Annotated in this window: 48 protein-coding genes, 1 tRNA gene and 1 riboswitch (1 of these 50 running past the window's edge); of the genes, 22 read left to right on the top strand and 27 right to left on the bottom strand. The window is 73.2% G+C overall.

Annotated elements, in window-relative coordinates; translation table 11 throughout:
- Positions 1-349 precede the first annotated feature (349 nt).
- The gene (locus ABH931_RS10245) at positions 350-1,642 is read right to left on the bottom strand and encodes an adenosylmethionine--8-amino-7-oxononanoate transaminase (protein WP_370112024.1); all 1,293 of its coding nucleotides are present in this window, start codon (positions 1,640-1,642) and stop codon (positions 350-352) included.
- 38 nt (positions 1,643-1,680) lie between these two features.
- A complete protein-coding gene (gene bioB / locus ABH931_RS10240) occupies positions 1,681-2,745 on the bottom strand; it encodes a biotin synthase BioB (protein WP_370112015.1) in 1,065 nt (354 codons plus the stop codon).
- Between the two features lie 196 nt (positions 2,746-2,941).
- On the opposite strand from bioB, the gene ABH931_RS10235 reads away from it, so the two are divergent.
- Entirely contained in the window at positions 2,942-3,670 is a 729-nt protein-coding gene (locus ABH931_RS10235; RefSeq protein WP_370112014.1) for a hypothetical protein, read from the top strand.
- A 311-nt stretch (positions 3,671-3,981) separates the two neighbouring features.
- Positions 3,982-5,133: an 8-amino-7-oxononanoate synthase gene (locus ABH931_RS10230; RefSeq protein ID WP_370112013.1), complete on the top strand. Its 1,152-nt coding sequence runs from the start codon at positions 3,982-3,984 to the stop codon at positions 5,131-5,133.
- A 253-nt stretch (positions 5,134-5,386) separates the two neighbouring features.
- On the opposite strand, the gene ABH931_RS10225 is transcribed toward ABH931_RS10230, so the two are convergent.
- On the bottom strand, positions 5,387-6,298 hold the full coding sequence (locus ABH931_RS10225; RefSeq protein WP_370112012.1) for an LLM class flavin-dependent oxidoreductase: 912 nt from the start codon (positions 6,296-6,298) through the stop codon (positions 5,387-5,389).
- 86 nt (positions 6,299-6,384) lie between these two features.
- On the opposite strand from ABH931_RS10225, the gene ABH931_RS10220 reads away from it, so the two are divergent.
- A complete protein-coding gene (locus ABH931_RS10220; protein ID WP_370112011.1) occupies positions 6,385-6,831 on the top strand; it encodes a MarR family winged helix-turn-helix transcriptional regulator in 447 nt (148 codons plus the stop codon).
- On the opposite strand, the gene ABH931_RS10215 is transcribed toward ABH931_RS10220, so the two are convergent.
- Positions 6,824-7,291, bottom strand: coding sequence for a C40 family peptidase (locus ABH931_RS10215; protein WP_370112010.1), 468 nt, complete (start codon positions 7,289-7,291; stop codon positions 6,824-6,826). The two genes, ABH931_RS10220 and ABH931_RS10215, sit on opposite strands and share 8 nt — an antisense overlap.
- A gap of 148 nt (positions 7,292-7,439) precedes the next feature.
- Positions 7,440-7,611: riboswitch (cyclic di-AMP (ydaO/yuaA leader) on the bottom strand.
- A 356-nt stretch (positions 7,612-7,967) separates the two neighbouring features.
- On the opposite strand from ABH931_RS10215, the gene ABH931_RS10210 reads away from it, so the two are divergent.
- From ABH931_RS10210 to ABH931_RS10200, 3 genes are read left to right on the top strand one after another with little or no spacing between them, the layout of a single operon-like run.
- Complete coding sequence (locus tag ABH931_RS10210; RefSeq protein ID WP_370112009.1) at positions 7,968-9,341, top strand: SAM-dependent methyltransferase; 1,374 nt, start codon at positions 7,968-7,970, stop codon at positions 9,339-9,341.
- Positions 9,331-9,972 carry a hypothetical protein gene (locus ABH931_RS10205; protein WP_370112008.1) on the top strand — a complete coding sequence of 214 codons (642 nt, stop codon included), beginning with the start codon at positions 9,331-9,333 and terminating at the stop codon, positions 9,970-9,972. The genes ABH931_RS10210 and ABH931_RS10205 overlap by 11 nt, the downstream gene beginning before the upstream one ends.
- A 51-nt stretch (positions 9,973-10,023) precedes the next feature.
- A complete protein-coding gene (locus ABH931_RS10200; protein WP_370112007.1) occupies positions 10,024-11,286 on the top strand; it encodes an MFS transporter in 1,263 nt (420 codons plus the stop codon).
- A gap of 321 nt (positions 11,287-11,607) precedes the next feature.
- Here the strand turns inward: ABH931_RS10200 and ABH931_RS10195 are convergent, their stop codons facing one another.
- On the bottom strand, positions 11,608-13,059 hold the full coding sequence (locus ABH931_RS10195; protein WP_370112006.1) for an MFS transporter: 1,452 nt from the start codon (positions 13,057-13,059) through the stop codon (positions 11,608-11,610).
- Between the two features lie 89 nt (positions 13,060-13,148).
- Here ABH931_RS10195 and ABH931_RS10190 point away from each other — a divergent pair, with 89 nt between their 5' ends.
- Both ABH931_RS10190 and ABH931_RS10185 read left to right on the top strand, forming a co-directional pair.
- A complete protein-coding gene (locus ABH931_RS10190; RefSeq protein WP_370112005.1) occupies positions 13,149-13,868 on the top strand; it encodes a TetR/AcrR family transcriptional regulator in 720 nt (239 codons plus the stop codon).
- Positions 13,869-13,898: 30 nt separating this feature from the next.
- Positions 13,899-14,123, top strand: a complete 225-nt coding sequence (locus ABH931_RS10185; RefSeq protein ID WP_370112004.1) for a hypothetical protein — start codon at positions 13,899-13,901, stop codon at positions 14,121-14,123.
- 53 nt (positions 14,124-14,176) lie between these two features.
- Here the strand turns inward: ABH931_RS10185 and ABH931_RS10180 are convergent, their stop codons facing one another.
- The 7 genes from ABH931_RS10180 to ABH931_RS10150 all read right to left on the bottom strand — a co-directional run bounded on the left by ABH931_RS10180 (position 14,177) and on the right by ABH931_RS10150 (position 21,520).
- A complete protein-coding gene (locus tag ABH931_RS10180; RefSeq protein WP_370112003.1) occupies positions 14,177-14,404 on the bottom strand; it encodes a hypothetical protein in 228 nt (75 codons plus the stop codon).
- A 125-nt stretch (positions 14,405-14,529) separates the two neighbouring features.
- Positions 14,530-15,480 carry a cytochrome c oxidase assembly protein gene (locus tag ABH931_RS10175; RefSeq protein ID WP_370112023.1) on the bottom strand — a complete coding sequence of 317 codons (951 nt, stop codon included), beginning with the start codon at positions 15,478-15,480 and terminating at the stop codon, positions 14,530-14,532.
- Positions 15,481-15,581: 101 nt separating this feature from the next.
- Positions 15,582-17,117, bottom strand: coding sequence for an FAD-dependent monooxygenase (locus ABH931_RS10170; RefSeq protein WP_370112002.1), 1,536 nt, complete (start codon positions 17,115-17,117; stop codon positions 15,582-15,584).
- 22 nt (positions 17,118-17,139) lie between these two features.
- Entirely contained in the window at positions 17,140-18,135 is a 996-nt protein-coding gene (locus ABH931_RS10165) for a 2-hydroxyacid dehydrogenase (protein WP_370112001.1), read from the bottom strand.
- Between the two features lie 53 nt (positions 18,136-18,188).
- Positions 18,189-19,214 carry a 6-phosphofructokinase gene (locus ABH931_RS10160; RefSeq protein ID WP_370112000.1) on the bottom strand — a complete coding sequence of 342 codons (1,026 nt, stop codon included), beginning with the start codon at positions 19,212-19,214 and terminating at the stop codon, positions 18,189-18,191.
- A 274-nt stretch (positions 19,215-19,488) separates the two neighbouring features.
- Positions 19,489-20,220, bottom strand: a complete 732-nt coding sequence (locus tag ABH931_RS10155) for a type 1 glutamine amidotransferase (RefSeq protein ID WP_370111999.1) — start codon at positions 20,218-20,220, stop codon at positions 19,489-19,491.
- 37 nt (positions 20,221-20,257) lie between these two features.
- Positions 20,258-21,520: a MurT ligase domain-containing protein gene (locus tag ABH931_RS10150; RefSeq protein ID WP_370111998.1), complete on the bottom strand. Its 1,263-nt coding sequence runs from the start codon at positions 21,518-21,520 to the stop codon at positions 20,258-20,260.
- Between the two features lie 172 nt (positions 21,521-21,692).
- On the opposite strand from ABH931_RS10150, the gene def reads away from it, so the two are divergent.
- Both def and ABH931_RS10140 read left to right on the top strand, forming a co-directional pair.
- On the top strand, positions 21,693-22,256 hold the full coding sequence (def, locus tag ABH931_RS10145; protein WP_370111997.1) for a peptide deformylase: 564 nt from the start codon (positions 21,693-21,695) through the stop codon (positions 22,254-22,256).
- Positions 22,253-23,101, top strand: a complete 849-nt coding sequence (locus ABH931_RS10140) for a GNAT family N-acetyltransferase (RefSeq protein WP_370111996.1) — start codon at positions 22,253-22,255, stop codon at positions 23,099-23,101. The genes def and ABH931_RS10140 overlap by 4 nt, the downstream gene beginning before the upstream one ends.
- 210 nt (positions 23,102-23,311) lie before the next feature.
- Here the strand turns inward: ABH931_RS10140 and ABH931_RS10135 are convergent, their stop codons facing one another.
- On the bottom strand, positions 23,312-23,944 hold the full coding sequence (locus ABH931_RS10135) for a TetR family transcriptional regulator (protein ID WP_370111995.1): 633 nt from the start codon (positions 23,942-23,944) through the stop codon (positions 23,312-23,314).
- 106 nt (positions 23,945-24,050) lie between these two features.
- Here ABH931_RS10135 and ABH931_RS10130 point away from each other — a divergent pair, with 106 nt between their 5' ends.
- A complete protein-coding gene (locus tag ABH931_RS10130; protein WP_370111994.1) occupies positions 24,051-25,292 on the top strand; it encodes an acyl-CoA dehydrogenase family protein in 1,242 nt (413 codons plus the stop codon).
- Positions 25,293-25,444: 152 nt separating this feature from the next.
- Positions 25,445-25,924 (top strand): hypothetical protein, encoded by a 480-nt coding sequence (locus ABH931_RS10125; RefSeq protein ID WP_370111993.1) that lies wholly within the window; start codon positions 25,445-25,447, stop codon positions 25,922-25,924.
- 21 nt (positions 25,925-25,945) lie between these two features.
- Here the strand turns inward: ABH931_RS10125 and ABH931_RS10120 are convergent, their stop codons facing one another.
- Together ABH931_RS10120 and ABH931_RS10115 are read right to left on the bottom strand one after the other, a co-directional pair.
- Positions 25,946-26,698, bottom strand: a complete 753-nt coding sequence (locus tag ABH931_RS10120) for a hypothetical protein (protein ID WP_370111992.1) — start codon at positions 26,696-26,698, stop codon at positions 25,946-25,948.
- Positions 26,699-26,740: 42 nt separating this feature from the next.
- Positions 26,741-28,063, bottom strand: a complete 1,323-nt coding sequence (locus tag ABH931_RS10115; protein ID WP_370111991.1) for an MFS transporter — start codon at positions 28,061-28,063, stop codon at positions 26,741-26,743.
- 302 nt (positions 28,064-28,365) lie between these two features.
- Here ABH931_RS10115 and ABH931_RS10110 point away from each other — a divergent pair, with 302 nt between their 5' ends.
- Positions 28,366-30,009, top strand: a complete 1,644-nt coding sequence (locus tag ABH931_RS10110; protein ID WP_370111990.1) for a multicopper oxidase family protein — start codon at positions 28,366-28,368, stop codon at positions 30,007-30,009.
- 19 nt (positions 30,010-30,028) lie between these two features.
- Here the strand turns inward: ABH931_RS10110 and ABH931_RS10105 are convergent, their stop codons facing one another.
- Complete coding sequence (locus tag ABH931_RS10105) at positions 30,029-30,988, bottom strand: asparaginase (RefSeq protein ID WP_370111989.1); 960 nt, start codon at positions 30,986-30,988, stop codon at positions 30,029-30,031.
- Between the two features lie 135 nt (positions 30,989-31,123).
- On the opposite strand from ABH931_RS10105, the gene ABH931_RS10100 reads away from it, so the two are divergent.
- Together ABH931_RS10100 and ABH931_RS10095 are read left to right on the top strand one after the other, a co-directional pair.
- Positions 31,124-31,357: a hypothetical protein gene (locus tag ABH931_RS10100; protein WP_370111988.1), complete on the top strand. Its 234-nt coding sequence runs from the start codon at positions 31,124-31,126 to the stop codon at positions 31,355-31,357.
- A 217-nt stretch (positions 31,358-31,574) separates the two neighbouring features.
- Positions 31,575-33,083, top strand: coding sequence for a methionine--tRNA ligase (locus tag ABH931_RS10095; RefSeq protein ID WP_370111987.1), 1,509 nt, complete (start codon positions 31,575-31,577; stop codon positions 33,081-33,083).
- A gap of 195 nt (positions 33,084-33,278) precedes the next feature.
- Here ABH931_RS10095 and ABH931_RS10090 read toward each other — a convergent pair whose 3' ends face one another.
- The 5 genes from ABH931_RS10090 to ABH931_RS10070 form a co-directional block, all read right to left on the bottom strand.
- Positions 33,279-35,339, bottom strand: a complete 2,061-nt coding sequence (locus ABH931_RS10090) for an FUSC family protein (protein ID WP_370111986.1) — start codon at positions 35,337-35,339, stop codon at positions 33,279-33,281.
- Positions 35,340-35,590: 251 nt separating this feature from the next.
- The gene (locus ABH931_RS10085) at positions 35,591-36,895 is read right to left on the bottom strand and encodes a glycoside hydrolase family 3 N-terminal domain-containing protein (protein WP_370111985.1); all 1,305 of its coding nucleotides are present in this window, start codon (positions 36,893-36,895) and stop codon (positions 35,591-35,593) included.
- Between the two features lie 91 nt (positions 36,896-36,986).
- Complete coding sequence (locus tag ABH931_RS10080) at positions 36,987-39,083, bottom strand: CocE/NonD family hydrolase (protein WP_370111984.1); 2,097 nt, start codon at positions 39,081-39,083, stop codon at positions 36,987-36,989.
- Positions 39,084-39,105: 22 nt separating this feature from the next.
- Positions 39,106-40,497: a peptide MFS transporter gene (locus ABH931_RS10075; protein WP_370112022.1), complete on the bottom strand. Its 1,392-nt coding sequence runs from the start codon at positions 40,495-40,497 to the stop codon at positions 39,106-39,108.
- A gap of 217 nt (positions 40,498-40,714) precedes the next feature.
- Positions 40,715-41,314, bottom strand: coding sequence for a histidine phosphatase family protein (locus tag ABH931_RS10070; protein ID WP_370111983.1), 600 nt, complete (start codon positions 41,312-41,314; stop codon positions 40,715-40,717).
- 80 nt (positions 41,315-41,394) lie between these two features.
- Here ABH931_RS10070 and ABH931_RS10065 point away from each other — a divergent pair, with 80 nt between their 5' ends.
- Positions 41,395-42,219 (top strand): TIGR02452 family protein, encoded by an 825-nt coding sequence (locus ABH931_RS10065; protein ID WP_370111982.1) that lies wholly within the window; start codon positions 41,395-41,397, stop codon positions 42,217-42,219.
- A gap of 22 nt (positions 42,220-42,241) precedes the next feature.
- On the opposite strand, the gene ABH931_RS10060 is transcribed toward ABH931_RS10065, so the two are convergent.
- The gene (locus ABH931_RS10060; protein WP_370111981.1) at positions 42,242-42,916 is read right to left on the bottom strand and encodes a PhzF family phenazine biosynthesis protein; all 675 of its coding nucleotides are present in this window, start codon (positions 42,914-42,916) and stop codon (positions 42,242-42,244) included.
- A 125-nt stretch (positions 42,917-43,041) separates the two neighbouring features.
- Here ABH931_RS10060 and ABH931_RS10055 point away from each other — a divergent pair, with 125 nt between their 5' ends.
- Positions 43,042-44,385 carry a serine hydrolase domain-containing protein gene (locus tag ABH931_RS10055; protein WP_370111979.1) on the top strand — a complete coding sequence of 448 codons (1,344 nt, stop codon included), beginning with the start codon at positions 43,042-43,044 and terminating at the stop codon, positions 44,383-44,385.
- A gap of 25 nt (positions 44,386-44,410) precedes the next feature.
- Here ABH931_RS10055 and ABH931_RS10050 read toward each other — a convergent pair whose 3' ends face one another.
- The 3 genes from ABH931_RS10050 to ABH931_RS10040 form a co-directional block, all read right to left on the bottom strand.
- On the bottom strand, positions 44,411-45,229 hold the full coding sequence (locus tag ABH931_RS10050) for a M15 family metallopeptidase (protein ID WP_370111977.1): 819 nt from the start codon (positions 45,227-45,229) through the stop codon (positions 44,411-44,413).
- A gap of 32 nt (positions 45,230-45,261) precedes the next feature.
- Positions 45,262-46,878, bottom strand: coding sequence for a SpoIIE family protein phosphatase (locus ABH931_RS10045; protein WP_370111975.1), 1,617 nt, complete (start codon positions 46,876-46,878; stop codon positions 45,262-45,264).
- Positions 46,879-47,083: 205 nt separating this feature from the next.
- Positions 47,084-47,166, bottom strand: a tRNA-Leu gene (locus ABH931_RS10040).
- Between the two features lie 230 nt (positions 47,167-47,396).
- Between ABH931_RS10040 and ABH931_RS10035 the strand changes: the two genes are divergently transcribed.
- The 3 genes from ABH931_RS10035 to ABH931_RS10025 all read left to right on the top strand — a co-directional run bounded on the left by ABH931_RS10035 (position 47,397) and on the right by ABH931_RS10025 (position 50,305).
- Positions 47,397-48,731 (top strand): M20/M25/M40 family metallo-hydrolase, encoded by a 1,335-nt coding sequence (locus ABH931_RS10035; RefSeq protein WP_370111974.1) that lies wholly within the window; start codon positions 47,397-47,399, stop codon positions 48,729-48,731.
- Between the two features lie 183 nt (positions 48,732-48,914).
- Entirely contained in the window at positions 48,915-49,157 is a 243-nt protein-coding gene (locus ABH931_RS10030) for a chaplin (protein WP_370111972.1), read from the top strand.
- A gap of 263 nt (positions 49,158-49,420) precedes the next feature.
- Positions 49,421-50,305: a chaplin gene (locus ABH931_RS10025; protein WP_370111970.1), complete on the top strand. Its 885-nt coding sequence runs from the start codon at positions 49,421-49,423 to the stop codon at positions 50,303-50,305.
- Positions 50,306-50,348: 43 nt separating this feature from the next.
- Here the strand turns inward: ABH931_RS10025 and ABH931_RS10020 are convergent, their stop codons facing one another.
- On the bottom strand, positions 50,349-50,561 hold the full coding sequence (locus ABH931_RS10020; protein ID WP_042365471.1) for a DUF5703 family protein: 213 nt from the start codon (positions 50,559-50,561) through the stop codon (positions 50,349-50,351).
- Between the two features lie 212 nt (positions 50,562-50,773).
- Between ABH931_RS10020 and ABH931_RS10015 the strand changes: the two genes are divergently transcribed.
- Positions 50,774-51,358 carry a hypothetical protein gene (locus tag ABH931_RS10015; RefSeq protein WP_370111968.1) on the top strand — a complete coding sequence of 195 codons (585 nt, stop codon included), beginning with the start codon at positions 50,774-50,776 and terminating at the stop codon, positions 51,356-51,358.
- 55 nt (positions 51,359-51,413) lie between these two features.
- On the top strand, positions 51,414-52,337 hold the full coding sequence (locus ABH931_RS10010) for a MerR family transcriptional regulator (protein WP_370111967.1): 924 nt from the start codon (positions 51,414-51,416) through the stop codon (positions 52,335-52,337).
- A 32-nt stretch (positions 52,338-52,369) separates the two neighbouring features.
- On the opposite strand, the gene ABH931_RS10005 is transcribed toward ABH931_RS10010, so the two are convergent.
- Positions 52,370-54,230, bottom strand: the 3' portion of a protein-coding gene (locus ABH931_RS10005; protein WP_370111965.1) for an ATP-binding domain-containing protein. The gene runs 365 nt beyond the window's last position; only the last 1,861 of its 2,226 coding nucleotides appear in the window; the start codon falls outside the window, past its right edge — the gene reads right to left on this strand; its stop codon occupies positions 52,370-52,372.

Here is a 54,230-nt window from a genome sequence, read left to right as displayed (position 1 = left end):
CGGGAGGGTCGGGCTTGGGCTGTTCGGCCTGGCGGGCCTTGGGCCGGGAGGGTCGGGCTTGGGCTGTTCGGCCTGGCGGGCCTTGGGCCGGGAGGTTCGGGCTTGGGCTGTTCGGCCTGGCGGGCCTTCGGCCGGGAGGTTCGGGCTTGAGCTGTTCGGCCCTGGCGTCGGCTGGCCCGGCTGGTGGGCCGGTTGACCGTCGCCGGGCTTCCGGCCCGGGTTGGTCCCGCCGTCGGGCCGTGCGGCCTTTGGCGGGCCTCCGGCCGGGGTGGCTTCGGCGGCGGGCGGTCGGGGGCGCTGGCGTTGGCTGGTCCTGGTGCGCGGAGCGGTGCGCTCCGCGCACCAGGGCTCAGCCCGCGGCCGCTGCTGCGCGGACGCCCGCGCAGAGGGTGGTGAGGTCGGCGTCGGAGGTGACGTAGGGCGGCATGGTGTAGACGAGGTCGCGGAACGGCCGGAGCCAGACGCCCTCGTGGGCGGCAGCGGACGTCGCCGCGCGCATGTCCACGTCGTGGTCGAGTTGGACGACGCCGATCGCGCCGAGTACCCGTACGTCCCGGACGCCCGGCAGGGCGCGCGCGGGGGCGAGGCCCGCGTCGAGGCCCGCGCCGATCCGCTTGACCTCCTGCTGCCAGTCCTGCGACAGCAGCAGGTCCAGCGAGGCGTTGGCCACGGCCGTCGCCAGCGGGTTGCCCATGAACGTCGGCCCGTGCGCCAGCACGGGGACGTCGCCGCGGCTGATGCCCTCCGCGACCCGCGTCGTGCACAGCGCCGCCGCGAGCGTCAGGTAACCGCCCGTCAGCGCCTTGCCGACGCACATCACGTCCGGTGCGACGCCCGCGTGGTCCGCCGCGAACAGCGCGCCCGTGCGCCCGAAGCCGGTGGCGATCTCGTCGAAGACCAGCAGCACGTCGTGCGCGTCGCACAGCTCCCGGAGCGCCCGCAGGTACGCGGGGGAGTGGAAGCGCATGCCGCCCGCGCCCTGCACGACCGGCTCGACGATCACGGCCGCCGCCTCCGCCGCGTGGCGGGCCAGCAGCTCGTCCAGGTGCGCCACGTACGCAGGGTCCAGCGGAGCGTCGAAGCCGTCCGGCGGTGCGTCCGCGAAGATCTGACGCGGCAGCACGCCCGCCCACAGCTGGTGCATCCCGCCCTCGGGGTCGCACACCGACATGGGGTGGAAGGTGTCGCCGTGGTAGCCGCCGCGCCAGGTCAGCAGCCGGTGCTTCTCCGGGCGGCCCTGCGAACGCCAGTACTGCAGGCACATCTTGGCCGCGACCTCGACCGAGACCGAGCCCGAGTCCGCGAGGAACACGTGCTGCAGCGGCTCCGGCGTCAGCTCCACCAGCCGGGCGGCCAGGCGCACGGCGGGCTCGTGGGTGAGCCCGCCGAACATGACGTGGCTCATCCGGCCGAGCTGGTCGCGCACCGCCTCGTCCAGTACCGGGTGCCCGTAGCCGTGGATCGCGGACCACCACGAGGACATGCCGTCGATCAGCTCGTCCCGGCCCTCGACGGGCCGGGCCAGCCGCAGCCGGACCCCGCTCGCCGAGGCGACGGGGTAGGGCTCGGCCGCGCCCGGCATGGCCCCGTAGGGGTGCCAGACGTGGGCGCGGTCGAGCTCCAGCAACCGGTCGACGTCCATCGGCTCGGCAGAGGCAGCGCCGGAGGCAGGGAACGAGGTCACGCGTTCGGCGGCAGGTCGGTGCCCGCGCCGCGACGCCGCACGGCGACGTCGGCGTGCTCGCGGTCGCGCGGCAGGGTCGCCTCGTCGGAGCCCTCCACCACGAAGCCCGCGTCGGCGATCATCTCCAGGTCGGCCTGACCGGCCTGGCCCTCACTGGTGAGGTAGTCGCCGAGGAAGATCGAGTTGGCGATGTGGAGCGCCAGCGGCTGGAGCGAGCGCAGGTGCACCTCGCGCCCGCCCGCGATGCGGACCTCCATGTCCGGGAAGCAGAACCGGACCATCGCCAGGATGCGCAGGCACCGCTGCGGGGTGAGGTTCCACTCCTTCGCCAGCGGCGTGCCCTCGAACGGGATCAGGAAGTTGACCGGCACCGAGTCCGAGCCCAGCTCGCGCAGCGCGAAGACGACATCGACCAGGTCGTTGTCGCTCTCGCCCATGCCCGCGATCAGACCGGAGCAGGCGGACAGGCCGGCGCCCTGCGCCTTCTGCACGGTGTCGACGCGGTCGGAGAAGTCGTGGGTGGAGCAGATGTCGTCGTACGTCGCCTCGGACGTGTTCAGGTTGTGGTTGTAGGCGTGCACGCCCGCGTCACGCAGGCGCTCGGCCTGGCCGTCGGAGAGCAGGCCCAGGCACGCGCAGATCTCGACCTGCTCGTTCTCCTCCTTGATCGCCGCGATGGTGTCGGTGACCCGGTCCACGTCCTTGTCCGTCGGGCCGCGCCCGCTCGCCACCAGGCAGACCCGCTTGGCGCCACCGGCGACCCCGGCCTTGGCCGCGGCGGCGGCCTGGTCCGGCTTCAGCCAGGTGTACTTCAGGATCTCGGCCTTGGAGCCGAGTCGCTGCGAGCAGTAGGAGCAGTCCTCCGGGCAGAGGCCGCTCTTGAGGTTGACGAGGTAGTTCAGCTTGACGCGGCGACCGAAGAAGGCACGGCGCACCCGGCCGGCGGCGGCGACGACGTCGAGAAGCTCGTCGTCCGTGGTGGCAAGGACGGCGAGGGCCTCTTCACGCGTGGGAAGTTCGCGGTCGAGCGCCTTGGAGACGAGTGTGTCGAGCAGATCCATGAAGGCGATCCTGCCTTGCGGGGATCGAGCGCCGCCATAGCGGAAGTGCATAGAACATCTCACACACAGCTGGGTGTGTTGTCCTGGATCAACCAGTTCCGATGCCAATCGTCCCTGGTCGTGACGGGTGGCCGGGGCTTGTCGGGGTCTCACCCCCACTCGTTCGGACGGGTGTTTGCCCCCTACACTCTGCTGCATGACCCACAGGGGTGAGCCGGCCCCGGACCAACGGCCCCGCCGCACGCGCGCCCTCGCGCTGCTCGGCGTGCTCGCCGTGTCCGCGGCGGTCGCCACGTGGATGGAGGTCCACTACACCGGTGGCGACGGCGGCGCCGCGAACGCCGGCGGCAGCAGCATCTCCCAGGACAGCTTCGCCGCCCCCGCGGGCGGCGACAACGCGTCGGCGGCGCCGTCGACCCTGCCCGAGTCCGCCTCGCTGCTCCCGGCCACGGTCGAGATCCCCGCGGGCCCCGGCAACCCGAACGCCTTCCAGGCCACCCGCTACGCCCTCGGCTCGTCCACGAACTGCGCGGACGTCCTCGCTCCGAACTCGCCGTCGGGAGTCACCACCTCCTGCCAGGGCTATGTGACGGCGTCCTACGTGAGCGCGGACCACAGCGTCGTGGCCTCGGTCACGGTCTTCGGCTACCCCGACGCGGCGACCGCGCGCCAGGCCAAGCCGATGTTCAGCGGCGCGGGCCAGAACACGCTCTACGCGGACTTCCGCCAGCCCGGCAACGAACTGCCGTCCGTCACGCCGCTGTCGAGCACGGAGCAGCAGCGGGTCGAGCAGGTCGGCCGTTTCGTCACCGTCGTCCAGGCGGCCGCCGCGACCGGCGCCGCGCAGACGCAGCCCGGCCCGCTGAACGCGGCGCAGTTCACGCTGTCGGCGCAGGTCGGCGACACGGTGCTGTGGGATGAGTGAGCCGGTCGGCTCCGACGCCGATGGCTACTGCCCGGCTGCTGCTCCGGCTGCGGCCCCGGCTCTGGGGACGGAGGCCGACTGCCGTCCGGCGCGGCCGGGCGAGCCGGTCGCTGCCTGTGTGCGGTGCGGCGGGCCGACCGAGTACGCGGCGGACACCGCTGGACTTCCGCAGTGCCCGCGCTGCGCGTGGCAGCAGGCCCAGCGTGGCGCCTGCAGCGGCTGAGTCCGTTTCCACCCCTCCTGCCCGGGGTGATCGATGTCGCATGCGCGGCGAGTTGTCCACGCCGGGGCCGAGCTGAAAGGGTCGGCACATGAGCATCGCCGTCGCAGACCCCTTCGCCTGGATCGACGCCGCCGCCGAGCAGCGCCGTAGCGCCGGGTTGGTGCGGACCCTGCGTCCGCGTCCCGCGGTCGGCGACGTGCTGGACCTGGCGAGCAACGACTACCTGGGCCTCACCCACGACCCCCGCGTCACCCGGGCCGCGGGGGACGCGGCGCTGACGTGGGGCGGTGGGTCGACCGGCTCGCGCCTGGTCACCGGCACCACCGAGCTGCACGCCGAACTGGAGCGCGAGCTCGCCGAGTTCTGCGGCGTGGAGGCCGCGCTGGTCTTCTCCTCCGGCTACACCGCGAACCTCGCCGCCCTCACGGCGCTGACCGGCCCCGGCGCGCTGATCGTCTCCGACGCGCTCAACCACGCCTCGCTGATCGACGGCTGCCGCCTCTCCCGCGCCCGGGTGGCGCGCGCCGCGCACCGTGATCCCGGCGCGTTCCGCGCCGAGCTGGCGACGCGTGGCGAGGAGCGGGCGATCGCCGTCAGTGACACCGTCTTCTCCGTCGACGGCGACGCGGCGCCGCTGGCCGAGCTCGCGGCGGTCTGCCGTGACCACGGTGCGGCGCTGGTCGTCGACGACGCGCACGGCCTCGGCGTCCTCGGCCCCGGCGGCGCGGGCGCGACGGCGGCGGCAGGCCTGGCCGGGGCGCCGGACGTGGTCACCACGGTGACCCTGTCCAAGTCCCTCGCCTCGCAGGGCGGCGCGGTGCTGGGCCCGCGGCGGGTGATCGAGCACCTGGTGCAGGCGGCCCGCACCTTCATCTTCGACACCGGCCTCGCGCCGGCCGCGGCGGGCGCGGCGCTGGGCGCTCTCCGCGTGCTCCGCGCCGAGCCCGCGCGCGCGGAGCGTGCGCGGGAGGTCGCGCACGCGCTCTCCGCGGGTCTCCTGGCGGAGGGCCTTCCGGCGAGCGTGCCGGACGCGGCGGTGGTGGGCGTCCGCGCTCCCTCGCCGGAGGCGGCGCTGGCCTGGGCGACGGAGCTGCGCGCCCGGGGCCTCGGCGTCGGCTGCTTCCGCCCGCCGTCTGTCCCCGACCGCTTCAGCCGCCTCCGCCTCACCGCTCGCGCGGACCTGACGGACACCCAGATCGCCTGGGCGGTCCAGCTGATCGCCGAGACGGCACCCCGTTAGGGGCGCAAGGCTCTGCTCGATCGGCTGCGTGCGCGGCAGGCCACCTGCACGCGGGTGGTCCTCAATGCGCGGGCAGATCGCCTGGGCGGTCCAGCTGATCGCCGAGACGGCACCCCGTTGGGGGCGCGAGGTTCTGCTCGATCGGCTGCGTGCGCGGCAGGCCACCTGCACGCGGGTGGTTCTCAATGCGCGGGGCCGTCCGCCCCGGGTGGTTTCTCGCGCGCGCGGCCGATCGAGCAGAGCCCCGCGCCCGTCACGGTGCGACCTCCTGCCGAAGTGGCCTGATGATCTCGTTGACCAGCCACCGCACCACCCCGGGCGGGTAGGGAGCGCGCAGGCTCAGCACCAGATGCGTGAAGCCGAGCTCCACCAGCCGCGCCAGCGTCGCCCGGTCGCCCGCCGGGTCGGCGTAGTCGACGATGTACTGCACCGACCGGGTGAGCGTGCGCGGGTCGCGGCCGATCGCCGCGCAGCGCGCGTCGAGGACGCGGGCGCGCTCCGCCAGGTACTCGACACGGTTGTGCGGTGGGCCCGGGATGTTCCAGATGTCGGCGTGCTCGGCCACCAGGCGCAGGGTCCGGTCGCCCCAGCCGCCGATCAGCAGCGGCGGGCCGCCCGGCTGGACCGGCTTGGGCTCGTTGCGATGGTCGGTGAGGGTGGTGAACGGGCCGGCGAAGTCGAAGACCTTCTCGCTCCACATCGCGCGCAGGATCGCGATCGTCTCCTCCAGGCGGGCCAGGCCCTCGCCGGGGGAGACCAGCGAGAGGCCGTAGGCGGCGTACTCGGCCTCCGCGGGGTTGGGCCCGGCGACGCCGCCCGCGCCAGGCGGCTGGTGGGTGCCGCCGACGCCGAGGCCCAGGACGAGCCGTCCGCCGGAGATGACGTCCACCGTCGCGGCCATCTTGCCCAGGACGGCGGGTGGCCGGATGCGGTTGCTGGTGACCAGCAGCCCGAGCCGCAGGCGTCGCGTCCGCGCGGCCAGCGCGCTGAGCAACGTCCAGCCCTCGAGGATGGTGCCGTCCGGGGGCCCGGCGACGGGCATCAGGTGGTCCCAGAGCCAGGCGTCCTGGATCTCGGGGGTCTCGTCGGCCTCCTGCCAGACACGCAGGATCTCGTCGTAGCCGACGCGCATGGGTGTGGTCTTGACGCCGAAGCTCAGTGCCATGGCGGTGTCCTTCCCTCGGGCAACACCGTCAGGCTAGCCGATCATCAGCTCTCCTGACTATCAGGATCGTCGACTACCATGCGGGCATGACCGACGACGTGACGCCGGGCGCCCTCCAGGCCCGGCTCGGCTACCTGCTCAAGCACACCCAGCTCCGCTTCGCCGAGGCCAGTGCCCGCGCGCTCGCGCCGCTCGGGATCGACGGGCGCGAGCTGGCCGTTCTCGCGGTGTTGGCCGCGGGGGCGGCGGGGGAGCCGTTGTCGCAGGCGGAGGCGGCCGCCGCCCTCGGCGTCGACCGGACCACGATGGTGGCCCTGGCCGACGCGCTGGAGGCCAAGGGGCTGGTCGAGCGACGTCGCAGCCCCCACGACCGCCGTCGCAACGCGCTCCACGTGACCGGGCCCGGCGCGGACCTGCTGGCTCGCGCCGAGGCCGTCCGCCACGAGGTCGAGCGCGGGTTCCTCGCCCCGGTGGCGGAGGCGGGCGAGGATCCGGACGCGCTCGCGCGCCTGCTGGCGCTGCTGCTCAGTTGACCCGGCCGAACCAGACCGAGTCGGTCCAGATGTGCTCCAGCTTCACGTAGCTGCCGGAGTGCGGCGCGTGCCAGATCTCCCAGTGACCGGCGTAGATGCCGACGTGGTAGACGTACGAGCCGTAGTGGAAGAAGACCAGGTCGCCCGGCCGCAGTTGACGGAACGAGATGTGCTGGACGTGGTTGTACTGGTCCTGCGCCGTGCGCGGCAGGCGGTGGCCGGCGCGCTTGAACGCGTAGTAGGTCAGACCGGAGCAGTCGAACGAGTTGGGGCCGGTCGCGCCCCAGCGGTAGGGGTCGCCGTGCTTGGACTGGGCGATCCTGAGGGCCTTCTGCCCTATGGTGAGCGCGCTCGCGTCGGCCGAGGGGGCCGCGACGGCCGTGCCGCCGAGGAGGGCGCCGGTGGCGGCGAGGGTGGTGAGCCCCGCCTTCAGGCGCCGGCCGGTGGAGCCGTCGTTCACGCCGAGGAGCCGATTGACGCCGCTCTGCGGGCGTCGAGCGTGCCGGCCGCGGCCGGGCCCGTTCTGGTGCCCGGGCTGCCCTTGGGGGTGGTTCTGGATCTGGTTCAGGGCATGGTGACGCGCGGAATCATGGGACGCGGACATGCGGAAGCCCTTCCGGAACCGCCTACGAAAGTCGTCCCTGTCGGGTTCGGGCTCCAGAAGCTGCCCGGCCGCGCACGACACGTGCTTTGCGGCTTCACCCCAAGGCTCGGCGTTTCCCTGACGCCGTGCCGTCCTGCCTGGGTCTCCCGTTCTCGCCTGTCAGGTGTGTGTGAGCACCTGGCGTCCGACCGGTGGCGAGACTAGGCGTCCGGCCGGACCGCCCCGCCACGGTGGCGAGGACTTTGTTCGTTCGGCGGACAGTATTGGCACGTTTTTATGCCGTCTTCACGTTCCGCCAGGCCATTGTGATTCTTGTCACGCGACGTTTGGGTCGCAATTCCTGCTGCGTCCGGAGTAACGGCAAACGGATTCCAGAAATCGATTTCTCCTCGCGGGAATAGGTAATGACCTGCGTAAATGCAGAAATCGGAGGAGATCCTTCACCCGGTCGGCCCACGCCGTTTAGTGGCCCCCAAGTGGCTGGTTCCGAATCCCCTTCCGGCGGGTGCGGCCAGGCGCCTAGATTGGGCGCGTGACTGATGATCGAGACACCGGGAGCGCCGCCACGCCGCAGGGGGTCGACCGCACCGCCCTCGGCGTCGCGCTGGCCCGCGCGGCGGAGAGTGCCCGCCCGGACCGACTCTTCGACGACCCCTACGCCGCCGCGTTCCTGCGCGCCGCCGCCGTGGACGAGGGCGGGCCGCGCGAGCTCCGCACGTCCGGCCGCGAGCGGACCGAGGCGTGGCAGGCCATGTCCGCCCATCTGGTGCTGCGCACCGCCTGGTTCGACGACTACCTGCGCGAGGCGGTCGCCCCGGACGCCGGCTGCACCCAGGTGGTCCTGCTCGCCGCCGGGCTCGACTCCCGGGCCTTCCGCCTCGACTGGCCCGATGGCGTCACGCTCTTCGAGCTCGACCTGCCGGAGATGGTCGCGTTCAAGGAGGGGGTCCTCGCCGACGTCGGGGCCCACCCCCGGGTCGAGCGCCAGGTCGTGACGGTCGATCTGCGCGAGGACTGGGCGACGCCGCTGCGCGCCGCCGGGTTCGACCCCGGGCAGCCGACCGCCTGGCTGGTCGAGGGCCTGCTCGTCTACCTGGAGGCGGCGGACGCGGCCGCCCTGCTGGAACGGATCGGCAACCTCTCCGCCCCCGGCAGCCGGCTCTCCCTGGTCCGCGACGGCTCGCTGCGCCGCACCCGCGAACTGGCCGTGCGGGACCCGGCCATGGCCGGGGCCACCCGACTGTGGCGCGGAGGGCTGCGCCGCAACCACGCGCAGTGGCTGCGCCACCACGGCTGGCTCGTCCACGAGACCGGCGAGGCCGAACTGCGCGACCGCTACGGCGCCGACCGCGTCAGCGACGACTACGGCTTCCTGCTCGCGGAGCGTCCCGCGCTCGGCGAGCGCCCCCGCCGCCCCGCCGCGCGGCTGCTGGTGCTGGACCCCGAAGGCGCGGTCTTCCTGCAACGCCACCACGACGCGGAGGTCGGCCCGCACTGGGTCCTGCCGGGCGGCGGCCTCGACGAGGGCGAGGACCCCCTCGCGGGAGCGCTGCGCGAGACCGTCGAGGAGACCGGCTGGACCGACGTCGTCACCGGTCCGGAGCTGTGGCGCTGGGAGCACGACTACCACCGCGGCGACGTGGGCCTGGTCCGTCAGCACGAGGTGATCTTCCTGGCGTCCGCGCCGCGCCGCGACCCGGTCGGCGACCTGACCGCCTCCTTCGCGGCGGACGGCATCCTCGACTGCCGTTGGTTCACACCCGCCGAACTCGCCGAGGTCGAGGAGGTGCTGTGGCCGCCGCAGCTGGTCTCCCTCCTCGCCGACCTGCGGCGCGACGGCCCGCCCGCGAAGGCGGTCGACCTCGGCTACGTGCCGAACCGGCAGGAGCCGAACCATGCGGACTGACCCTGCGAGCGGCCCTGCGAGCGGCCCCGCGAGCGGTCGTGCGATCGGGGCGGCAGGACGCTGGGAGCACTGGGAGGGCCGGCTGCCGCGCTTCCTGCAGCCGCCGCCCTTCCTCACCCCTGCCCTGGACCACAGCGAGCGCGTGGTGCGGCCCCGGCTGGCGCTGCTCTACTTCTGCTCGGCCGTGATCCTGGTGCCGTGGACGATCCTGCTCTTCCTCACCCTCCCCGGCCGTGAGCGCGCCGCGCACTGGGACGTCGCCTGGGGCGGCTTCGACGCGTTGCTGATCATCGTCTTCACCGCCTGCGCGGTCCGGATACTGCGGCTGTCGCCGCGCAGCGCCATCGTGACGGCGGTCGCGGGCGCGCTGCTGGTCACCGACGCGTGGTTCGACGTGATGCTCGCCTCGACGACCCGGGACTTCGTCGAGGCGCTGGTGATGGCCCTGCTGGTGGAGCTGCCGCTGGCGGCGCTGTGCTTCCGCACCTGTTTCCGGGTGCTCTCACTGCTCGAACAGGCCCGGCCCTACCTGCGGGAACTCGGCTTCACCGTCCACCACGGCCAACTGGTGCCGCCACCGGACTGGCCCCACCCGAGCGGGCGCGGAGGTGACGCCGCGACCGGGGCGTAGGGCACGGCCGGGCGCGTCCGCTGTCGGACCCGCCTGGCATAGTGCTGCGTTATGGCGAGCGGCACGGGCGGATCACTGGGGCGGGCATTCGGATGGCTGTGGACCGCGTACGCGGTCAGCACGCTCGGGACGTGGCTCGCCTTCGAGGCGTTCCCGATCGTGGCGATCCGGGCACTGCACGTCGGCCCGATCGAGGTCTCGCTGCTCGCCGCCGCCGGCCCCGCCGTCGGCGCGGCCCTCGCGCTGCCGCTGGGCCCGTGGGTGGAGTTCCGGCGCAAGCGGCCGGTGATGGTCGGGATGGACCTGCTGCGCTTCGTGGTGCTGGTGAGCCTGCCGCTCGCCTACGTGCTCGGCGTGCTGAGCTTCGCCCAGCTGCTGTTCGCGCAGGTGGTCGTCGGCGCGGCCGACATCACCTTCAACGCGGCCAGCGGCGCCTGCCTGAAGTCGCTGCTGCCCCGCGAGGACCTGCTGCGCGCCAGCGCCCGCTTCGAGTCGACGATGTGGACCTCGTCCGTGATCGGGCCGCCGCTCGGCGGCGCGATGATCGGGATGTTCGGCCCGGTGGTCACCCTCCTGGCGGACGCCCTCAGCTACCTGCTCTCCGCCCTCGGGATCAGCGCGATGCGCACGGCCTCGCCCGAGCCCGAGCACCGCTCGGAGCGAGCCACCCGGGGCATGTCCCGCGGCGACCTGCTCGCCGGCTGGCGGTTCATCCTCGGCCACCGCACGCTGCGGCCGCTGTTCTTCAACAACCTGCTCGTCAACGGCCTGATCATGGCCAGCTTGCCGCTGCTCGCGGTCCTGATGCTGGGCCGGCTCGGGTTCGCGCCGTGGCAGTACGCGCTCGCCTTCGCCCTGCCTTGCCTCGGCGGCCTGCTGGGCTCCCGGCTGGCCCGCCCGCTCGTCGCCCGCTACGGGCGCACGCCCGTGCTGTGGACCTCGGGCGTGCTGCGGGTCTGCTGGAGCCTCGGCCTGGCCTTCGTCGGGCCCGGGGTGGCGGGGCTGGCGCTGGTCATGGTGGTCGAGTTCGGCCTGATCACCTGCTCCGCCGTCTACAACCCGGTCTTCGCCACCACCCGGCTGGAGCAGACCCCGACGGACCGCGTCGCCCGCACCCTCTCCGCCTGGTCGGTCGGCACCAAGGGCTCGGTCGCGCTGCTGACGGGCCTCGGGGGCCTGCTGGCCGCCGCCATCGGCCCGCGCGCGGTCATCGCGCTCGCGGGCGTGCTGATGCTGGCCACCCCGCTGCTGCTGCCGCGCCGCGCGGCCCTGCGCCAGGCGGAAGCGGTAGAGCCGGTGCCGACCGCCGCCTGAGCCCGCCGCTCGGGCTTGCCCGCCGTTCGGATCCACCGCCGGGCACCGCGCGGCCTAGCCGTTGCCGCCGTTCGGATCTATCGCCGGGCACCACCCGGCCCCGCCCCGCCGTTGCCGGCGTTCGGATCCACCGCCCGGCCCCGCGCGGCCTAGCCGTCGCCGCCGTCCGGATCTATCGCCGGGCACCACCCGGCACCGCCCCGCCGTTGCCGGCGTTCGGATCCACCGCCCGGCCCCGCGCGGCCTAGCCGTCGCCGCCGTCCGGATCCACCGCCGGGCACCACCCGGCCCCGCCCCGCCGTTGCCGGCGGCCGGGGCCGGTCAGTGCTGCTGCCGCTCCGCGCGCGGCATGCGCGGCAGCGCGAAGGCGGCCAGACCGACCAGCGCGAGGACGGCCGCCGTCGCGGCGAGGGTCCAGCCCGCCGCCGTGACCGGGCCGTGGGTCGGCGCCCAGGAGAGGAACGCGGTGCCGAGCGCCGCGACACCGATCGAGCCGCCGAGCTGCTGCAGGGCGTTCAGCACGCCCGAGGCGGAGCCGGACTCCTCCTCGGAGACGCCCGCGAGGGCGATGTCGAACAGCGGGCCCATCAGCAGGCCCATGCCGGCGCCGCTGACCAGCAGGGCGGGGAGCAGCTCCCAGGTGGTGACGGCGAGACCCCAGTGCGCGAGGGTCGCCCACAGGGCCAGCACGCCGAGGGCCATGACGACCGCGCCCGCGTGGATGATCCGGCGGCCGAACCGCGCGCCGAGGACCGCGCCGCTGGCGACCGCTCCGGCGACGATGCCCAGCGACATCGGGATGAAGGTCAGACCCGCGTGCAGCGGCGTCCACTGCGCGCCGAGCTGGAGCGTCAGAGTGAAGGTCAGCATCAGCCCGGACATCCCGGCCGAGAACAGCGCGACGACGACGATGGCGGAGCGGAAGGCCCGGCCGCGGAAGAGGCTTGGTTCGACCAGCGGTGCGCGGTCGGTCGCGGCGCGGCGGCGCTGGAGGGCGGCGAAGCCGGCGAAGAGCGGGAGCGAGAGCGCCATGGAGGCGAAGGTCCAGGCCGGCCAGCCGAGTTCGCGGCCCTGGATGAGCGGGTAGACCAGCAGCACCATGGCGGCGCTGAGCACCGCGACGCCGGGCAGGTCGAGGCGCCGGGCGCCCGCGGTGCCGGGATCGGCGGGGATGACGCGGGCGCCGAGGAGGGCGGCGGCGAGGCCGACCGGCAGGTTGATCAGGAAGATCATGCGCCAGCCGGTGCCCCACAGGTCGGAGCCGACCAGCAGTCCGCCCAGGGTCGGGCCGAGCACGGAGGAGAGCCCGAGGACGGGGCCGAAGGCCCCGAAGGCCTGGCCCATCTCCTCGGCCGGGAAGACGGCCCGGATGATGCCGAGGCCCTGCGGGATGACCAGTGCGGCGAAGGCGCCCTGGCAGGCGCGGGCGCCGATCAGCATCCCCGCACTGCCGGAGGCCGCGCAGAGCGCGGAGCAGAGGGTGAAGCCGAGCGTGCCGAGCAGGAACATCCGCTTGCGGCCGACGAGGTCGCCGAGCCGGGCGCCGGTGATCAGCAGCATGGCGAAGGCGAGCGTGTAGGCGGCGCTGACCCACTGGATCTGGCTGTCGCCGCCCCCGAGGGCCCTCCTGATGGTCGGCGCGGCGACGTTGACGACGGTGGTGTCGAGCAGATCCATGATCTCCGCGAGCAGGATCGCGGCCAGCGCGAGCCGCCGCAGGGGATGACCGCCGACGGCGGGTTCGGGATCCGCGCGGACCGTGGTGGCGGACATGGGGGGCTCCTTCATGGGGCGAACGTTGTTCGCAATGACGAACACTGTTCTACGTACGAACAGCGTTCGTGTCAAGTAGGGTGGTGGCCATGACCTCCGCGCCCACCTGGCCCGGCTCCTTCGGCACGGAGCCCAAGCGCAAGAAGCGCACGCTCAGCCGTGAGCTGATCGTCGAGACCGCCCTCAAGGTGGTCGACACGGAGGGGCTGGACGCGCTGAACATGCGCCGCGTCGCACAGGAGCTCGGGACCGGCGCCGCCTCGCTGTACGCGCACGTCGCCAACAAGGACGAACTGCTCTCGCTGCTGCTCGACCGCGTCTATGCGGACCTCGACCGCCCGGTGCCGGACCCGGCACGCTGGCGCGAGCAGGCCAAGGACTTCCTGCGGCAGGCGCGGGACAACCTCGTCGCCCACGGCGATCTCGCGCGGGCCGCGATGGAGCAGAACATCCCCACCTCGCCCGCCGCGCTCGACTCCGCGGAGATCATGCTGGCGCTGCTGCGGGCCGGAGGGCTGCCGGAGCAGGTCTGTGCCTACGGCGTGGACGTGATCAGCCTCTACATGGTGGCGACCGCGGTGGAGGAGAGCTCGCGCACCAGGCCGGGCGAGCCGCGCGGGGCGGGGTCGGCGCAGCCGTACCTGGACGGCATCCGTGGCTTCTTCGGATCACTCCCGGCTGAGCGCTACCCGCTGATCGTGGCGATGGCGGGGCCGCTCACCCGCAACGTCGGCGACGAGCGCTTCGAGTTCGGCCTCGACCTGCTGCTCGACGGGCTGGTCGCCCAGGCTGGCCGCACCTTCGACTGAGGCGCATGCTGGTGCGAAGGAGGTTCGTCCATGAACGTCTATGGAATGCGTGCGGAGCTCGGCCGCGACGGGTCGGTCAAGACCTGGCACATGATGAAGGACGGCGCCCTGACCGCGCTGTGCGGCCACGACCTCGACGCCGCCGCCCCGATGGAACACGACTCGGCCTGGTCGCACACCAAGGAACCGGTCTGCCACACCTGCGGTGCGCTCTACCTGCGCCAGGTCCCCTACGAGAGCATGATCAGCGGCTGACCGCCGCACGCTGCGGTGGGGCGGCCGGCTCGGGCCGCCCCACCGGTGACGCCTTACAGGGCGTCGGCGAAGTCCGCCGGAACGACGCCGGTGTCGGTGCCGGCGACGTCGTAGGCCGGGCCCCACTGGGTGGTGTCGGTGGCGGACTGGGACGGCTGCGGGTAGACGACGTTGCCGCTGTCCGCGGCGTGGGCTACGCCGGCCGGCACGGCCAGTGCGCCCGCGGCGATGGCTGCGGCGGCGACGAACGTGACGGCTCCGCCGGTCACTCCACCGGGCATGGTGGTTCCCCCTTGTTCGCGGCCCGCCCCCGTGACGGACCGTCCGCCATCACGCCATCACGCCATCGCGGGTATGCGGTCACAAGGGGTCGTGAGGGGCCGTGAGGGCCCAGGGCTCCGCCGGGTCAGCCCGCGGAGCCCTGGCGGCCGAGGCGGGCCAGGTAGGCGTTGTACGCCTCCAGCTCCTGGTCGCCGTTGCGGTCGGCGACGCGGTCCTTGCGTCGCGAGATGCGCTCCTCGGACTTGGCCCACTGGAAGGTCAGAGCGATCAGCACCACGGCCGTCGGGATCTCGCTGAACCCCCAGGCGAGCCCGCCGGCCAGGTGCTGGTCGGTGAGCGGGTTGACGCCGAGCGAGGCCGGCGGATGCGCGAAGGTGTTCACCAGCAGACCCGAGGCCATCATGACCGCCACGCCGAAGAAGGCGTGGAACGGCATCCCCATGAACAGCTCCAGCATCCGCATCACGTAGCCGGGGCGGTGCGGTCCCGGGTCCACGCCCATGATCGGCCAGAAGAAGGCCAGGCCGACGGCGAGGAAGTGCACCATCATCGCGAAGTGCCCCCACTCGGACTTCATCAGGAAGTCGAACAGGGGAGTGAAGTAGAGCCCGTAGAGGCTCCCGATGAAGAGCGGGATGGTGAACGCCGGGTGCGAGATCACCTTCACGTAGCGCGAGTGCAGCAGCGCGACCAGCAGCTCGCGCGGCCCCCGCTTGCCCTTGCCGGCCGGGCGCAGCGCCCGCAGTGACAGCGTGATCGGTGCGCCGAGCAGCAGCAGGATCGGCGTCAGCATCGAAAGGATCATGTGCTGCATCATGTGGGCGCTGAGCAGCACCATCCCGTACTGCGCCAGCCCGGTGCAGGTCACCATCACCATGGTGGCCAGGCCCAGCAGCCAGGCGATCAGGCGGCCGACGGGCCACTTGTCGCCGCGCCGCCAGAGCCTGACGCACCCGGTGAGGTATCCCGCCAGCAGGACGACGGCGAGCGCGAGGAACGCCCAGTCGGCGGAGGGGTGGAACGCGAGCGCACGGCCGAAGGTGAAGGGCGCGAGCTCGTGGCCCATCCCCGGCATGTCGCCCATGGCGGTCCTGCTTCCTCTGGTCGCGCGTACAGCTACCGCACCAGAGTAGAACCGTCCGGTTTGTCCCCCCGCACCGGGGCCTCCGGACGGCCTCAGCCGTGCAGGAGCTCCTCGTACGCGCGCAGGGGGGCCTCGTCGTCCAGGGAGGTGACGAGGGCGACGTAGCCGTCCGGACGGACCATCACCCGGCCGCCCCGGGGGAGGCCGAAGCGGGCGGCGGCGTGGCCGTCCGGGTCGGGCACCGACGCGTCGAAGCCGGGCGCCGTCGCCTCGGGCGCGAGGGAGAGCAGGATCTGACGCGCGCCGCTCTTGGCCGCCGTCGGGAGCGGGCCGCCAGGGGCGGCGACGGTGAGCAGCACGTGGCCGTCCTCCCGCGCGAGCGCCGCTCGCAGCGCGGGGCCGGCGTCCGGCAGGTGGTCGCCGCCGGTGAGCTGTGCCCGGCCCGGCGCGGGGATCACGACGGGGCTGCCCCGGTAGGCCAGCGCGGTCTCCTCGACCTTGTCGGCCATGGCCTGCTGGACCGGCGCCAGCGCTGTCGCGGCGTGCGCCACGGTGTTGCGGAGCTTCTGCACGATCGGATTGGCCACGGTGCCGACCCGGGTCAGCTGCGTGGTGAACTCGATGACCTTGGCGCCGACCGGGTGCCGCTCCGCGTGGTAGCTGTCGAGCAGCGCGGGACCCGCCTCGCCGGTGGCCGCCAGGGCGAGCTTCCAGCCGAGGTTGAAGGCGTCCTGGATACCGGTGTTCATGCCCTGGCCGCCGGCCGGGCTGTGGATGTGCGCCGCGTCGCCCGCCAGGAAGACCCGTCCGGCCCGGTACTGCGGCACCTGCGCGTGGTGGATGTCGAAGGTGGTCAGCCAGCGGGTGTCCCGGATCGCGATGGGCTGGTCGGACCGCTCGTCGACGACGCGCTGCAGCCACTCCACGGTGGCCGGGCCGTCGGCCGTCGTCGCGACCTGCGCGATCAGCCGCACCCGGTCGCCCCGCATCGGGAAGACCAGCAGCGGACCGTCGTGCGGGGAGAAGAAGGTGTACATGGTGTGCGGGTCGAGGTCGTGGGTCGCGTTCACGTCGCCCATGAGGAACCGCTCGCCCTTGAACGACCCGGCCAGCGCGGCGCCGATCTGGTGCCGCACCTCGCTGTGCCCGCCGTCCGCGCCGACCAGCCAGGAGCCGGTCAGCTCCTCCTCGTGCCCGTCGGCGTGACGCACGGTGGCCCGAACGCCCGAGTCGTCCTGGGTCAGCGCGGTCAGCGTGACACCGCGATCGACGGTGACCCCGTGCGTGGCGAGCGCGGCGGTGAGGATGCGCTCGGTCTCCGTCTGCGCGGTCGTCACCGAGTAGGGGTAGGGGCTGTCCACCACGCCGAGCTCGATCCGGGCCAGCTTCCCGCCGTTCGCGTGCAGCTCCATGGCGTCGGTGCGCACACCGGAGGCGATCACCTCGTCCACCAGGCCGATCCGGTCCAGCATCTCCAGGCTGCGGCTGTGCACCAGGATCGCCCGCGACTCGGTGGTCGGGGCCTCCAGCCGGTCGACGATACGGACCGGGACGTCCCGGCGGGCGAGCTCCAGGGCGACGGTGAGCCCCACAGGGCCGGCCCCTACCACGATGATCGCGTCAGTCACGCGTGCAGTGTAGGGAGTTGGTCTACCGGGGCACCAGGGTGTTCTCGGACCGCCGCCCCGCCAGGTAGTCGTCGACGTTGTTCACCGTGGTCTCGATGATCTGTCCCACCGCCGTCGAGGTGAAGTACGCCTGGTGCGAGGTCACCAGCACCTGGGGGAACGTCATCAACCGGGCGAGGGTGTCGTCCGCGACGCCGACCAGCGACTTGTCGAGGAAGAACAGCCCCGTCTCCTCCTCGTAGACGTCCAGGCCCACCCCGCGCAGCCGGCCCGCCCGCAGCGACTCGACCAGGGCGTGGGTGTCGACCAGGCCGCCGCGGCTGGAGTTGATCAGGATCGCGTCCGGCTTCATCCGCGCCAGCGCGGACTCGTCGATCAGGTGGTGGGTGTCCGGCAGCAGCGGGACGTGCAGCGAGACCAGGTCGGACTCGGCCAGCAGCCGTTCCAGGGAGGTGTACTGCATGCCCAGGTGGTCGCGGCAGGTGGCGTTCTCGGCGACGTCCCAGCCCAGCAGCCGGGTGCCGAAGCCGTGGGCGATCCGGGAGAAGCACTCGCCGATCTTGCCGGTGCCGATGACGCCGACGGTCATGCCGTGGACGTCCGCTCCCATCAGGCCGTCGAGGCGGAAGTCGAACTCCCGGGTGCGGTTGGCCGCACGGATGACGCGCCGGTTCACCGCCAGGGCCAGGGTCCAGGCGAACTCGGCCACGGCGTAGGGGGAGTAGTAGGAGACCCGGCCGATGGTGAAGCCGAGCTCCGCCGCGACCTCCAGGTCGATGTTGTTGAAGCCCGTCGAGCGCTGCGCGATCATCCTCGTCCCGCCCTTGGCGAGCGTGCGCAGCGTGGTCGCGTCCAGTTGGGCGTTGACGCTGGTGCTGATCACCTCGTGCTCGGCGGCCAGCGGTGCGGTGTCGGAGTTGAGGAACACCTCCAGACACCGCACCTCGTGACGGCCGGCGAACGCGGCCTCCAGCAGCGGCTTCTCGTCGGCCTGGACGCCGTACGCAAGGATCTCCATGCGGCCACGCTAATCGGACATTTCGTCCGATGCTCGTCGGGAGCCCCCGAGTGTCAGATGACCGTCTCCGCCTCGGCGTAGCGCTCCGCCGGGACGGTCTTCAGGTCGGCGACGGCGTCGGCGAGCGGGACCAGGTTGATGTCGGTGCCCTGGAGCGCCGTCAGGTGCCCGAAGGCGCCCTTGTGGACGGCCTCGACCGCGTGCCAGCCGAAGCGGGTGGCGAGGATGCGGTCGTACGCCGTCGGCGTCCCGCCACGCTGCACGTGGCCGAGGATGACTGGGCGGGCCTCCTTGCCCAGGCGCCGCTCCAGCTCGCCGGAGAGACGGGTGGCCACGCCCGCGAAGCGCTCGTGGCCGTAGATGTCGATGCTGCCCGTCTCCCACTCCATGGTGCCGGGCTCGGGCTTGGCGCCCTCGGCGACGACCACGATGGCGAACTTCTTGCCGCGCTGGAAGCGCTCGCCGACCACGGAGGTCAGCTTGTCGATGTCGAACGGCCGCTCCGGGACGACGATCGCGTGGGCGCCGGCGGCCATGCCCGCGTTCAGCGCGATCCAGCCGGTGTGGCGGCCCATCAGCTCCACGACCATGACGCGCTGGTGCGACTCGGCGGTCGTCTTCAGGCGGTCCAGCGCCTCCGTCGCCACCGAGACGGCCGTGTCGAAGCCGAAGGTGACGTCGGTGCAGGCGATGTCGTTGTCGATGGTCTTCGGCACGCCCACGATCGGCAGGCCCGCGTCGGACAGCATCCGGGCAGCCTTGAGGGTGCCCTCGCCGCCGATCGGGATGATGCCGTCGAGGCCCAGCCGCTCGCACATGGCCTTGGCCGCGGGGACGCCCTCGCGCAGCTTGCTCGGCTGCACGCGGGTCGAGCCCAGGATCGTCCCGCCCTGGGCCAGGATGCCGGAGACCGAGTCCAGCGTCAGTTCGCGGTAGTCCTCTTCGAGCAGACCGCGCCAGCCGTCCACGAAGCCGATGATCTCGTCGCCGTGGTCCACCACTCCGCGGTGGACCACGGACCGGATCACGGCGTTCAGACCTGGGCAGTCCCCACCACTGGTCAGCACACCAATACGCATCGTTCAACTACTCCCGAGCAGAGCGCGGTGACCGGAAATCGGACAAAACAACCCTATCGCGATGATACCGAGCGTCGGCTCCCGGTCATGCCGGAGCCCGGTCGCCAGGGCGGCGCCGTCGGCGCCCCGCGGGGGAGTGTGAGGGTGGGTGCTAGAGCCCCGGCTGGGTGGGCCGGGCACTCCAGGTCTGGTGGTGTGTCGCTGAACCGCTCCGGTACCGGTCCGGTACCGCTCGGCCGGTCGGGTCGGCGTCGGTGCCGACCCGACCGGACTGTCAGGCCGGGGCCGCCTGGGCCGCCGCGATCCGCTCCGCACGCAGCGCGTCGTACCAGGTGTTGTCCGCCGGCGGCAGCGCGCTGACGTCGAGGGCCAGCTTGATCAGCAGGTCCGCGACGAGCGGGTTGCGCGCCATGATCGGGCCGTGCAGGTAGGTGCCGAAGACGGTGTCCCGCCAGGCGCCCTCGGTGCCGTCGCCGGTGCCGTTGCCGCCACCGACGCTCACCCGCGCCAGCGGCGAGACGCCCTGGCCCAGATGGGTGATGCCCTGGTGGTTCTCGAAGCCGGTCAGCGTCGGGATGCCCAGGCGCGAGTCCGGCTCGGCGACGATGTCGCCGACGTTGCGCTTGCCCTCGCCACGCGTCGACCACACGTCGAGCAGGCCGAGGCCCGGGGTGCGCTCGCCGCGGTCGTCGATGAACTCGTGGCCGAGGATCTGGTACCCGGCGCAGACCGCGAAGACGATCGCGCCGTTCTCCACCGCCCGGCCCAGGCCCGGGTCCTGCCGCAGCCGCTCACCGGCGAGCCGCTGCGGACGGTCCTCGCCGCCGCCGATCAGGTAGATGTCGCCGCTGGTCGGCACCGGCTGGTCGGAGCGCACGTCGATGCGCTCCACCTGGAGGCCGCGCTGCCGCGCGCGGCGCTCGACGACGAGCACGTTGCCGCGGTCACCGTAGGTGGACAGCAGGTCGGGGTAGATCCAGACCAGCCGCAGGGCACTGTCAGTCATGGCGGAGTGTCCTCTTCTCAAGTCGCGTCGGCCGGCGTCAGTTCGCGGTCGCCACGTCGCGACGCAGCTGCTGGAAGGCCGTGTAGTTGGCGATCGCCTCGATCCGCCCCTGCGGCGCCATCGCCACGGCCTGCTGGATCGAGTCGACCACCTGGAACTGCACGCCCGCGACCTCCAGCCGCACCGCGAGGTCCAGCTTGCGCTGCCCCATCACGAAGACCGGGTGCCCGACCAGCCGCTCGTAGTCGACGTCCCACAGCCAGGAGGTGTCGGTGCCGTCGGCGGACAGCGCGTTGACGGAGAGGACCACCGGCGCGGGCGCCGGGTCGATCAGGGAGAACGTCTCCAGCCAGCCGGCCGGGTTCTTCGCCAGCAGCAGCCGCACCTCGCGACCGTTCACCAGCACCGACTCGTAGCGTCCGGCGACGGCCTGGACCGTCTCCATCCGCTGCAGCGCGATCTGGGGGTGCACCCCGAAGACGGAGACCACGGCGGCGGTGCTGGTGGCGTTGGAGAGGTTGGCCCGCCCCGGCAGCTGGAGCCGGATCGGCCACGGCTGGCCCTGCGGGTCCACCACGAACTCGCCCTGGAGCGCCCAGTGCGGCTGGGGGCGGCGGAAGCCGCAGCTCGGGCAGAACCACTCGTCGTCCGGCCGCTGCATGACGCCGCCGCAGCTCGGGCAGGACCAGGCGTCCTCCTTGTAGGCCTGGCCGGCCGCGACCCAGATGACCTTCTTGCAGGAGGAGGCCGCCCAGGTGACCAGCGGGTCGTCCGCGTTGGCGATGACCACGGCCTCGGTGCCGGCCAGACCCTCGCGCCACTTCTCCGCGAGCATGCGCGTCTCGGAGGAGCGGTCCAGCTGGTCACGGGAGAGGTTGAGAAGCGCGATCGCCTTGGGGTTGGTGTCCCGGGCGACCATGTTCAGGTACTTCTCGTCGACCTCGATCACGCCGAAGCGCGCCTCGCCGCTCTCGGCCAGCGCCGAGGTGATGCCGGCCGGCATGTTCGCGCCGAGCGCGTTCGACACGACCGGACCGGCCGCCTTGAGCGCCTCGGCGATCAGGCGGGTGGTCGTGGTCTTGCCGTTGGTGGCCGAGACCAGCACCACGTCCAGGCCCGCGGAGACCTGGCGCAGCAGGTCAGGATCGAGCTTGAGCGCCACCCGTCCGCCGATCACCGATCCGCTGCCACGTCCCGCGGCGCGCGACACGGCGGCCGCTGCCTTGCCTGCGGTGACGGCGAGCTTCGCACGGGCGTTCAGCGAGGCCGAGGGCGCGGCCGAATCGGGATGCGCTGACATCGGTTGCTTTCCTCCTGCGGGGACCGGCCTGCGGGACGTGTGTGCCCCCGGTTGCTCGTAGCCTACCGGCACGATCCGTGGCGGCGTCGATGGCGTCCATGGACCGGGGCCGACCAGGGCTGCGGGCCGGGGCTGCGGCCGGGGGTGTCCTCCGTAGCCATAGAGTCCTCCCATGCTCTCCCGTATTCCCGGCAGTGCCGGCGTCGTGCACCCAGTCACCCCCTGGGCATCGCCGGTCCTGCGCACCCCCTGCGAGAGCGTCGAGACCTTCGACGCGGAGCTGGCCCGCCTGGTGGAGGACATGTTCGCCACCATGTACGCCGAGGACGGGGTGGGTCTGGCCGCCAATCAGATCGGGGTCGGCCTGCGGGTCTTCGTCTACGACTGCCCCGACGACGAGGACGAGCGGCACCTGGGCCACGTCGTCAACCCGGTCCTGGTCGAGGCGGACGGTGTGGTCGTGGCGGGCGAGGAGGGCTGCCTGTCGCTGCCCGGCCTGCGGGCGCAGACCCCGCGCCATGACCGCGCGGTCGTCCGCGGCCAGGACCTGACCGGCGCGCCGATCGAGATCGAGGGCACCGGCTTCTTCGCCCGCTGCCTCCAGCACGAGGCCGCGCACCTCGACGGCGGCGTCTTCCTCGACGGGCTCGGCGGCTGGCGCCGAGCCCGCGCGCTGCGCGCCGTGCGGCGCGCCGACTGGTACGTCCCGGGTGCGGCGGGTAGGCACGACGCGTGACGGACGACTGGTACGCCCATCCCGATCGCTGGTCCGTCGTGGACGACGAGGGGACGGCGGTCGCCGACTTCGTCCAGGTCCGCGGGATGCTCGGCGGCCACGACTTCTGGTGGGCGGCGGACCTGCGCCCGGCGCCGGACGTGGACCCGGCGCGGGCTGCGGCGGCCGTGCTGCGGCGCCTGCCCGGCTGGATGGCGGAGCTGCGGGTCACCGGCCCGCAGGACGCGTTCGCCCGGCTGCTGCTGGACGCCTCGCTCAGCCACGGCCGCCACGCGCACCACTACGTCTGGGACTTCGCGCTCCGCGCCGCGGACCCGGCCTGGGCCGAGCCGACCCTGCCGCCCGGCCTGTCCCTGGTCCCGCCCGAGGAGGTCAGCCCCCGCCGCCTGCACCGGATCCACCGGCGCGCGTACCCGCGCTCCCACCCCGACCACCCGGCGGGCGATTTCGAGCGCGTCGCGCAGGTGGCGCGGGGCGCGCTGTTCGGCGGGCTGCTCGCGGGCAGCGCGGTCGCGGTCGACGGGCGGCGTCCGGTGGCGGGCATCATGATCGGCCACGAGAACGGCGACTCGTCCCTCTCCGCGGCCGTCCTCCCCCGCGCCGGCCACCCCGTCACCGACCTCGCCCTGACCGGCCCGGCCGTCGTCGACCTCTTCCGCGACCCCGAGCACGCCCCTCCGGGCCTCGGCGCCACCTTGCTCCGCCGCGCCCTGGCCCTCACCTCGAAGGAGGGCCACCCCTCCCTCTCCCTCACCGTCACCGAGGGCAACCCTGCCCGCACCCTCTACGCACGCACGGGCTTCACCCACTCCCACAGCACGGTGGCGCTGAAGCTTCCGCGTTAGAGCCCGGGCCGGGCACCGGGTCCGTGCGGCAGCCGGTCGACGTGGGCGGGGGCCTGGGCGGGTTCGAGGTCGGCGTGAAGGCGTCGGCGCGACCGCGGTGGTCACTTCGGGGCCACCCCGGACGATCACCTGGAGGTGCCGGAGGCCGTCCGGCTGGGCGCCGAGCTCCTGGCGGCCTGAGCGGCCGCGCCTCTGCGGTGGCCGTGCCGCTCAGTGTCCGTTGTGGTTGTTCGTCGCGGACGGGTTGTCCGCGGCGGCGGCGAGGCGGCCCCAGAGGAGGTCGGCGAGGATCTGGACCATGCGGTCGCGGGGGAAGTCGGGCTGTTCGAGCCACCAGTCGCCGCCGGCCAGGACCATGCCGGTGATCGCCTGGCCCCACGCCTCCGCGAGGACCTCGCGGTCCGGGCCGAGGTCGACCTGCGCGGCGATCGCCGCGCTCAGCTCGGAGGCGATCGACTGCAACGTCGGTGCCAGCGGTCCGGCCGGGGTGAGGCCCTCCGCGGCCGGATCGGGGTGGGCCAGGAAGCGGTAGATCTGGGGGGCCGACTCGATGACCGCCAGATAGGTGTCGATCACGTTCTCCACCCGCTCGCGCCGCTCCAGCGGAGCGCCCAGCGCCTCGCGGATACGGGTCAGCAGCGTCGCGCTGTGGCGCTGGGCCAGCGCGTGGTAGAGGCCGTTCTTGTCCCCGAAGTGCCGGTACAGGATCGGCTTGGTGATGCCGGCCTCCGCCGCGATCGCGTTCATGCTCGCGCGCGGGCCCTCGCGCCGGATCACCCGGTCGGCCGCGTCCAGCAGCTCCTCGCGCCGGTCGGCGCGGTCAGCGCGCTCGGGGCTCACCATGCCTTGACATCCTTACTACCTAGTAACAAACTGTGGTCACGTTACCGACGGTAACACCTCGCGGTCCATTATCCAGTCAGCGCGTCGCGCCCGGGGAGACACACCTATGACCGGCTTCAACCTCGCTCTCAACGACGACCAGATCGCGGTCCGCGACTGGCTGCACGGCTTCGCGCGGGACGTGATCCGCCCGGCCGCGGCCGAGTGGGACGAGCGCGAGGAGACCCCGTGGCCGATCATCCAGGAGGCGGCCAAGGTCGGCATCTACTCGCTGGACTTCTTCGCCCAGCAGCAGTTCGACCCCACCGGTCTCGGCATCCCGATCGCGATGGAGGAGCTGTTCTGGGGTGACGCGGGCATCGCCCTCGCCATCGTCGGCAGCGCGCTCGCCGCCGCGGGCGTCGTCACCAACGGCACGCCCGAGCAGGTCGGCACCTGGGCGCCGGAGATGTTCGGCACCCCGGACGACCCGAAGCTCGCCGCCTTCTGCTCCTCCGAGCCGGACGCCGGCTCGGACGTCGCCGCGATGCGCACCCGCGCCGTCTACGACGAGGCGAGCGACGAGTGGGTCATCAACGGCACCAAGACCTGGGCCACCAACGGCGGCATCGCCCACGTGCACGTGGTCGTCGCCACCGTCGACCCGGCGCTGGGCGCACGCGGCCAGGCCTCGTTCATCATCCCGCCGAACACGCCGGGCCTGAGCCAGGGCCAGAAGTTCAAGAAGCACGGCATCCGCGCCTCCCACACCGCCGAGGTCGTCCTCGACAACGTCCGCGTCCCGAACGACTGCCTGCTCGGCGGCAAGGGCAAGCTCGACGAGCGCCTGGCCAAGGCGCGCGAGCGGGCCGCCGCCGTCGCTCGCGGCGAGCGGGTCGAGCAGGTCAAGAACGCGGCGATGGCCACCTTCGAGGCCTCCCGTCCGGCCGTCGGCGCCCAGGCGGTCGGCCTGGCCCGCGCCGCGTACGAGGAGTCGCTCCAGTACGCCAAGACCCGCGAGCAGTTCGGCCGCCCGATCATCGACAACCAGGGCATCGCCTTCACCATCGCTGACATGCGCACCCGCATCGACGCCGCCCGCATGCTGGTCTGGCGCGCCTCCTGGATGGCCGCCACCGGCCAGCCGTTCGAGGCGGCCGAGGGCTCGATGTCCAAGCTGTACGCCGGTGAGACCGCCAAGTGGGTGACCGCGCAGGCGATCCAGATCTTCGGCGGCAACGGCTTCACCCGGGAGTACCCGGTCGAGCGGATGCACCGCGACGCCGCGATCTACACCATCTTCGAGGGCACCAGCGAGATCCAGCGCCTGGTCATCGCCCGTACCCTCTCCGGCCTGCCGATCCGGTAGCCCTCTGGAGGACGAGGTCGGCGGCGGCCCCGCGCACTGCGGAGCGCGGGGCCGCCGCTCTCGTGTTCCCCCGGCCGGCCGCGCTCGACGGGCCCACGTGATCACCTGCGGTTAGCGTGCCGGTGAGACCGTGGCGAACGAAGGGGCTCTCGATGCGTGCGAAGCGGACGACTGCCGCGCTGGTTCTCGCCGTGACGGCGCTGGGCGCGACGAGCGCGTGCAGCAGCGGCTCCAAGGCGAGCGGCGTCGCCTCCGCGGCGGCCTCCGCCGCGCAGTCGGCGGCCCAGAACGCGGGCCAGAGCGCGCTGGCGTCCGCGAGCGCGGCGATCTCCTCGGCGTTGGCCTCCGTCGCCGGTGGGCTGGACGTCAAGAAGGACGTGACGGTCAGCGAGCCCGCGGCCGCCTCCGGCGGCAAGGTCAGCTCGACGGTGAAGGTCACCAACTCCACGGGCTCGAAGGCGAGTTTCCTGATCACCGTCTCGTTCCGGGACAGCAACGGCAACGTCCTGGACGTGGACCCGGTCACCGTGAGCGACGTCCCGCCGGGCGGCACCGGCACTGCGACGGCCACCAGCCACCGCGCCCTGTCCGGCACCGTCAAGGCCCAGGTCGACGCCGCGGTCCGCACCTAGCCGCGGCGACGACGGTGCTCGTCAGGTCCCGTAGTACGCAGGGAACATGACGTAGTCGAGAACGACCGACGTCGTGACGACGAGCATCCAGGCCAGCGCCAGCGCGAACTGCTGCCAACCGTGCGCCGGCGCGAGGTGTGAACACACCACCAGCGCGACCAGGATGAACAGGACCGCGAGGGATTCCCGCGCGCTCAGCACCTCGACCGCGTCCTCTCCCCGCGTGTCCGTGCCGCGGCGCCTGGACCACAGCCGCGCGAGCCCGGTGCGCCGCAACCACGGTCGGCCGCCCGGGTCGGAGGCGAGGTGCTTGAGCGCCAGCGACCCCACTGAGTACAGCAGGCCCCACGCGACGTAGGCCAGCGACGCGGAGAGGAACACGCGGGTCCCCAGCCGGACGGAACTGCCCAGCGTCATCAGGATGACGATCATCACCACGCCGCTCCAGAACTGGCCGACCGCGCTGCGGTAGAGGCGCTGGTCACGACGGGTGTCGCGCAGTTCCACCGAGACGGCCAGGGCGTGCAGCCAGACGGCGGCCTGCAACAACAGGGTCAGCGTCAGCAGGCGGGCCGCCCAGTCCGTAAGGCCGCGCCCCGCCGGGGCGGTGGCCAGTCCGTCCGCGAGCGCCTTGAGCGGGCCGTCCAGCGCGAAGGCGGCCAGCACCGCGTAGAACGCGAGCGCCACGTCGTAGATGGTCCGGTGGCGTGCCGCGCGGACCAGGGCCTCGTCGTCGACCGCCGCTTGCGGGCGGCTCTCCTCGATGGACGACACGGGCGCTCCTCTCGCGGTTCGGCTACGGAGGGATACCCGCCGTCAAACGTCGACGGTGGCGGAGTCCAGTTCGCGCCACTGTGGGCGCAGGCCCGTCAGGGTGGTGGCGGTGCAGTAGGCGAGGCCGGCCACGGCGGCGACCGGGCCGAGGGCGACGGCGCCCAGTGCCGCGCCGGCGAGGAGACCGCCGAGGGGGACCGCGGCCCAGGAGACGGCGTCGGCGACGGAGATGACGCGGCCGACCAGCTCGCGCGGGATCCGCTCGTAGATCGCGGCAGCGAGGATCGGGTTGAGGAACCCCGCCGCGAAGCCGGAGACCGCACAGACGGCGAGGACACCGCTAAGCGGTGCGCCGAGGGCGAGCACCAGGAAGCGGGGGGCGCCCGCGATCACGAAGCCGGCGAGGAAGGTGACGCGGCGCGGCAGCCGTTCGCCGAGCCACGCGGCGAGCAGCCCCGCCGCGACGGAGGCCGCGCTCATCACCGAGAAGACGGCGCCGACCGCGCCCACACCGAGCCCGTGCTGGCGGACCCAGACGGGGACGAGCACCGCCGACCACGCGGAGTCGAGGAAGTTGGTGACCAGCGTCAGCCCGACGGCCGTCGCCAGCAGCGGATCGGAGCGCAGGAAGACGAAACCGTTGCCGAGCCGTCGCCAGTAACCCGCGTCGGCATCGGCCCCGGACCCGGCGTCCGCCGAGGCGTCCGCGTCCGCCGCCGTCGGCGCGGCCGGTTGCTCGCGGCGCGCCGGGGCCGCGAAGGCCGTGGCCGCGGCGCTGAGCAGGAAGGTGGCCGCGTTGAAGACCAGCGCCGTCGCCGGGCCGAACGCCGCGACCGCCGCCGCGCCCAGCGCGGGCCCGGCGGTGATGGCGAGCCGCTCGGCCGCGCCGGACAGGCCGGTGACGCGCTCCAGCGGCACCCGCGCGTCGTCCGCCGCGTCCGGCGTCATCGCGACCTTCGCGGCGTCGCCGGGGCCGCGCACCGAGCCGGTGATCGCCACGAGCGTGAGCAGCAGCCAGATCGGCAGGGCGCCGGCGGCGTGCGCGATCGGCACGGCCAGCACCGCGGCCGCGCTCACCAGGTCGCCGAGCAGGCTGATCCGGCGCGGGCCGATCCGGTCGATGAAAGGCCCCGCCGCCGCCTTGGCCAGCACGTAGGGGCCGAGCTCGCAGAACGCGGTCAGGCCGGTCAGCGCGGTGCTGCCGGTGGTGGTGAGGACCAGCCACGGCAGTGCCACCGCCGAGACCCGGGTGCCGGTGAGGGAGAGCGCCTGGGTGAGCAACAGACCGACCAGGCCGCGGTAGCGGGCCAGCCAGGGGTTCCACGAGGGGAGGATTCGGCCCGGGGAGGAGGTCAGGTCTGCCACGGTGGCCAGCCTAGAAGGCCGGGAAGCGTCTGCGGAGGCCCTGGTGACGGTGGATCCGCCGGCCGGGACGCGCGTTGACGGCGTGGTGAGGGCGCGCGGGGCCCTGCGTCCGCCTCCGAGCGCCTTGGCCCGCAGTCGCCTGAGGCTTGCCTGTGCGCCCAAGTATTGACATGCTTCCTCTGAATTTCATCTGAGGCGTCTCTGAAGCACGTCTGAATCGCGTCTGCTTCACGTCTGAGTCGACTCGTCGCCGGGGGGCGTCAATCGAGCCTGCCCGGAATTCATTCCTTGTGGGGGAACTGATGGGCAGTGAGTCCGTGGGCACCACCGTGCCCGCCGCACGGCGAATACGGCGGTCGAGGCGCCTGATCCAGGCGCTGACCGCGGCCGCGCTCCTGACCGGCGCGGTCTTCGGGGGACAGGCCCTGGCCTCGTCGACGCCGAAGCCGCCGACGACGGCGCAGCAGGAGAAGGGGATGGTCTCCGGCCGTGCCTTCCACGACCCGGTGAACGCCGACACCTCGGCGACCCAGCGGATCACCATCACGCTCGACGCGCACCGGACCCGCTTCGACCTGTCCGGGCGACGCGTGTGGGGCCAGTCCTACGACGGCTCCTTCGTGGCGCCGACGATCCGGGTCGCGCCCGGCTCGTTCGTGATGATCCACCTGGTCAACCACCTGACGGTGGCCACCAACCTGCACTTCCACGGCCTGCACGTCTCACCGACGGGCGTCTCCGACGACCCGTTCCTGTGCGTGGCTCCGGGCAAGTCGCTGACGTACAAGCTGGCGATCCCGAAGAACCACCCGCAGGGCACCTTCTGGTACCACAGCCACGCCATGGGCACGACCTGCCCCAAGCCCGGCCAGATGGTCGCGGACGACATGAGCGACATGCCCGCCATGGCGCCCGGCTCCTCGTCGACGGGTGCCTCGTCGACGGCCTTCATGCCCGGCGACGTGGAGAACCAGATCTCGGCCGGCCTGTCCGGCGCCCTGATCGTCGGTGACGACCGCACCCTGCTGCCGCCGAAGCTGCGTCAGATCGCCACGCACACCATGGTGTTCAAGGACGTGCAGATCGACGCGAGCGGCTCGCTCGTGCAGAACACCGCGACGACCTCGATCGACTCAGGTGCCCCGACCGTCCGGCTGGTCAACGGCCAGCTGCGGCCGGTGCTGTCGATCCGTCCGGGCGAGACCCAGCTGTGGCGACTGGTCAACGCGGGCGCGGACATCTTCTACAGCCTCCACCTCGACGGGTACCGCTTCACCGTCGTCGGCGAGGACGGCACGCCCGTCGCCAAGGTGCGCACCGAGTCCGACCTGCTGCTGCCGCCCGGCAAGCGCTTCGACGTCCTGGTCACGGCAGGCCCCCACGCCGGTACGACGTGGCTGCGCACGCTGGCGTACTCCAACGGCCCGCAGGGTGACAGCTACCCGAACACCCAGTTGCTCCGCCTCGACGTGCACGGGGCCGGGGCCACCCGACTGCCCACCGTCTCCGGCCGCATCCCGACCGCGGCGCCGGACCTGGCCAACGCCAAGATCGCGAAGAAGCGCCGCCTCGTCCTCTCCGAGAGCGCGGACGGCAACAGCTTCTACATCAACGGCAAGCAGTTCATGATGGGCGACGGTTCCGTCTTCGCCGACCCGGCGAAGCTCGGCACCGTCGAGGAGTGGACCATCATCAACACGGCGGGCGAGATCCACCCGTTCCATCTGCACACCTCGGACTTCCAGGTGATGTCGATCAACGGGGTCCCGCAGCCCTACACGAACCGCCAGGACATCATCCCGGTGCCGTACGAGCAGAACGGCAAGCCGGGCGAGGTGGTCATCCGGATCGCGTTCACCGACTTCACCGGCCGCTACATGTTCCACTGCCACATCGCGGCCCACGAGGACAACGGCATGATGAGCTACATCGACGTCGTCGACTGACGCTCCTGCGCCTGCGTCGTCACCCGAACTGCGCGAAGGCGGCGGCGACCTGGTCCCCGGACCAGGTCGCGCCGTCGCCGAGCAGCACCTTGAGCAGCACCCGGGCCTTGTAGGGGTGGACGAACCCGCCGTCGACCAGGCCCCGGCCCAGCAGGTCGATCTCCGCGCCCGGCTGGTGGTAGGTGTTCCGCAGCACCGACCCCCCGCCGGTCCGGGAGGTCAGCACGACCGGCATCCGCGTCGCCAGTTCACCGAGGGTGGGAACCAGCACCGCGGGGACGTGCCCGACGCCGAACCCGGCCACCACCAGCCCGTCCTGGCCCTCCGCGACGGCCGCGAGGGTACCCGGGTCGTCGTCCAGAGTGACGGTGTACAGCGCCACCCGCGCGGAGCGGACCGGCACGGGCAGCACGCGTCGACGCGGCGGGTGGGTCAGTACCCGCACCCGGTCCTCGACGAGGTGGCCGATCGGGCCGGCGTCGGGCGAGACGAACGTCGCCGTGGAGGTGGCGTGCGTCTTGCGGACGAAGCGCGCGGCGTGGATCTCGTCGTTGAACGCCACCAGGACGCCCAGGCCGCGGCCGTCCCGGGACTCGGCCACGCGGGCGGCGGCCAGCAGGTTGGCCGGGCCGTCGTGACCCGCCAGCGTCGGGTTGCGCATCGCACCGGTCACCACCAGCGGCGCGTCCCATGACCAGACCAGGTCCAGCAGGAAGGCCGTCTCCTCCAGGGTGTCGGTGCCCTGGGTGATCACGACGCCGGGGGAGCCCGCCCGCACCGCCTCGGCCGCCGCCGCGGCGAGGGACAGCACCCGCTCGAAGGTGAGGCTGCCGCTGCCGATCGGCTCAAGGTCGCGGATGTCCAGCGGCTCGGCGAGGGTGTCCAGTCCCGGAACGGCCGCGGTGAGAGCCGCCCCGTCCAACCGGTCCGCCCCTGCCATCGAGATCGTGCCGCCCATGGCGAACAGCGTGACGCCCACGGTGCCCCGTCCCTTCGTCGCCGCCCCGTTGCGGCTCCGGCCACCCTACCGAGCCTGTCGCGCGGATCCCCTGCGGCGGATCTACCGTGGTGGGGAACGGTCCGAGGCACCCCGAGCCACCCCTGGGAGGCACCCATGCCCGGTTCCACCACCATCGGCCGCACCGAGCGCCTGGTCATGCTGAGCCACCATGACGCCGAGCGGCTCGCCACGACGATGGAGCGGCTCTCCACCATGGTGGCCGCGGACAACGCCGACCGCCTCACCGACCCCCAAGTCGCCCAGCTCTGCGGCGGCGACGCGGCGATGCGCGGCGAGTACGCGCACTGGGCCGCCGAGGTCGGCGCCTTCCTGCGCGGACACCTGTAGGGCGAGGGCAAAAAGCAGGGCCCGCGTGCCGCGGGCTCTGCTAGCCTGCGCTCATGATCGACGCGCCGACCCGCCGAATGATGCGCCCCTCCCGGGGCTGCTGAGCGACGCACGCGCGCGTTCTGACCGAGGCCCCCACCCAGGGGCCACTTGCATGTCGCCATCAGGATCAGGCCCCTGCCGCAGCCGAGTGCAGGAGCAGGAGCAGATCAACCCGATGAGCAGCAGCTACTACGTCACCACCACCATCCCCTACGTCAACGCCCGCCCCCATCTGGGCTTCGCCCTGGAGCTGGTCCAGGCCGACGTGCTCGCCCGCCACCGCCGCTCGCGCGGCGGCGACGTGCGGTTCCTCAGCGGCACCGACGAGAACTCGCTCAAGAACGTGCTCGCCGCCGAGGCCGAGGGCGTCGCCGTCCAGGACCTCGTCGACCGCAACGCGGCGGCGTTCGAGGCACTCGCCGAGCCGCTCGCGCTCTCCTTCGACGACTTCATCCGCACCAGCCGCGACCCCCGCCACCGCGAGGGCGTCGCCCACCTGTGGCGCCGCTGCGCCGAGGCCGGCGACTTCTACCGCACGAGCTACACCGGCCGGTACTGCGTCGGCTGCGAGGCGTTCCTCGCCGACGACGAGCTGACGGACGGTTGCTGTCCGGACCACGGCACCGAACCGCAGCAGGTCAGCGAGGAGAACTGGTTCTTCCGGCTCTCCCGCTACCAGGAGCCGCTGCGGGAGTTGATCACCAGCGGTGCGCTGCGGATCGAGCCCGCCTCGCGCCGCAACGAGGTGCTCGCGCTGATCGACTCCGGCCTGCGCGACTTCTCCGTCTCCCGCAGTCGCGCCCGCGCGCGGGGGTGGGGCATTCCCGTGCCGGGCGACGAGGACCAGGTCGTCTACGTCTGGTGGGACGCGCTCGGCAACTACGTGACCAGCCTGGGGCTCGGTGACGCCCCGACCGAGGACTTCGAACGCTGGTGGGCCGGGGACGGTGAACGCGTGCACCTGGCCGGCAAGGGCGTGCTGCGGTTCCACGCCGTCTACTGGCCCGCGATGCTGCTGTCGGCGGGCCTGCCGCTGCCGACGCGGGTGCTGGTCCACGACTACCTGACGGTCTCCGGCCGCAAGATCAGCAAGTCCTCCGGTGACGTGGTGGACCCCGCCGACCTGGCCGCCCGCTACGGCACCGACGCGGTGCGGTGGTGGCTGCTGCGCGAGGTGCCGCGCGTCGGCGACGCCGACTTCACCGAGGAGCGCCTGGTCGCCCGCGCGGACGCGGATCTGGCCGGCGGGTTCGGCAACCTCGTCCACCGAGTGGTCACCATGGTCCACCGCTACCGGGACGGCGTCGTCCCGGAGGTCGCGGTGGAGACCACGGCGACCGCGGAGCTCCGCGCGGTCTGCGCGCGGGCCTCCGGCCGGGTCGACGCGGCCCTGGACGCCTTCGACTACCGCGCGGCGGCGGCCGCGGTGTGGACCCTGGTCGAGGAGGCCAACCGCTGCATCGACCGCACCCGCCCCTGGGAACTCGCCAAGTCCGAGCGCGACGGCGCGCGTTCCACTCCCCTGGACGCGGCGCTGGCCGCGCTGGTCGCGGCCTGCCGCGCGCTGGGCGAGGAACTCCGCCCGTTCCTCCCGGCGGCGGCGGACCGCATCGTCCACCGCTGCACGCCCGTCGACGGCGTCCTGCCGGAGTCGACCCCGCTGTTCCGGAAGCTGGGCGAGTGAGTCGCACCTACCCAGGGGAGCGGGGCTGTGCCGCTATGCGGCTCCGCCCCCAGCCTTCGGCCGGGAGGTGCCCCGGAGGTGCCCCCTGCCTGGGCGCCACACGCCACTGACGTGCGGATGGTCCTCATCGTTCAGGGCCGTCCGCACGCCGGTGGTTGCTCGCGTAGTTCGTCGCGCCGCTGGGAACAGGTGCGACTACTGCAGCGCGTCCTGGAGGCCCGTCACGGCCTCGGTGAGGATCGAGGCGTCGAAGAGGATTTCCGGTGGTGTGCCGTCCGCCTCCGCGGACCACGCGCGGAACGCGTCCTGGACCACGGAGAGGTCCACCGGCCCGCCCGCGCGGACCGCGAGCGCCGTGCGCTCCAGTTCCGCACGGACCACCGAGGCGAAGGCGCTCGCGCCCGCGCAGTGGCCCTCCGCCGTCGGGACGTGGGCTTCGATCAGCATGGAGGTGCGGCCCACGGCCGAGATCGCCGCACGGGCGTCGGACAGCTGGGAGGGCCGCAGGCCGCGCTCGCGGACCGGTTCGGCCGCCGCCGCGGCCTCCGTCGCGGCCAGCGCGGCCCGCGCGCCGCGGTGGTCCAGGAGCGCCTCCCGCAGCGCGCGGCGGGAGCGGGGGGAGGGGTCCCCGTAGGCCTCCAGCGCCGCGGCCGAGTAGTGGCCCGCCGCCGCGATGTAGTCGGCGAGCCGCTCGGGCAGCCGGACCGTCTGCCAGGTCGGCCAGAGCGCGTACGCGGCGAAGGCGAGCAGCCCGCCGAAGAGCGTCATCCCGACGCGCTCCTCGGCCGTGTAGCGCAGCACGAGCCCGTCCATGGACAGCAGGAAGACGACGTAGACGGAGACCAGCGCGCTCAGCGCCATGTACCCGGCCCGCATCGTCAGGTACGCGCAGCCGACCGCGACCACGGCCAGCAGACCGCAGACCCACGGCGCCGGCTTGGCCAGCACCATGACCCCCGAGGCCAGCCCGACCCCGACGACCGTGCCGGCCAGCCGGGCGACCCCGCGGCTGTAGGTCTGCGAGAACTCCGGGCGCATGATCATCATGACGGTCATCGCCGCCCAGTACCCGTGCCCGAACGGCAGCGCCCGCCCGATCGCCTCCGCCACCGTCACCACGACCGCCACGCGCACGGCGTGCCGCATGACCGGCGAGCGTCGCGTCCAGTGGCGGCGCAGGGCCTCGACGGTGAGCGGGAGCAGCGCGCGCACGCCGGGGCGGCGCAGGAAGCGCGGCTGGTCGTCGTCGGCGGGGGAGTCCAGCGCGTCCGTCACCTCGGCGAGCAGACCGACCAGGCGCAGCGCGGTGTGCCGGGCGAGCCCGTGCAGGACGGGTCCGTCGGGCGGCAGGGCGAGGGCGCGATAGGCCGCCTCGGGCACCTGCGCGCCGTCCCCGCTGCGGATGGAGCGCGCCGCGGCGTCCAGGATCTCGGCGGCCGCCGCCAGCAGCTCGCGCGCCCGGTCGCGCTCCCGACCCTCCTCGGCGGCGCCGACCCGAGGGTCCGCGAGCGCGGCGAGAGCCGGACGTAGCCGCTCGACCAGGGAGCGGACGCCGGTCAGCTCGTTCGGGCGGGAGCGGGCCTGACCGGGCGTCACGATCGCCGCCTCGCGGGCGAGCATCAGCGGGTCCGGGTCGAAGGAGGCGAACGGGTCGTGCCGGAGCCGCCGCGCGTAGTCGGCCATCGACGCGCAGGCCTCGGCGAGGGCCTCGCGGTGCGCGCCCCACCGGTCCACCGGCCAGACCAGCACCAGCAGCGCCTGGATCAGCCCGCCCGCGGCGATCACGCCCGCGTGCTGGGCCGCCTGCGGCACGCTCGCGGGCAGCGTCACCACGACGAGCATGACGGTGACGGCCATCGACGCGAGGATGCCCGCGGTCTGCCCCGCGACCCAGGCCATCCCCGCGGCGAACGCCCACACGGCGACGACGGCGAGGAACAGCACCGGGTAGGGCGACGCGCAGTAGCCCACGAACGTGCTGAGCGAGAGCCCGAGCGCGGTCGCCACCGCCAGCCAGGGCCGGGGCCGGTAGCTGCGCTGGAACGTGGCCATCCCCGAGAGCTGCGCCCCGAGCGCGGCGGACGTCGCCATCGCCGGCCCGCCCAGCGCGAGCGCGCCGAAGAGCGCGATCGCGACCCCGAGGGCACCGCGCAGCGCCGCGAGCGGCTGGTTCGTCGCCCGCTCCACCCGCAGTCCGGTTCGGGTCGCGGTCTTCAGCGAGCGGTACCAGGCAGAGCCTGGCGATGAGGAGGACATCGCAGGTCAGCCTAGTCCCTCAGGGGCGCGGGGCTCCGCCGATGCGGCTCCTCCCCCAGCCTTCGGCCGGGAGGTGCCCCGGAGGTGCCCCCTGCGTGGGCGCGAGCAACCCACCCGGCGCGAGCAACCGACCTGAGGCGGATGGCCCTGCTCGCCCGGGATCTGACCGCATACGGTGGCTTGTCGCGCCCACGCGGCAGAGCCGCAGATCGGCAGAGCCTCGCGCCCCTGGGTGCTGCACCTGCCTGGCGTCAGCCCTGGCAGAGGTTGACGTGGCGGGTCGTCAGGACGGCGTTGGCGGCGTCGATGAGGCGGGAGCGGGAGAGGGAGCCGTCGGTGACCGCCGACGCGACGGCGGTCGCCGTCGCCGAGGTGACGCCCGGGACGTCCGGGCCGAGGCTGAACATCACCATGTCCGCGCCGGCCCGCAGGGCCTGGACCGTGGCGGTGGGGACCGAGTAGCCCGCCGCGGAGATCGCCTTGGCGTCCAGCGCGTCGGTGATGACCAGGCCCTTGAAGCCGAGGTTGCCCTTGAGCTCGCCGTTGATGACGGCGGGGGAGAGCCCGGCGGGGGAGGAGGTCAGACCGGGGATGCTGTCGTTGGAGACCATGACCGCCGGGGCACCGGCGGCGATCGCCGCCGTGAACGGCGGCACGCCGACCTGCTGTTCGGTCGACCACGGGATCGTGTGCGCGGGGCCGAGGTCGGAGTTGTAGCTGGAGCCGCCCAGCCCGGGGAAGTGCTTCACGACCGGGATGACCCCGCCCGCCATCATGCCCTTCATGTAGGCGACGCCGTCCTGCGAGACGGTCGCCGTGCTGCCGCTGAAGGCGCGCCAGCCGTCGGGGTTCTGCGCGCTGGGCGCGGCGTTCGTGCCGTCCACGTCGACGACCGGCGCGAGGTCCATGTTCACGCCCGCCGCGGCCATCTTCTGCGCGACCTGCGTGGTGGCCTGCTGGATCTGCGCGGCGCTCCAGTTGCCACCCATCCACGCGGGCCAGGGAAGGTTGCCCACGAGGTTGGCCATCCGCTGGATGCCGCCGCCCTCCTCGTCCGTCATCACCAGCAGGCCGAGGTGGTCCGGCACGTTCGACCGCAGCGCCGACAGCCTGGCACCCAGGTCGGCGGGAGCCGCGCTGCCGAAGAGCAGGACGCCGCCCGCACCGGCGGCGACCTCGGAGGTCACGGCGGAGGGATCGTTCTCGTCGACGGGGACGGCGAGGGTCATCATCGCCAGCCGCTGGTTGGACCACCCGGCGAGCTTGGTGGTGTTGGTGCAGGTCGGCGTGGCCGTGGCGCGGTCCTGCGAGCCGGAGGTGGGCGTGGAGCCCGCAGCCGGGGACCCGCCGCCCAGCGCAGAGCGGGACGGCTGCGACGGCTTACCGGAGGGCGACTGCGAGGCGCTCGCGCTCGGGCTGGTCGCGGGCGCGGAGGAGCCGGAAGCGGCGACGGAGGAGGTGGAGGCGGGCGCGCCACAGGCGGCGACGGCCACCGAGGCGACGGCGGCCAGCGCCGCCGCGGCCGGCAGGGTGGTGCGGATGCGGCGGGGGGTCATGGCAGGGCTCTTCCGGGCAGGGGGCAGAGTCGTTTCTCCTCTACTGTCCGGGTTAGGGTCGGTTTCGCCAAGGACCCGAGAGAAGCATCACCTATCCGTGGTCGCGGGGAATGCGCCTCCGCCAGGTCCGCTCGAAGATCACCTCGCCGCCACTGAGGGCGGTCACCCGGTTCTCGGTGAGGAAGTCCGCGCCCGTGCCCCCACCCGTGCCTCCACCTGCGCCGTCACCCGTGCCTCGACCTGCGCCGTCACCCGTGCCGGAGGCTTCCGTGCGGATCTCCGAGCGGGTGCGGATCTCCACGTCCCAGCCCAGCTCCTCGCGGGCCAGGCCGACCGTCCAGCGGGACTCCGTGCGCGCGCTCAGCGGGTCCGACTCCGCGATCGTGTAGCGCTCCAGCGCGTCCTCGCGGAAGACCAGGCCGTCGGGGTAGGTGCGCGAGCCGCCGTAGCGGGGGTCGACCTCCAGCGTCCACAGGCCGCGGGCGACGTCGCGGCGCACCAGTCGCTCCGGCCGGGGCTGCTCCGCGGGGTCGGCGAAGACGACGCCGAGCGGCGGCGTCTGCTCGGGCGGCTCGAAGGCGATCGGGCGCTGCCCGGCGTCCGCGCCGGGGTCGCGGACCGGCAGCTCCAGCGAGCTCGCCGCCGGATCCAGCGTGAAACCGCGCGGATCGGGGTGCGGCCAGACCCACGGCCAGTAGGCGGAGGAGACCGCCAGCCGGATGCGGTGGCCGGGCGGGAAGGCGTGGCCGACACCCCACAGCTCGAAGGAGACGTCCCCAGTCGCGCCCGGGATCCACTCCGTCGTGCGGGCCCGGCCCTCCCGGCTCAGCAGGTTCAGCACGCCGCGCGTCACCAGCGTCGAGGATCCGTCGGGGGCGACGTCGCAGAGCCGGGCGATCACCTGGCCGCGCGGCGCCGACGCGGTCAGCCGTAGCCGGACGACCGCGCGGCCCAGGATCTCGACGCGGTGGCCGAGTGCGGCGGTGTCGAAGCAGACGGAGCGGCCGTCCTCCTCGCGCTGGTCCGGCGGCAGGTCGGCGTCGTTGCCGAAGGGGAAGAAGCGTCCGGCGTCGAGGCCCGTCTGCTGCGGGGAGACGACCTTGACCGGGCCGGGTTCGCTGTGCCGCATCGTGCCGTCGAGTCGATAGGTCGTCATCTCGACGTCCTCGGACGGCCAGGACGAGGCGCCCACCCAGCGTCCCTCCCGCACCGGATACGTCGTCGCGGGCCGGGCGGACTCGTTGATCCAGGCCCGGAGCAGCGGCTCGTCCAGCACGCCGTTGTCCGCGTCCCGCAGCCAGTGGTCCCACCAGCGCAGCGTCTCCTGGAGAAAGCCGATGGCCGGGCCGGGTGGCAGGCCTCGGTCCGGGTACTGGTGCGACCAGGGTCCGAGCAGGCCGCGCACCCGGTCTGCCGGGAGGTGCTCGACCAGACGCAGCACGGTGTCGCGGTACGGGTCGGCCCAGCCCCCCACGGCCAGCACCGGGGCCTTGATCGCCGCGTAGTCCTCGCAGACGCTGCCGTGCCGCCAGTAGGCGTCGCGGCGCTGGTGGGCCAGCCAGGTGTGGATCAACGGGTCCAGGTGCTCCAGCCGCTCCCGCCACATCGGCAGCCAGCGCTCCCCGACGAAGGCCGGGTCCGGCGGCCGGCTCGCGAAGGCCAGCATCGTCGCCGACCAGGCGTGCATGTCGACGGCGAGGACGGAGCCGCCCGTGTAGTGCACGTCGTTGTCGTAGCGGTCGTCGGTCGAGCAGACGGTGACCACCGCCCGCAGCGCCTCCGGCGCCAGCGCCGCGATCTGCAGCGCGTTGAACCCGCCCCAGGAGATGCCGAACATCCCGACCCGGCCGGTGCACCACGGCTGACCGGCCAGCCACTCCACCACCGCGACGCCGTCGGCGAGTTCCGTCGCGTCGTACTCGTCGCCGGGCAGGCCGTCGGAGTTGCCGTGCCCGCGGATGTCGACGCGGACCGAGGCGTAACCGTGCCCCGCGTACCAGGGGTGCCGCTGCGCGTCGCGCGGCGCCGTCCAGTCGGCGAGCCGGTAGGGCAGGTACTCCAGCAGCGCCGGGACGGGCGCGTCGGTGACGGGACGCCAGATCCGGGCGTACAGGCGGGTGCCGTCGGCCAGCGGGATCCAGGAGTCCTCGACGGTGGTGCGGTACGGCAGGTCCTCGCGATAGCGCAATGCCGCCTCCGGGGCGCGGGTGTCAGTGGACGGGGGCCATGGTCCGGCGCAGCCAGGGGGCGAGCGCCATGATGCCGATCGCGACCGCGACCACCACGCCGCCGTTGAGCGCGAAGTAGGACGGGTCGGACAGGGTGCCGTAGAGCTTCACGGTCTGCGCGGAGATGCCGTTGGCCAGGGCGAGGGAGAGGAACCACAGCGCCATGCTCTGGCTGGCGAAGGCCTTCGGCGCCAGCTTGGTCGTCGCCGACATGCCGGTGGTCTCCAGCAGCACGTCGCCGAGGCCCAGCACGGCGTAGCAGACCACCAGCCACCAGCCGGACATGATCCAGTCCCCGGTGCGGCCCATGGTGGCCGGGACCATGATCAGGAACGAGAGGCCACCGAGCAGTACGCCGAGCGCCAGCTTGTTCGACGCGTGCGGCTGCCGCTTCCCGAGCCGCACCCAGGCGCCCGCGACCACCGGCGCCAGCGCCACCTCGAAGACCCCGAGCATCGAGGCGTACCAGGACGAGGGGAAGTGCCAGCCCAGCAGATCGGTCTGCGCGTGGTCGGCGGCCAGCAGGTTCATAGTCGAGTACGACTGGAACAGCACCAGGTTGAACGCGACCGAGCCGCCGAACAGCACCAGATAGGGCTTCAGGTGCCCGCGCTCGGCGGAGGTGACACGGTCGTTGCGGAAGAGGAAGACGAAGTAGCCGATGGGCGCGAGCACGGAGGCGATCGTCACCAGGTCGACAAACCGACTCATCGTCAGCAGGCCACCCCAGGCCATCCCGCCGAGCAGCGTGGCGACGAAGACCGCCGTTCCGGCGACGGCCCGCCAGGTGGTCCGCATCGTCGCGCGCGGCAGCGGGGACTCGGCGCCGTGACGGTTGCCCTTGAGGTGCCGGCGGCCCAGCACGTACTGGGCCAGGCCGAAGGTCATCCCGATCGCGGCGGCGGAGAAACCCCAGTGGTAGCCGACCTTCTGGCCGAGCCAGCCGGTGACCAGCGGGCCGAGAAAGGCGCCGATGTTGATGCCCATGTAGTAGAGGGCGAACCCGGCGTCGCGCCGCTCGTCGTCGGTGGCGTAGAGCTTGCCGACGAGGGTGGAGACGTTCGGCTTGAGCAGACCGGTGCCGACGATGATCAGGCCGAGCCCGACCCAGGTCATCGCGGCCGTCGGCACGGCCATGGCGTAGTGGCCGCAGGCGATGAGGATGCCGCCGTAGAGCACGCCCCGGTAGGAGCCGAGCACCCGGTCGGCGAGCCAGCCGCCCGCGATGGAGACCAGGTAGATCATCGTGCTGTACGCCGAGTAGACCGACGCCGCGGTGCCCGAGCTCATGCCCATGCCACCGGAGGCGACGGAGGCGGAGAAGTAGAGCGTGAGGATGGCAGCCATGCCGAGGTAGGAGAAGCGCTCCCACATCTCGGTGCCGAAGAGTGTCAACAGGCCCTTCGGGTGTCCGAAGAAGCCCTTGTCCTCTTGTGCTCTCTCCGCGTCCGTCCCGTGGTGGACCGTGCTGGTGCCGGTGGGGTCGCCCACGGGACGGATCTCCGTTCTGCCGGATATGCATGACATAAGGCGCCTTACCTTATATTGCATGCTCTATAGGGCAAAACGGACATGCTGTCCGATGTGGCGGTCAGCCCCTCGGGCGTTCGTTCCAGGTCGCGATGACGGGGCGTCCGTGCTCGGTGCTCAGCCGGCTGATCGTGCCCGTCGCGAGCTGGAAGAGCGCTCCGTCGGCCGGCGGCAGGCCCAGCCGGCGCGCGGTGAACACCCTCAGGAAGTGCGCGTGCGCGACCAGGACGACATCGCCCCCGCGGCCGTTCTGGATCGCCGCCTCCGCCTTGGCGATCACCCGGTCCGCGCGGATGCCGACCTCCTCCGGCGTCTCGCCCGGGTGCTCCTCCGGCCCGGCGGCCACCCCGTCCGTCCACAGGTTCCAGGCCGGGCGGGTGCGGTGGATCTCGCGGGTGGTGACGCCCTCGTAGGCGCCGTAGTCCCACTCCGTCAGGTCCGGGTCCACCATCGCGTCGACGCCCGCGAGCTTCGCCGTGTCCTGGGCCCGCTGCATCGGGCTGACCAGCGCCAGGCAGATCTTGTGCTCCGCGAGCAGCGGCGCGAGCGCGCGGGCCTGCGCCTCGCCGTTCGCGGTCAGCGGCAGCTGGGTCCAGCTGGTGTGCTGGCCCGACAGGCTCCACTCGGTCTCGCCGTGCCGCACCAGGATGAGGTCGCTCATGCCGCCACGCTACCGGCCGGGGCGTACGGACGCGCGAAATCGTTCGACGGTGGCCGAGGGCTGCCCTAACGTGCCGGGGCATGAGCAGTCGACTGCGCAATCTCGCGAGCGCGAACCAGGCCATCGCCGAGGTCGGCCACTACCTCGCCGCCGACGGCACCGAGGTCGCGATCGGTGCGGCGCTGGCGGCGGCGATCGCCGGGACGCGCTGCTTCGCGCCGGACGAGCCGCTGCCGCCGGGGCCGACGCCGTCCGGCACGCACACGACGGTGGTCGAGGTGACAGCCGAGGGCAGCCTCAGCGCCGCCCGCCGCCTGGCGGCGGACGGGCCCGTCGCGGTCCTGAACTTCGCCTCCGCGCGCAACGTCGGCGGCGGCTACCTCGGCGGCGCCCGCGCGCAGGAGGAGGACCTGTGCCGCAACGCGCTGCTCTACCCGTGCCTGCTCCAGGCCCGCGACTACTACGAGACGCACCGGGCCAGTGACGACCTGCTCTACAGCGACCGCGTCATCTGGTCCCCGGCCGTCCCCGTCCACCGCGACGAGCGGGGCGCGCTTCTCGCGCGCCCCTTCGCCGCGTCGTTCCTCACCAGCCCCGCGCCCAACGCGGGCGCGCTGCTCCGCCGCGATCCCGCGGCGGGGCCCCGCATCCACGACGCTCTGGCGCGCCGCAGCGGACGCGTCCTCGCCGTCGCGGCGGCGCAGGGCGCGCGGCAACTGGTCCTGGGCGCGTGGGGCTGCGGCGTCTTCGGCAACGACCCGGTGCGGGTCGCGGAGGCGTTCCGCGCCTGGCTCGCCCCGGGCGGGGCGTATCACGGGGTGTTCGAGCGGGTGGTGTTCGCGGTCCGGGACCGCGCGGAGCCTTCGGCGAACCGCGCGGCGTTCCAACGGGTCTTCGCGGCCTGACCGCAGGGGCGCGCCGCCGCCGTCAGATCCTGCGGACCTCGACCGGCACGACCCGGCCGCCCACGTCCACCGTTGCGTCCGCGCCCGCGCGGGTGAGGATCTGGGACCCGACGCCCTGGCGGATGTCCAGCGCCCGCCCCAGCTCGGCGGTCAGTACGACCGCCGCCGCGCCGGTCGCCTCGTCCTCGTCGATCCCGTCGCCCCGACCGGGAAAGCCTCGCGTCCGGACCGCGCCGGACGGCTCGTCCGACCAGGCCCAGGCGTAGAGCCAGCCGGTGCCCAGGGGCGGGACGTCGAGCGCGTCCACCTCCGCGACGCTCCCGTACTGCCGGGTCCTCCGCCCCGCCGCCCACTCCGCGCGGCCGCGGATCCAGTGGAACTCGCCCTCCTGCCACGCGGGCACCTCCCCGGCCTCGGGCCGGAGCGTCGCGACGGTCGCCCCCTCCCGTCGCAGGAGCCACGAGGTGCCGACCAGCGGGTGCCCCGCGAAGAGAAGGCGGGCGCTCGGGGTGTAGATGTCCACGTGGCCGGACGTGGCGTCGTCGACGAAGACGGTCTCGGAGAAGCCCAGTTCGCGCGCCAGCTCCTGGCGCTCCGCGCGCCCGGGGACCGCGCCGCCGTCCAGGAGCACGCCGAGCGCGTTGCCGGCGCTGCCGCCGGGGCCGCAGAAGACGCGGACCACATGAAGATCAGTCATGGGGCCTCATCCTGGCACGCCCCACACACTTGCACTTTGTTCAAGTCGCTCCTATGGTCGTACTTGAACAACGTGCAAGTGCATGTCCGGAGAGACCCGAAGAGACGACGTCCAGGAGAGTCACCATGTCCGAGCAGTCCTTGCAGGAGTTCGTCACCGCGGCGGCCGAGCGCTTCGGGATCCCGGGCGCCGCGGCCGGCGTCCACGTGGACGGGCGCGCCGTCTACGCCTGCCACGGCGTCACCAGCGTCGAGAACCCCCTGCCCGTCGACGAGCACACCTGGTTCGCCCTCGGTTCCGTCTCCAAGACCTTCACGGCCACCGCCGTGATGCGCCTCGTGGAGCATGGCCGGATCGACCTGGACGCCCCCGTGCGGCGCTACGTCCCCGAACTCGTGCTCGCGGACGAGGACCACGCCGCCGCCGTGACCGTCCGTCAACTGCTCAACCACACCGCGGGCCTGGGCGTCCGCCTGGTCGTCGAGACCGGCGACGGCGACGACGCGCTGGCCGGGTTCGTCGGCCACCTGGACCAGATCGAGCTGATCGGCGCGCCCGGCTCGCGCGCCTCCTACAGCCAGGCCGGCTACAACCTGCTCGGCCGGGTCCTCGAGAAGGTCACCGGCCTCACCTTCGAGCGCGCCGTCGCCGAGCTGGCGCTGGCGCCGCTGGGCCTGCACGAGACGGCGTACTTCACCGACCAGGTGATGACCCGCCGCTTCGCCTGCGGCCACAACGCCGACCAGGACGGCACGCCCGTCGTCGCCCGTCAGTGGAAGGACTCCCGCGGCAACAACCCGGGCGGCGGCATCGCCGCCACCGTCGCCGACCAGCTGCGCTGGGGCAGGTTCCACCTGGGCGAGAGCGAGCTGGTGAAGCAGATGCAGACCCCGACCGTCGACCTGCGCGGCAGCACGCTCGGCGACGCGTTCGGCGTGTGCTGGTTCCTCCGCGACGTCGACGGCACCGCCACCGTCGGCCACGGCGGCTCCGGCAACGGGCAGTTCGCGGAGCTGCTGATCGTCCCGGGCCGGGACTTCGTGGTCTCGGTGATGAGCAACGGCGGGCCGGGCGGGGTCGCCTTCAACCGGGAGGTCGTGCAGTTCGCCCTGGAGCACTACCTCGGTGTCCTCGACCGCGACCCCGAGCCCGTTCCGTACGACCACGCCCAGGTGGCGCCGATCGTCGGTGTCTACGAGACCGAGATCCTGACCCTCACCATCCGCGCGGAGGAGGGCGCGCAGGCGCCCCTGCTGGAGGTCGTCATCAAGCCGGAGATCCGCGCCGCCTCGGAGAAGGAGGTCCCCGCCGACTACCCGCCCTTCCCGTTCGGTCTGCTGCCCGGCGCCGGCGACGAGTACATCGTCACCGGCGGCGCGATGAAGGGCCAGCGCGGCTTCCTCACCCGCGACGCATCCGGCGCGGTCATCGGCGTCGACCTCGCGGGTCGGCTCTTCGGCCGGGCCTGAGGTGCGCGGTGCCGTCGGACGGACGTCAGCTGCTCGTCGCGGTCCTGGGGAGGGGCCGGGACGGGTAGCCGGTGTCGAAGTGCTGGTAGTCGGCGCCCTTGATGTCCTGCCAGATCCAGCCCTCGGCGTGGAACGCCTGCCAGACCGCGTTGCCCTTGATGATCTTGCCGGTGCCGGGGGTGCGGGCGGCGTACCTGCTGCTCGGCTGCCAGCAGTGGCAGCGCGGGTCCGTCCAGGGGTTCTCCAGCGGATTGAGGTCGATCGCGCGGCCGTTGGCGTGCGGCGAGTCGGTGGCGGGAGCGTTGGCCTGGCTCGCGCGACGGCAGTTGAACGCGGACGAGTTGTCCGCGCGCATGCTGGCGTTGTCGTCGCCGCCGTACTGCTCGATCGGCTCCATCTGCCGGATCGGGAAGCGGTCGGAGAGCAGCCGGGTGAAGATGCGCTTGACGCTGCTGACCACGTCCGCGTTGACGACGAGCACGCCGCGGTGCAGCTTCCCGTCGAAACCCCAGTGGGTCATGGTCACCCGGCGCAACTGCTGCCGCCCGACGGGGCACCCCGTGTGCCACGCGCCCACGGCCACGATCCGCTGCCACTGCGCCGGGGTGATCATGGAGACCACCGGGTCCAGCGTCGCGGCCGAGACGGCGGCCGGCGCGCTCGTGACGGGAGGCGACGGCGCGAGGGACGCGGACGCCGACGTGATCGCGGGAGTCGCCGCCGGACCGCCGCCACCGGTGGCGGCACACCCGGCCACCAGCAGGGCCGCGACCAGCGCGACGGCGAGACGCCAGGCCCGCGGTGCCGGGCGACCTGGGCGCGGGCGGTACTCGTGGTGAGTCAAGGGTGTCCCTCCTGCGAAGCGGAGCCGTGCGCCTACCGCAGGCGCGCGGCGAGAACCGCGACGTCGTCCTCCGCCGGGCTGACCGACAGGCGGCTGAGGACGGTGTCGAGCAAGCCCTCCAGGGGAGTGTCCGGGTCGAGGTCGAGCGCGGCCAGGGCCTCCAGCGAGCGCTCGATGTCCTCGCCGCGCCGTTCCACCAGCCCGTCGGTGAACAACAGCAGCACCGAGCCCGGCGGCAGGCGCAGCGACGTGCCCCGGTAGTGGCCGACCCCGGCGCCCAGAGGCGGATCGCCCGGCAGTTCCGCGAACTGCGCGCCCAGACCGCGCCGCAGCAGCAGCGGCGGGAGGTGGCCCGCGCCCGCCAGCGTGACCAGGCCGGCCGCCGGGTCGATCTCCGCGACCAGGCAGGTGGCCACCCGGTCCAGGCCCAGCGCCTCGACCGTGCGCTGCGCCTCGGAGAGGATCTTCTCCGGGCCCCAGCCCTGGAAGGCCAGCGCGCGCATCAGCGAGCGGTACTCGCCCATCGTCGCGGCGGCCTCCAGGCCGTGGCCCATCACGTCGCCGACGACCAGCAGCGTCCGGCCGCCGGGCAGGGCCATCGAGTCGAACCAGTCGCCACCCACCTCGGCCGTCTTCCCGGCGGGGAGATAGCGCCCGGCGCACTCGACGTCCACGTGCGGCCGGGTCCGCTCCGACAGCAGCGCCCGCTGCAGGACGAGAGCCGTCTCGTGCTCATGGGCGAAGCGCTGCGCGTTGGAGATGCTGTTGGCCGCCCGCCGGGCCAGCTCACCGACCAGCTCCACGTCCTCCGCCGTGAACGCCGGCGACTCGCCCGCCCGCATCATGTTGACCACGCCGATCACCCGGCCGCGCGCCCGCAGCGGCACCACCAGGGAGGAGTGGACGCCCAGCCGCCGGTACCGCTCCACCCGGCTCGCCTCCGGCGCGGCCAGGGCCATCTGCTCGTCCCCCGGCGAGTTCGAGACGATCGGCCGCTCCTCGGTGACGCAGCGCGCCGCCACCGAGGTGGCCTGCGGGCTGTGCAGCGAGCCCGGGGCGCCGAACCAGCGGCCAGCCTTCACCAGCGCCGGGGTGGTGCTCATCGCCAGCCGGCGCAGCCGCAGCTGGCGGCCGGGCCGGTCGTCCGGCTCGATCACGTCCACCACGGCCACGTCGGTGAGCCGGGGCACCAGCAGCCGGGTCAGCTCCTTGCAGGTCAGCTGGACGTCGAGGGTGGTGCCGATGGTGGTCGCCGCCTCGTCGAGCAGGGCGAGCCGGGTCCGGGCCCGGTCCAGCGCCTGCCGGATGCGGCGGTCCTCGGTGATCTCCAGCACCATGCCGAGGATGCCCAGCACCTGGCCCGAGGAGTCCTCCAGGCGGCTGTAGGCGTTGTGCCACCAGCGCGGCTCCGCGGAGGGGTCCGCGGCGGTGGTGCCCTCGACGGTGTGGTGGCGCGGCTTGCCGTCCGCGAGGACCGCGCGCAGCTCCGCCTCGGCGGCCGCGACGTCGATGCCCGGCACCACCTCGGCGATCCTGCGCCCCAGGTGCGCCTCGACCGGCACCCCGTTGACCTGGGCGAGGGCCTCGTTGACGTAGGTGTAGCGCAGCTCGGTGTCGAGCAGGGCGATGCCGAACACCGCGGCATCCATCACCTGTAGGGGCAGGCCTGCTTCGTGAGCTGGCCGCCCGTCCGCCGGACTCATGGGCTGATCTTCCCATCAGCGGGGCTCCTCCGCCGCTCACTCCGCAAGTCCTGCGCTGCCAAAACACTGGGAGAACAACACGCTGGGAGAACAGCGCACGGGAAAAGCAGATCGGCCGGCCCGGTGGAACCGGGCCGGCCGAACCGATGCGTGCGCGAGGGGGGACTTGAACCCCCACGCCCCGAAGGGCACTAGCACCTCAAGCTAGCGCGTCTGCCATTCCGCCACCCGCGCATCGGTTGTGTCCGCTCGCTTGCCTCGGCCTTGCGGCCTCGCTCGCTGACGGGGTTAACCATAGCAAAGATCAGCCGTGGTTCCGAACCGCGTTTCCGCGACGTGATCATGCCGCGGACCTGCGCCTATGCAGGGCATGCCGGGGCACGGGGACTTGGGCCGGATGCGGGGCGGGGGGAGGATGGGCCACGAAGGGATCCGCAGGGATCTGCGATGAGAGGCGGAGCAGCGTGAGCGAGACAGTGGGTGCGGACCGTCAGGGAGAGGGCTTCGGCGAGGCGGAGGTCGCCGACCTCTGCCGGGACCTGATCCGGATCGACACCAGCAACTACGGCGACGGCTCCGGCCCCGGGGAGCGCGCCGCCGCCGAGTACGTCGCCGAGAAGCTGGCCGAGTTCGGCCTGGAACCGCAGATCATCGAGTCCGAGAAGGGCCGCGCCAGCACCATCGCCCGGATCGAGGGCGCGGACCCCTCCCGCCCCGCGCTGCTGATCCACGGCCACACCGACGTCGTGCCGGCCAACGCCGCCGACTGGACGCACCACCCCTTCGCCGGGGAGATCGCCGACGGCATGGTCTGGGGCCGCGGCGCCGTCGACATGAAGGACATGGACGCGATGACCCTCGCGGTCGTCCGCGACCGCCTGCGCAGCGGCCGCAAGCCCCCGCGCGACATCGTGCTGGCCTTCCTCGCCGACGAGGAGGCGGGCGGCGTCTACGGCGCGCACCACCTGGTCGACAAGCACCCCGGCCTCTTCGACGGCGTCAGCGAGGCCATCGGCGAGGTCGGCGGCTTCTCCTTCACCGTCAACGAGCAGCTGCGGCTCTACCTGGTCGAGACGGCGGAGAAGGGCATGCACTGGATGCGCCTGACCGTCGACGGCACGGCCGGGCACGGCTCGATGACCAACAAGGACAACGCGATCACCGAGCTGTGCGAGGCCGTCGCCCGCCTCGGCCGGCACCAGTTCCCGGTCCGGGTCACCAAGACCGTCCGCCACTTCCTCGACGAGCTCTCCGACGCCCTCGGCGTCGAGCTCGACCCGGAGGACATGGACACCACGCTGGAGCGGCTCGGCGGCATCGCCAAGCTGATCGGCGCGACGCTGCGCAACACCGCGCAGCCGACCATGCTCGGCGCCGGCTACAAGGTCAACGTCATCCCCGGCCAGGCCACCGCGCACGTCGACGGGCGTTTCCTGCCCGGCTACGAGGAGGAGTTCCTCACCCAGCTCGACGCCGTCCTCGGCCCGCGCGTGAAGCGCGAGGACGTGCACAGCGACAAGGCGGTGGAGACGGACTTCGACGGCCCGCTGGTGGAGGCGATGCAGCGTGCGCTGCGCGCGGAGGACCCGATCGCGCGCGCCGTGCCCTACACGCTCTCCGGCGGCACCGACGCCAAGGCCTTCTCGGACCTCGGCATCCGCTGCTTCGGCTTCGCTCCGCTCAAGCTCCCCGCCGACCTGGACTTCGCCGGGATGTTCCACGGCGTGGACGAGCGGGTGCCGGTCGACGCGCTGAAGTTCGGGGTCCGGGTGCTGGACCGCTTCATCGACGCTTCTTGATGGAGAAGATGGGGAAGAGGTGGACGGTGCTGATTCGTTCCTGCGGGATTGGTGATTCGGTCTGACTTTCGGGTTTCTCACTCCAGCGGGTGAAGGTTGCTGGGCTCTCGTACCCCGTTTGCCGCAGCGTCGTTCACCCATATGCAGCTCACCGAACGGGCTGCTCCACTGAAGGAGGAGACCATGCAGGTCAAGAAGATCGCCGCCGTCGTCGCCACCGCGGGTGCGCTCGGGCTGGCCGGTGCCGGCATCGCCAGCGCGAACGACGGTGCCAGCGCCCAGGGTGCGGCCTGGAACTCCCCGGGCTTCCTGTCCGGCAACGTCATCCAGGTTCCGGTGCACATCCCGGTGAACGTCTGCGGCAACACCGTCAACGTCATCGGTCTGCTGAACCCGGCGTTCGGCAACCACTGCGAGAACAACTGAGGCCGTCCCCGTTGACCGGGGGGACATGAGAGCTTCAGGTGCGGCCCCGGGAGGCGATCGTCCTCCCGGGGCCGTCTGGCGATTGTGGAGCTGATGTGGAGTCAACCGTGCCTCGTACGCCTCACTCTCGTTGGGCCTGGTACGGGGGCTCTGGGTACGGGGACCACGTACGGGGACCACGGGGCGAGAAGCAGGAAGCACCAGCACGACGGAGAGCAGGGCAACACATGCGACAAGCGGCCAAACGCGGATTGCTCACGGTCATGGCGACCGGGAGCGTGCTGGCCTCCACCGCGGGCGTGACGGCGGGGTTCGCGGCGGGCGCCGCCTTCGCCGACTCGGGTGCGAGCGGCACGGCCAGTGACTCGCCCGGCGTTGGTTCGGGCAATGCGGTCCAGGTGCCCGTCGCGGTGCCCGTGAACGCCTGCGGCAACACCGTCAACGTGATCGGCGCGATCAACCCGGCCTTCGGCAACCGCTGCGCCAACGGCGGGGGTGCGTCGCGCGGCGGATCCGGGGAGTCCGGCGGGTCCGGCGGGTCCCACTCGGGCGGGTCCGAGTCCGGTGGGAGCTCGGCGGGTTCGGACTCCGGCGGCGGCAGCGGCGCCCAGGGCGGTGCGCACGGTTCGCCGGGCGTCGGCTCGGGCAACGCGGTGCAGATCCCGGTCGACGTGCCGGTCAACGTCTGCGGCGACACCGCGAACGCGCCGGGCGCCGTCAACCCGGCCTTCGGCAACTCCTGCGGCAACGGCACCCACGCGGGTGGCGGCGTCCCCGCGCCGGTCCCCAGCCCCAGCTGCACCGGCCCCATGGGCGGGGCGGGCGGCATGGGTGGCGGTAACGGTGGCAACGGCGGATGCGGCACGGGCGGCACAACGGGCGGCGGCACCACCGGCGGTTCGACGGGTGGCCAGCAGCCCCCGCCGCCGCAGAACGGCGGCACGCCCAGCTCCTCGCCGAGCACGGGTGTCTCCGGCACCGGGAGCCCGAGCCCCGCTCCGGCCACGGGCGGCACGTCGGGTGGTGGCACCGGTGGCCACCTGGCCGAGACGGGTGGCGGCGACGAGGCCATGATCCTGGCCCCGGCCGGCGTCCTGGTCGCGGCCGGCGGCGCCCTGCTGGTCCGCCGCAGCCGTCGGCGCGCGTAGCCGGGAGCGGCGGTAGCCGCTGCCGGGGCTACGGAGCCCGGGATCAGTCGTCGAGGAAGCTGCTGAGCGGGCTGCGCACCTGGCGGATGATCCGTCGCTTCAGCGTGATCTTGCGTCGCCCGTCCGGGTACAGGCGGAGGCGGTCGAGTTCCCAATGACCGTACTCCGCCTGCTCGGTCAGCAGCGTGCGCGCCTCGTTGCGGGAGACCGTGCGCGGCAGCAGCAACGAGCGGAACTCGTACTCGGGCTGCCGCACGATCTTCTGCGGCGGCTTGCTCAGGGGTGGGGTCAAGTCACTTCCTCCCAGGACGTACAGGGGGTAAGCCTACGACCGGGGGCAGCCCCGGCTCCAGAAGACTGCCCAGGGCGGCCTCAGGGCAACCGACGCGCGGAATTCGGGTGAGGGGATTACTACGACCCGGATAACACCGGTGCGCGGAGGGCCCGGAAGCGACTAGCGTGCGGGGCATGTCTGATGTCGCGCGTCCCACGGAAGCCCAGATCGCCCAGGTACGCATGGCCGCGGAAGCGGTGAAGGCTGCGATCGACGCGCACCTCGCGGCGGTGGAGGGGAGAACGGGGGCGGGCGACCCGCTGGTGGCGGGAACCTACGAGGCCCTGGCCGACGCGGCGGAGAGCTACGACGAGCTCCTGGACAGCGTCCACGACGAGTTCACGCCCTTCGAGGTCCCGCGCAGCGGTGGCACCGGAATCCTGGACCGGATCGAGCCGGAGGCCGTCTCCGTCCTCATCCGCCGCGACTACACCGTGACCGACGCCCGCCGCCTGCGCGAGACGGTCGGCGCCACGACCGTCTCCGGTTCGCTGCGCGCGCTCTTCGCCGAGTACGAGCCGGACCGGGTGGCCCACCACGTGTCCGAGTTCGGCCTCGAAGAGGGCGACTCGACCCTCTGGGTCGTCGCGAGCGAGCCGGTCGCGGAGCCGGGGGAGTGGCTGGCGGAGCCGTTCGACGTGGCCGACGAGGACCTGCTGATCTGCCGCTTCGACGTCATCGAGGACTACGAGGAGCTGGAGCCGGCGGACCCGAGCTGACTCAGGGACGGTCGGCTCTTGCATCTCCGGTCGCTGGAGGTCGCAGACTCGGGCCATGGACAGCGACGACATCGCACCGCTTCTCACCATCGGAGACCTCGCCCGCCGGACCGGCCTGTCCGTGCGGACGATCCGGTACTGGTCGGACCTCGGCGTGGTCGCCGAGGCGACCCGGAGCGCGGGCGGGCACCGGCTGTACGACGCGGCCGGGCTCGCCCGGCTGGAGTTGGTGGCGACCCTGCGCGAACTCGGCCTCGGCCACGCCGAGGTGAGATCGGTGCTCGACCGTGGGCGGACCCTCGCCGAGGTCGCCTCCGCCCACGTCGCCGCGCTCGACACCCAGCTCGCCACGCTGCGCCTGCGGCGCGCGGTCCTGTCCGCCATTGCCGCCGGAGACCGTGAGGAGCAGCAGGACATGGACCGACTGAACCGGATGGCGCGCCTGTCCGCAGAGGAGCGCCAGCAGATCACCGACGACTTCGCCGCCCGCGTCGGCGCCGGACTGGACGCCGCGCCAGGACTGGTGGACCGCCTGCGCGGCACCGGCAGCACCCTGCCGGACGACCCGACGCCGGAGCAGCTCGACGCCTGGCTGGAGCTCTCCGAGATGACGCGCGACCCGGAGTTCGAGCAGCTCGCGCGGGCAGCCCTGGCGGCGAGCCTGGACGCGGACCACGCCGGTGCCGACCGGCACCGCCTCTTCGCCGAGAACCTCGACGCCACGGTGGGCGCGGCCCTGCGCGCGGGGCTCGCCCCGGACGCGCCCGAGGCGGCTGAGATCCTCGACCGCCTGCTCGGCCACCCCGACCCGACCCGCCGCGCGGCTGTCCGCACCCGTCTCCGATCCCAGCTGGACGCGGGCGTGGACGACCGCCTTGAGCGCTACCGACGACTGCTCGCCGTCACGCAGGGCGGTCAACCACCGACCTCGCGCGTCGCGGCCTACACCTGGCTCGCCACCGCTCTGGAGACGCACTGACGCCGGCGGCAGCGGGCCCGTGCGGGGTGGGGCTACTCGCCGGACAGGATCGCGCGCAGGCGCGTGGTGCGGGGGCGGGCCACCTGGGTGGCGACGTTCTGGTGGAGGGCCTCCGGGGCGATCCCGCTCACCAGGGACAGGTGCCGCTCCGCGCGGCCGCACGCGGTGTAGAGCCACTGGCGGGTGAGCTCGGGGCCCGAGTCCGGCGTTGCCAGGACGACGACGCCGGGCCAGCGGCGTCCCGCCGCCTGATGCGCGGTCAGCGCCCAGCCGTGACGCAGCTCACCGATCCGCTCGCGCGGGACGACCGCCGTCTCCTCCCCGAACGTGATCTCCAGGCCCTCGGGGACGGCCCGGCTGACCACACCCTCGCGCAGGGCGCTCGGCGTCGGCGCGTGCACCACCGCGTCGCCCGCGTCGAAGCCGCCGAACTGGCCGGGGCCCGGGTTGAGCCGCGCCTTCAGCGCGGCGTTCAGCGCGCGCGTGCCGGCCGGACCGGCGTGGACCGGCGTCAGCACCCGGACCTGCTCCGCGGGGATGTCCAGCGCGCGCGGGATGGAGTCGCCGACCAGCTGGACGGCCCGGTGGACCGCCTCCGCCGCGTCGCGCGCCTGCACCAGGACGACCTCCTTGTCCGGCGCGGCGACCGGCTCGAACTCGCCGATGCCGATGCCGGAGACCAGCTCGCCGATCGGCCCGAAGTCGGGCTGGCGGGAGGCCACGACCGGACCCGGCCTGGCCGCCAGCAGGTCGGCGAACACCCGTCCAGGACCCGGCGACCACAGCTCGCCCGGATCGCCGCTGAGGACCAGCCGCGCCCCGTCGGCCAGCGCCTCGACCAGCGTCGCGGCCACCTCGACGTCGAGCGCGGGCGCGTCGCAGACGATCAGCAGGTCGAGCGCCAGCGTGCCGTCCACGTCGTGGGGGGTGGTCGCCAGCAGTTGGGCCAACGGCTGGGCGAGCGGGCCGCCGCCCGCCCCGGAGGCGTCGAGGCGGCGGGCGCTGTCGGCGTGCGCCGCCGCAAGAGCGGCACGCAGGCCCACCGCGCGGGCGGCCTCCAGCAGCGCGACGGGCTCGTTGCGCGCGGTCTCGCCGCCTGTGTGCAGCACGAGGGGCGCGTCCGCGACGGCCCGGATCAGCGCGGCAGCCGAGGAGTTGGGCGCGGCAGCCGCGACCTCCTCCCACCCGGCCCGCTCCGCGCCTTCGGCGGCCCCGCGTCCCGCGCCCGCCCCGGCCCGGCCGGTGCCGTCCTCGTCCGCCTCGGCGCTCGCCGCCCCTGCGGCGCTGGCCGCGAGGTCATCGTTGCCGCCGGGGCGTTCCCCGGTTCCGCCGGTGCCGTCCTTGTCCGCCTCGGCGTCGGTGTCGGCGCTCGCCGCCCCTGCGGCGCCCGCCGCGAGGTCATCGTTGCCGCCGGGGCGTTCCCCGGCCCTGCCGGAACCGCTCCCGTCCGCCTCTGCGTCGGCGTCCGTGCTCGCCGCCCCTGCGGCGCTGGCCGCGAGGGCGTCCTCCGCGCCCGCCGCGAACGCCTCGTCCGCCTCGAGCGCGGACGCCGACCCCTCGGGGGTCCACTCCGAGCCGCCCGCCGCGGCCTCGCGGCCGGGGAAGGTGGAGACCAGGCGGACCAGCCCGTCCGCCAGGCTCTCCTCCGCCAGCGCGAAGCGGTCCAGCGCGAGCAGCGCGCGGCCGACGGGGCCGTCCTCGGACTCGTCCTCGTCGTCGCCCTCCTCCTGGAAGGTCATGACGCGGCCGTCCGTCACCACCGCGAGCAGCGCCTCGTCCGGATTCGGGACGCCCTCGCGCGCGAGGCCCGCGCGGACCTCGGAGAGCTCGACCGCCGTGTGGCCGTGCAGCGCGGCCCGATCCAGCAGCCACTGGACCAGGGCGCCGGCCCGG

This window comes from Streptacidiphilus sp. MAP12-33 (assembly GCF_041261265.1).
GTDB lineage: Bacteria > Actinomycetota > Actinomycetes > Streptomycetales > Streptomycetaceae > Streptacidiphilus.
This window is presented reverse-complemented; position numbering and strand designations above follow the sequence as displayed.

What these genes read in the sequence shown, in the direction of transcription:
- ABH931_RS10220 (WP_370112011.1), top strand. Translation starts at nt 6,385, where the DNA reads ATGACCGACGACGTGACGCCGGGCGCCCTCCAGGCCCGGCTCGGCTAC.
- ABH931_RS10030 (WP_370111972.1), top strand. Translation starts at nt 48,915, where the DNA reads ATGCAGGTCAAGAAGATCGCCGCCGTCGTCGCCACCGCGGGTGCGCTC.
- ABH931_RS10015 (WP_370111968.1), top strand. Translation starts at nt 50,774, where the DNA reads ATGTCTGATGTCGCGCGTCCCACGGAAGCCCAGATCGCCCAGGTACGC.
- ABH931_RS10235 (WP_370112014.1), top strand. Translation starts at nt 2,942, where the DNA reads ATGACCCACAGGGGTGAGCCGGCCCCGGACCAACGGCCCCGCCGCACG.
- ABH931_RS10225 (WP_370112012.1), bottom strand. Translation starts at nt 6,298, where the DNA reads ATGGCACTGAGCTTCGGCGTCAAGACCACACCCATGCGCGTCGGCTAC.
- ABH931_RS10160 (WP_370112000.1), bottom strand. Translation starts at nt 19,214, where the DNA reads ATGCGTATTGGTGTGCTGACCAGTGGTGGGGACTGCCCAGGTCTGAAC.
- ABH931_RS10230 (WP_370112013.1), top strand. Translation starts at nt 3,982, where the DNA reads ATGAGCATCGCCGTCGCAGACCCCTTCGCCTGGATCGACGCCGCCGCC.
- ABH931_RS10025 (WP_370111970.1), top strand. Translation starts at nt 49,421, where the DNA reads ATGGCGACCGGGAGCGTGCTGGCCTCCACCGCGGGCGTGACGGCGGGG.
- ABH931_RS10060 (WP_370111981.1), bottom strand. Translation starts at nt 42,916, where the DNA reads ATGACTGATCTTCATGTGGTCCGCGTCTTCTGCGGCCCCGGCGGCAGC.
- ABH931_RS10135 (WP_370111995.1), bottom strand. Translation starts at nt 23,944, where the DNA reads ATGGTGAGCCCCGAGCGCGCTGACCGCGCCGACCGGCGCGAGGAGCTG.
- bioB (WP_370112015.1), bottom strand. Translation starts at nt 2,745, where the DNA reads ATGGATCTGCTCGACACACTCGTCTCCAAGGCGCTCGACCGCGAACTT.
- ABH931_RS10205 (WP_370112008.1), top strand. Translation starts at nt 9,331, where the DNA reads ATGCGGACTGACCCTGCGAGCGGCCCTGCGAGCGGCCCCGCGAGCGGT.
- ABH931_RS10110 (WP_370111990.1), top strand. Translation starts at nt 28,366, where the DNA reads ATGGGCAGTGAGTCCGTGGGCACCACCGTGCCCGCCGCACGGCGAATA.
- ABH931_RS10055 (WP_370111979.1), top strand. Translation starts at nt 43,042, where the DNA reads ATGTCCGAGCAGTCCTTGCAGGAGTTCGTCACCGCGGCGGCCGAGCGC.
- ABH931_RS10130 (WP_370111994.1), top strand. Translation starts at nt 24,051, where the DNA reads ATGACCGGCTTCAACCTCGCTCTCAACGACGACCAGATCGCGGTCCGC.
- ABH931_RS10085 (WP_370111985.1), bottom strand. Translation starts at nt 36,895, where the DNA reads ATGACCCCCCGCCGCATCCGCACCACCCTGCCGGCCGCGGCGGCGCTG.
- def (WP_370111997.1), top strand. Translation starts at nt 21,693, where the DNA reads ATGCTCTCCCGTATTCCCGGCAGTGCCGGCGTCGTGCACCCAGTCACC.
- ABH931_RS10185 (WP_370112004.1), top strand. Translation starts at nt 13,899, where the DNA reads ATGAACGTCTATGGAATGCGTGCGGAGCTCGGCCGCGACGGGTCGGTC.
- ABH931_RS10070 (WP_370111983.1), bottom strand. Translation starts at nt 41,314, where the DNA reads ATGAGCGACCTCATCCTGGTGCGGCACGGCGAGACCGAGTGGAGCCTG.
- ABH931_RS10065 (WP_370111982.1), top strand. Translation starts at nt 41,395, where the DNA reads ATGAGCAGTCGACTGCGCAATCTCGCGAGCGCGAACCAGGCCATCGCC.
- ABH931_RS10125 (WP_370111993.1), top strand. Translation starts at nt 25,445, where the DNA reads ATGCGTGCGAAGCGGACGACTGCCGCGCTGGTTCTCGCCGTGACGGCG.
- ABH931_RS10165 (WP_370112001.1), bottom strand. Translation starts at nt 18,135, where the DNA reads ATGGAGATCCTTGCGTACGGCGTCCAGGCCGACGAGAAGCCGCTGCTG.
- ABH931_RS10190 (WP_370112005.1), top strand. Translation starts at nt 13,149, where the DNA reads ATGACCTCCGCGCCCACCTGGCCCGGCTCCTTCGGCACGGAGCCCAAG.
- ABH931_RS10100 (WP_370111988.1), top strand. Translation starts at nt 31,124, where the DNA reads ATGCCCGGTTCCACCACCATCGGCCGCACCGAGCGCCTGGTCATGCTG.
- ABH931_RS10195 (WP_370112006.1), bottom strand. Translation starts at nt 13,059, where the DNA reads ATGTCCGCCACCACGGTCCGCGCGGATCCCGAACCCGCCGTCGGCGGT.
- ABH931_RS10155 (WP_370111999.1), bottom strand. Translation starts at nt 20,220, where the DNA reads ATGACTGACAGTGCCCTGCGGCTGGTCTGGATCTACCCCGACCTGCTG.
- ABH931_RS10200 (WP_370112007.1), top strand. Translation starts at nt 10,024, where the DNA reads ATGGCGAGCGGCACGGGCGGATCACTGGGGCGGGCATTCGGATGGCTG.
- ABH931_RS10150 (WP_370111998.1), bottom strand. Translation starts at nt 21,520, where the DNA reads ATGTCAGCGCATCCCGATTCGGCCGCGCCCTCGGCCTCGCTGAACGCC.
- ABH931_RS10095 (WP_370111987.1), top strand. Translation starts at nt 31,575, where the DNA reads ATGAGCAGCAGCTACTACGTCACCACCACCATCCCCTACGTCAACGCC.
- ABH931_RS10245 (WP_370112024.1), bottom strand. Translation starts at nt 1,642, where the DNA reads ATGGACGTCGACCGGTTGCTGGAGCTCGACCGCGCCCACGTCTGGCAC.
- ABH931_RS10175 (WP_370112023.1), bottom strand. Translation starts at nt 15,480, where the DNA reads ATGCCGGGGATGGGCCACGAGCTCGCGCCCTTCACCTTCGGCCGTGCG.
- ABH931_RS10180 (WP_370112003.1), bottom strand. Translation starts at nt 14,404, where the DNA reads ATGCCCGGTGGAGTGACCGGCGGAGCCGTCACGTTCGTCGCCGCCGCA.
- ABH931_RS10090 (WP_370111986.1), bottom strand. Translation starts at nt 35,339, where the DNA reads ATGTCCTCCTCATCGCCAGGCTCTGCCTGGTACCGCTCGCTGAAGACC.
- ABH931_RS10045 (WP_370111975.1), bottom strand. Translation starts at nt 46,878, where the DNA reads ATGGATGCCGCGGTGTTCGGCATCGCCCTGCTCGACACCGAGCTGCGC.
- ABH931_RS10010 (WP_370111967.1), top strand. Translation starts at nt 51,414, where the DNA reads ATGGACAGCGACGACATCGCACCGCTTCTCACCATCGGAGACCTCGCC.
- ABH931_RS10075 (WP_370112022.1), bottom strand. Translation starts at nt 40,497, where the DNA reads ATGTGGGAGCGCTTCTCCTACCTCGGCATGGCTGCCATCCTCACGCTC.